Below are 55894 nucleotides of genomic sequence, written 5' to 3'. Positions count from 1 at the left end.
CCTGGGGTTGTGGCGAGATGTGTTGGACCGGGCTAGCAGAAAAACCGGCCAATGTGTGCAGGACCTTTCGTCCAGGGCCCGCGGTCGGCACATCAACAATGCCGCCAGGTCGCGCAAACCCGACAGAAGCGGACGTTGTCTTGAAGACCCGCTCCGGCTGCCTGGGCGGGAGGCGGAAGGCGCAAGCGCCCTGACCGATCCGGGCATCCGCGGCCCTCGGAATGGCGAAAGCGGGCAGGCCGAAGCAAGCGCCCGTCGTCACCGGGTCCGGCCCGTCCGGCCCGTGGCGGTCGTGTCGCACATTTCCGGTCCGCGGGCGGTTGACCCTGAACCCCTCTTCGCTGCCAATGCCAGGGCGACCCAGACCGCGCCGCGGACCGATGGAGAGAGACCTTGCGCCTGAAGAACTGCCACAATTTTCACGATTTCCGGAAACTGGCCAGACGGCGCCTGCCGGGGCCGATCTTCAACTACATCGACGGTGCGGCGGACGACGAGACGACATATCGCCGGAATTCCGCGAGCTTCGACAGCTTTGATCTGGTGCCCAACGTCCTGCGCGGGGTCAGTGATGTGGACACTTCCGTCACGATCATGGGGCAAAAGCTCGACCTTCCTGTCTATTGCTCGCCGACCGCGCTTCAGCGCCTGTTTCATCACCGTGGCGAACATGCGGTCGCGGCGGCGGCGGCGAAATTCGGCACGATGTTCGGGGTGTCCTCCCTCGGGACCGTCAGCCTGGAGGCCCTGCGCAAGAAGCACGACACGCCGCAGGTCTACCAGTTCTACTTTCACAAGGATCGCGGGCTGAACCGGGCGATGATGCGACGCGCCAAGGAGGCCGGGGTCAACGTCATGATGCTGACCGTGGACAGCATCACCGGCGGCAACCGGGAGCGTGACCTGCGCACCGGTTTCTCGATCCCGTTCCGCCTGTCGCTGGCGGGGATGGCGCAATTCGCGATCCGTCCGATGTGGGGCATCAACTACGTCACCCATGAAAAATTCAAGCTGCCCCAACTGGATGATCACGTCGATATGGGCGGCGGTGCGATGTCGATCGGCCGCTACTTCAGCGAGATGCTGGATCCGTCGATGACCTGGGACGACGTGGCCGAGATGGTCGCGGAGTGGGACGGGCAGTTCTGCCTAAAGGGCGTGATGTCGGTGGAGGACGCACGCCGCGCGGTCGAGATCGGGTGCACGGGCATCATCCTGTCCAACCATGGCGGGCGTCAGCTGGATGGCAGCCGCGCCCCCTTCGACCAGCTGGCCGAGATCGTCGACGCAGTGGGCGACCGGATCGACGTCATCATGGACAGCGGGGTGCAGCGCGGCACCCATGTGCTCAAGGCGCTGTCGCTGGGGGCCAAGGCCGTGGGCCTCGGGCGCTATTACCTGTTTCCGCTGGCCGCGGCCGGGCAGGCCGGCGTCGAACGGGCACTGGGCCAGATGAAGGCCGAGATCGAGCGCGACATGAAGCTGATGGGGTGCACCTCGGTCAGCCAGCTCAGCCGCGCGAACCTGCGTCCGCACGGGCCCGGGCCGCTCTGACCCCGGGGGCCTGGGCCAAGGGGCCTAGGCAAAGCTGTCGGCGAACAGCTCGCGCAGAAGGTTCTTTTGCACCTTGCCCATGGTGTTGCGCGGCAGGGTCTCGACCAGCTCCAGCCGCCTTGGCTGTTTGTAGCGCGCGAGCCGGCCGGCCAGCGCGGCCATCACCGCGCCGGTGTCGATGTCCTGTCCCGGCGCGGGCACCAGAACGCCGACCACAGCCTCGCCCAGATCGGGATGGGGCACGCCGATCACGGCGCTTTCCAGCACGCCGGGCTGCTCATCCAGCGCAAGCTCTACCTCCTTGGGGTAGATGTTGTAACCGCCTGAAATCACGAGGTCCTTGCTGCGGCCGACGATGGTCAGATAGCCGTCGGGATCGAACAGGCCGAGATCGCCGGTGACGAAAAACCCGTCGGGCCGCAGCTCTTCCGCCGTCTTCTCGGGCATTTTCCAGTAGCCTTGGAACACGTTCGGCCCCCGCACTTCGATCCCGCCGATCTCTCCGGCCGGAACGGGCTGGCCTGTGTCGGGGTCGCGGATCACGATCTCTGTCCCCGGCAGCGGGAAGCCGACCGTCCCGGCCCGGCGTTCGCCGGAACAGGGGTTGGAGCTGTTCATGTTGGTTTCCGTCATGCCGTAGCGCTCGAGGATGCGGTGGCCGGTCAGCGCTTCGAAGCGGGCATGGGTCTCGGCCAGCAGCGGGGCGCTGCCAGAAATCAAGAGCCGCATGTGCGCCGCCGTCCGCTCGGTGAAACGTGGGTCCTCCAGAAGCCGGGTGTAGAAGGTGGGCACCCCCATCAGCGTCGTGGCCCGAGGCAGGCGGGCGATCAGGTCGTCGACATCGAAGCCGGGCAGAAAGATCATCGACCCGCCCGCCGCGAGCGTGATGTTGACCGCGACGAACAGGCCGTGGGTGTGGAAGACCGGCAGCGCGTGCAGCAGCACGTCCTTTGGCGTGAACGCCCAGAGGTCAGTCAGCACCTCGGCATTGGACAGCAGGTTGCGCTGCGACAGCATCGCGCCCTTCGACCGGCCCGTGGTCCCGGAGGTGTAGAGCAGGGCGCAAAGGTCGTCCGCGTCGCGCGGCACGGTGTCGAAGCTCTCGGGGCAGCCATCCGCCAGCGCCCGGAGGCTGCCGCCGCCCGCGTCCGACAGCGACAGCAGCGTCGCGCCATTGGCGGTGGCGATGCCGGACAGGGCGGCTTCGTCGGACGGGTCGCAGACCAGAAGGCGCGCCCCGCTGTCGGTCACGAAATAGTCGAGCTCGGTCGCGGTATAGCCGGTGTTGAGCGGCAGAAAGACCGCGCCCGACTGGACGCAGGCGGCATAGAGCACCAGCGCATCCGGCGATTTCCGGATCTGGGCCGCGACCCGATCGCCCGGTGCAACCCCGCTGCGGGTCAGAGCCCGCGCCATCTGCGCCGTGCGCCTCAGGAACGCGTCGTAGGTCATCGTGGTGCCGTCGGGCAGGTGCAGGAACGGTGTCGGGCTCCCGGCGTGCTTTCCGAACAGCGTGTCAAAAAGAAGGTTGGTCATCCTCGATCCTTTCGCCCATGGCCCGCGGGCCTGCCGCGGGCCCCTGTCGCGTTCGTTCCGTTCTCCGACAAGAGCGGCTGGACGTAAACCGGGCACGTTGACGACGGTGTCGCCTGCAGCGGTAGGGATCTTTCGCGTGGACGGCCTATCCGGGACTTGACACATCCGCCCGTCAACGGCCCCTTGTCACCAGGTCAAGGAGGAGTCCCCATGGAAGCAGCGGAATACCCGAAAGCGAGCCGCCGGCTGCGGCTTGGCATCGTTGGGGGCGGGCGCGGGGCGCTCGTGGGCCAATGGCACTGGACGGGGGTCCGCCTGTCGAACCGCTGGGATCTGGTGGCGGGGGCGCTGTCGGCCAATCCCGAGACGGCGGTGGCGTCGGGCCGGGACTGGCTCCTGGCCGAGGACCGGATCTATACCGATTACCGCGAGATGGCCCGCGCCGAGGCCGCCCGCCCCGACGGGATCGAGGCGGTGGCGATCTGCACGCCGAACTGGTCTCACCGGCCGATCGCCGAGGCCTTCATGGACGCCGGCATCGACATCATCTGCGACAAACCCATCGCCATGACCCCCGAGGATTGCGAGGCGCTGGCCGCCAAGCAGGCAGAGACCGGGTTGGTCTTTGCGGTCACCCATCCCTACACCTACCACCCCATGGCGCGGCAGGCGCGAGAGATGGTGGCGGCGGGTGCCATTGGCGAGGTGCGCCAGGCGCTGGTCGAATACGTCCAGGAGGGCGCGACCGAGCCGCCCGACCCGAACAGCAAGCCCATGGCCTGGCGCCGCGATCCTGACAAGATCGGTCGCGCCTCGGCCACCGGCGACATCGGCACCCATGCCCTGCACATGATCGAATTCGTGACCCACCTGGAGGTCGCGCGTCTGCGGGCCGATTTCCACGTCTGCGGTGCGCCGCAAGACATGGAAGACACGGCCTTTCTGTCGCTCGCCTTCGACAACGGGGCGCCAGGCTCGATGTGGGTGACGCAGGCCGCGCCCGGGAATTACTGCGGGCTGCGCTTTCGTGTCTTCGGGACGAAGGGCGGGCTGGAATGGGATCAGGAATCGCCCGAGACCCTGCGCTACACCCCTTACCGTGAGCCAGAGCAGATCATCGTGCGCGGCCACGGCGCCGGGATGCTGCCCGCGGCCGAGCGGATGGTCCTGCTGCCACGCGGCCATGGCGAGACGCTGTCCGACGCCTGGGGCAATCTCTATACCGAGATCGCCATCGCCGTGGAGGCCCGGCGCAGCGGACAGACATTGCCGGAGGGGCTGCTGGCCCTTCCCGGCCTGCCCGACGGGGCGCGGGGGGTGCGGTTCATCCATGCCGCCGCCGACAGCCACGAGGCGGGTGGCGCCTGGACCGACCTTACCTGAAGGAACCGACCGGTGGAAATTCGATCTCTCGATCATGTCAATCTCTACACGCCGGACCCCGATGGCTTGGCCGCGTGGTATGTGGAGGTGCTGGGCCTGGCCATTGGCTGGCGGCCGCCGTTCGGGATCGGGGGGCACTGGATCTATGCCGGAGACAGGCCGATCATCCACCTGGTCGAGGTCGCCGAGGCACCCCGGAACATCGAGCCGGGGATCGAGCATTTCGCCCTGTCGGCCACCGGCCTTCCGGAGCTGCAATCGCGGCTTGACGCGCGTGGCATCGCCTATTCCATCGACCCGGTGGTCGGGCTCGACGTGGTCCAGGTGAACCTCCGCGATCCGCAGGGCAATCATATCCACGTCGATTTCGACCTCGCCGAAGTCGGGCGGGCCCGGGGCTGATCGGTCATCCTCTCCGGCGCGTGCCGGCCCGCCGGATGCCCTCGGGACCCGCCCCTGGCGGGGTCGGGGGGGCGGCCCCGGCCGACACGCTTGATTTTCCGACAACCTTTGGCCACGATACGTTCCGTCTTGATGCAGGTTGATCGTGGGTCCGGCCTTCGCCAATTCAAATCCGCGGTGAGTGGAGTTCGACCATGATGATCGACCTCGTGATTTTCGATTGCGACGGCGTGCTCGTGGACAGCGAGGCCATCAGCTCGGAAGTCCTGATCGACGTGCTGTCCCATATCGGGATCGAGCTGACGCCGGAATTCGTTCGGCAGAACTGTCTTGGCCGCAGCTTTCCCACGGTCGCGGCCTCGATCCGGGCGCGGGCGGATCGGGCCTTGCCGGACGATTTCGAAGAGAGATACCGGCGTCGCCTGTTCAAACGCTACGAGACCGACCTGAAGGTGACGCCGGGCCTGAAATCCGTGCTCTCCCGCCTCGTGGTGCCCTGCTGCGTCGCCACGAGCTCCAGCCCTCCGAGGGTCGGGCGGACGTTGCACATGACGGGCCTGTCCTCCTTCTTCGGCGACCGGGTCTTTACCGCAAGCCAGGTGGCGCGCGGCAAGCCCGCCCCCGACCTGTTCCTGCTCGCCGCAGAGCGGATGGTGGCCGATCCGGCCCGCACCCTGGTGATCGAGGACAGCGGCCCGGGGCTTGCCGCGGGCTTTGCCGCGGGGATGCAGGTGGCGCTCTATGCCGGCGGCTCCCACCTGATCGGGGCGGACCTCACGGATTGGGAAGACATTGACATTCTTGGCAGTTGGGCCGATTTCCCGCCCGAATTGCTCTCTTCCTATCCCACCGGGACAATCCAGTGACCCAAGACACGACCAGAATCGTTCCGTCCCGTCTGGACGACGCCGCACGGGCGGCCTGGCTCTATTACGTCGCGGGCAATACCCAGGACGAGATCGCCCGCAAGATGGGCGTGTCGCGGCAGACGGCCCAGCGGCTGGTGTCGCTGGCGGTGTCGGAACGGCTGGTCAAGGTGCAGATCGACCACCCGATCGGCGCCTGCATGGACCTGGCCACCGAGATGCGCGAGCGGTTCGGCCTGCAGATCTGCGAGGTGGTGCCGTCGGACCCCGAGGCGCCGAACCTTCTCACAGGCCTCGCCATTGCCGCCGCGGCCGAGGTCGAGCGTGTCCTGAAGCGCGAAGAGCCGCAAATCATCGCGCTGGGCACCGGCCGGGCGCTCCGTGCCTGCGTTCAGCAATTGTCGCGGATGTCCTGCCCGCAGCACAAGATCGTCTCGCTGCTGGGAAACATGATGACCGACGGCTCGGCCACGCCTTACAACGCAACGATCCGGATGGCCGACCGGGTGGGCGGGATGCATTATCCCTTTCCGTTTCCGGTGATGGCGCAGAACGCCGCCGCCCTGCAGGCGATGCGCGAGCAGGAAGCAATGCGCAATACCTTGGCGCTGTGCGCCCGCGCCGATGTCGCGCTGGTGGGGATCGGCCAGATGGATGAGACCGCGCCGCTGCTGGTCGACGGTTTCCTGAGCGATTCGGACTGGGACGAGATCACCCAGAAGGGCGGCGCGGGCGAGATCATCAGCTGGATCTTCGACGACGATGGTGTCCTGATCGAGACCGATTTCAGCCGGCGGGTCGCCAGTGCACCCCTGCCCGTACCGGCCGAGGACAGGCTTGTGATCGCCGTCGCCGCGGGCCCCGCCAAGATCCGGGCAATCCGGGCGGCACTGAAGGGCCGGTTGATCAACGGCCTCGTCACCTCCGAGGCGACGGCCCTGTCGCTGCTGTCCTGACGGCGGCCTTCGGGACCTGACGAAGACCCCTATTTTACCTTTTTCTACAACCTGTTGACGCGGGCTGACGGGGCCGTGCCGAAATCTCTGTTGACAGAACAGTATATTGAAGCGAACATTTGCATGCCGGCTGGGCAATTGCTCACGCGGACCTTTGGGAGGATATCATGAAAAAGACAATACGCGCCCTTTTGGGCGCCACGGCCCTTTGCGGCCTCGCCGGCGCTTCGTTCGCTGAGTCCCATGTCACGACCTTGACGATCGCCACCGTGAACAACGGCGATATGGTGCGGATGCAGGGACTTACGGACGAGTTCACCGCGCTTCATCCGGACATCGCCGTCGAGTGGGTCACCCTTGAAGAGAACGTTCTTCGCCAGCGTGTGACCCAGGATATCGCCACCAACGGCGGTCAGTTCGATGTGATGACCATTGGCACCTACGAGGTTCCGATCTGGGGTGCGCAGGGCTGGCTCGTCGGCCTCGACGACCTTCCCGATGAGTGGGACGCCGACGACCTGCTGCCCGCCATCGCCGGCGGCCTGACCGTCGACGGGACGCTCTACGCGGCGCCGTTCTACGGCGAAAGCTCGATGGTGATGTATCGCACCGACCTGATGGAGGCCGCCGGCCTCGAGATGCCCGATGCGCCGTCCTGGGAGTTCATCCGCGAAGCCGCGGCCGCGATGACCGACGAAGAGAACGAGATCTACGGTGTCTGCCTGCGCGGCAAGGCCGGCTGGGGCGAGAACATGGCGTTCCTGACCGCCATGTCGAACTCCTTCGGGGCGCGCTGGTTCGATATGGATTGGACCCCGCAGTTCGACTCGCCCGAATGGGCCGCGACGATCGACTTCTATCTTGATCTGCTGGGCACCTACGGTCCTCCGGGCGCCGCCAACAACGGCTTCAACGAGAACCTGTCGCTGTTCAACCAGGGCAAGTGCGGCATGTGGATCGACGCCACCGTGGCGGCGTCCTTCGTGACCAACCCCGATGACAGCGTCGTTGCCGAAAGCGTGGGCTTCGCCCTTGCGCCCGACAACGGCCTTGGCAAGCGCGGCAACTGGCTCTGGGCCTGGTCGCTGGCGGTTCCGGCCGGCTCCGACTCTCCGGAAGCGGCGAAGACCTTCGTCGCCTGGGCGACCTCCAAGGAGTATACCGCCCTCGTCGCCGAGAACGAAGGCTGGGCCAACGTGCCCCCGGGCACGCGGACCTCTCTCTACGAGAACCCGGATTATCTGGCCGCGGCGCCTTTCGCGGAAATGATGCTGCAGTCCATCAACGCCGCTGATCCGACCAACCCGACGATCGAGCCGGTTCCCTATACGGGCGTCCAGTTCGTTGCGATCCCCGAGTTCGCCGGTATCGGGACCCAGACGGGTCAGGAGTTTGCAGCAGCCCTTGCCGGTCAGCAGACCGCAGCGGAAGCTCTTGAGCGCGCTCAAGAGATCACCGAGGAGGAAATGGATATCGCGGGCTACTAAGCCCCCGGTTCTCCGGCGAAATTGTCGGGGGGCGGCCATCGCTGCCGCCCTTCGGCGCCCCGAACCCCGCGTCGCATCGTCAGCCTTCCGTGCCAACGCCCCGCCCGATCGGCGGACCAGGCGATAGGAGCCCCAACATGGCCACCCAGCACTCAAAAGCCGCCGCGCGTCTGATGATCTCCCCCGCCGTCGTCCTGCTTCTTGGCTGGATGCTGGTGCCGCTCACCATGACGCTCTACTTCTCATTCCGCCGCTATACGCCGCTTCGGCCCGGCAACGAGGGGTGGGTCGGCTTCGACAATTATCAGCGGTTCATCACCAGTTCCTCCTTCCTTGACAGCGTCGGGACGACGCTGCTCATGGTGGGCGGTATCCTCTTCATCACCGTCGTCTTCGGCGTCCTGCTCGGGCTTCTGCTCGATCAGCCGATCTGGGGGCAGGGCATCGTGCGCATCCTGGTGATCGCGCCGTTCTTCGTCATGCCGACCGTGTCGGCGCTGGTTTGGAAGAACATGTTCCTCGACCCGGTGAACGGCCTTCTGTCGCACCTGTGGGAGTTCTTCGGGGCCACGCCGGTCGACTGGCTGACACAGGCGCCGCTGTTCTCTATTATCCTGATTGTTTCCTGGCAGTGGCTTCCGTTTGCCACGTTAATCCTGCTGACGGCTGTGCAGTCGCTGGACAGCGAGCAGCTGGAAGCCGCCGAAATGGATGGCGCCCCGCCGATCAAGCGATTCTGGTTCATCATCCTGCCGCACCTGGCGCGGGCGATCACGGTCGTGATCCTGATCCAGACGATCTTCCTTCTGTCGATCTTCGCCGAGATCTTCGTGACCACCAGCGGCGCCTTCGGCACCCGGACGCTGACCTACCTGGTCTACCAGCGCGTGCTGGAAAGCCAGAACGTCGGGCTGGGCTCCGCCGGCGGCATCTACGCCGTCATCCTCGCCAATATCGTCGCGATCTTCCTGATGCGGATCGTCGGCAAGAACCTCGACGCGTAAGGAGACCGAAATCATGGCCCGCGCCGTCACCACCCGCAAGAAAGCCGCCTATACCGCCCTCGCCTGGGCCGTGGGTCTGCTGATCTTCTTCCCGATCCTCTGGACGTTCCTGACCAGCTTCAAGCCAGAGGCCACGGCCATCGCCGACCCCCCGGTGTTCCTGTTCTTCGACTGGACCACCGAGAATTACGGCGACGTGCAGGAGCGGTCGAACTACGCCCGTTACCTGGTGAACTCCATCATCATCGCGGGGGGCTCGACGCTTCTCGGGGTGCTCATCGCGATCCCGGCCGCCTGGTCCATGGCCTTCGTGCCGGGCAGCAGGACCAAGGACATCCTGCTCTGGATGCTCTCGACCAAGATGCTTCCGGCGGTCGGCGTGGTTTATCCGATCTACCTGATCAGCAGGGACCTCGGGCTACTCGACTCGCGAATAGCGCTGGTGTTCATCCTGATGCTGATCAACCTGCCGATCATTGTCTGGATGCTCTACACCTACTTCAAGGAGATCCCCGTCGACATCCTGGAGGCGGCACGCATGGACGGTGCCTCGCTCAAGAACGAGATCCTCTACGTGCTCACGCCGATGGCGGTGCCCGGGATCGCCTCGACGGTTCTGCTGAACATCATCCTCGCCTGGAACGAGGCCTTCTGGACGCTGAACCTCACCACGGTGAACGCGGCGCCCCTGACGGCCTTCATCGCAAGTTACTCCAGCCCCGAGGGTCTGTTCTTTGCCAAGCTCAGCGCGGCCTCGACAATGGCCATCGCACCGATCCTCATCATGGGCTGGTTCTCCCAGAAACAGCTTGTCCGCGGCCTGACCTTCGGCGCGGTGAAATAAGGAATAGATCAATGGGACGCATCACGCTTGAAAAGGTGAGGAAGGCTTTCGGAGACGTCGAGGTCATCCCGCCGCTGGACCTGACGATCGAGGACGGCGAGTTCGTGGTCTTCGTCGGCCCCTCGGGCTGCGGCAAGTCCACGCTTCTGCGGATCATCGCCGGGCTGGAGGATGTCTCCTCGGGCCATATCGAGATCGACGGCACCGACGCCACCACCCTGCCCCCTGCCAAGCGCAGCCTCGCGATGGTGTTCCAGTCCTATGCGCTTTATCCGCATATGACGGTGCGCAAGAACATCGCGTTCCCGCTGCGGATGGCCGGCTTCAGCAAGGCCGAGCAGGACAAGAAGGTAGAGGCCGCGGCCAGCGTGCTCAACCTCACCGCCTATCTCGACCGCCGGCCTGGCCAGCTTTCGGGCGGTCAGCGCCAGCGTGTGGCCATCGGCCGCTCCATCGTGCGGGAACCGGCGGCCTTCCTCTTCGACGAGCCGCTGTCGAACCTCGACGCGGCCCTCCGCGTGGGCATGCGGCTGGAAATCTCCGAGCTGCACAAGCGGCTGGCCACGACCATGGTCTACGTGACCCACGACCAGGTCGAGGCGATGACCATGGCCGACAAGATCGTCGTGCTTCAGGCCGGCCGGATCGAGCAGGTCGGCTCGCCGCTGGAGCTTTACAAGGCGCCGCGCAACAAGTTCGTCGCGGGGTTCATCGGCTCGCCCCGGATGAATTTCCTCGAAGGGGCCGAGGCGTCGAAACATGGCGCCCACACCATCGGCGTCCGCCCCGAGCATATCGAGGTTTCGGCCGAGGCCGGCACCTGGAAGGGCAAGGTCGGCGTGGCCGAGCACCTGGGCTCCGACACCTTCTTCCATGTCCATCTCGACGGAGAGTCCGACCCGATGACGGTGCGGGCCGGCGGCGAGGTCGGGATGAGCTACGGCGACACGATCTATCTCACGCCCCAGGCCGAGCGCATCCAGCGTTTCGGCCAGGACGGCCTGCGGATGACGTGACCGACCGGGGCCGGGCGCCGGGGCGATGGCGGACCTCTCTCCCAGGCCGCCGTCCCGGCCCTTGTCCCGATCTGCCGATTTGGAAGCCCCCCCGTGCCCGCGCGCACCGCCGCCCCCGAGGCCGCCGCGCCCCAAATGTCGTCGCCGCCAGGGTTCAAGCGGCAGCCGAAACGCTGAGGAGACCCCGATGTCAAAGAAAACGCCCATCAAGCTGAGCGACGCGGCGCTGGATATCCTGCCGTACGGCGTCGGCCGGCCCGGCTATCACCGGTCGGACCTGTCGGGCGGCATCCTGCATGTCGGCGTCGGCAATTTCCACCGGGCGCACATGGCGTTCTACCTCGATCGGCTGTTCGGCATGGGCAAGGGCCACGACTGGGCGCTGATCGGCGCCGGGGTGCGTCCGGGAGACGCCGCCATGCGCGACAAGCTCTCCGGCCAGGATTTCCTGAGCACCGTCGTCGACCTGGAGCCGGCTGGGTTCTCTGCCCGGGTGATCGGCCCGATGATTGACTTTCTGCCCATCGACCCCGAGGTCACCATCGCCCGGATGGCCGATCCGGCGATCCGCATCGTCTCGACGACGATCACCGAGGGCGGCTACTACGTCCGACCGGACGGCAGCTTCAACGCCAGCCATCCTGACATGATCGCGGATGCGGCCACCCCCGAGGCGCCCCGGTCGGTCTTTGGCATGATCCTCGCCGCCCTGCGCCGGCGCCGCGATGCCGGCGTGCCGCCCTTCACGGCGATGTCCTGCGACAACCTGCCTGAGAACGGCCATGTCTTCCGCCAGACCGTCACCGGCCTCGCCGAGATGTCCGACCCGGCGTTGGCGGAATGGGTCGCGGCGAACGTCGCCTTCCCCAATTCCATGGTTGATTGCATCACGCCAGCGACCTCTCCGCGGGAACTGGAGATGGTTCGCGACACCTTCGGGATCGACGATGCCGCCCCTGTGGTCTGCGAGCCGTTCCGCCAGTGGGTTCTGGAGGACAGCTTTCCCCAGGGCCGGCCTCCGCTTGAGGAGGCAGGCGCGGAATTCGTCGAGGATGTCGCGCTCTACGAGCTGATGAAGCTGCGCCTGCTGAACGGCGGGCACGCGGCCATCGCCTATCCGTCGGCGCTGCTGGGGCATGCCTTCGTCCATGACGCCATGGCCGACGCGCGGATCCGCAGCTGGCTCGGCGCCCTGCAATCGCGCGAGATCGCGCCGACCCTGACCGAGATTTCCGGCGTCAGCTACCAGGCCTATATCGATAAGGTGATCGAGCGGTTCTCGAACACCGCGATCGGGGACACGATCCCGCGGCTCTGTTTCGACGGGTCCAACCGGCAGCCCAAGTTCATCCTGCCGACGGTCGTGGACGCGCGAGCGGCGGGCCGCCCGATCGAGGGGCTCGCGCTGGAGGTCGCGCTGTGGTGCCGCTATTGTGCCGGCACCGACGAGGCGGGAAACGAGATCCCACCCAACGATGAAAACCACGCGGAGTTGAAATCGCGCGCCCTCGCGGCGCGGTCCGATCCGTCGGTCTTTCTGGAAAATGCCGCGGTCTTCGGCGAATTGGGCGAGGACAGCACCTTTGCCACAGCCTTCGGCGCGTCACTCGACAATCTCTGGTCCGAGGGCGTCGAAGCGAGCCTGCGGCGCTACACCGGAGAATAAGGCGCGAGCGTCAGTCGGCGCCCATCTCCCAGACCCGGAATTCCTCCGGCCGCTTGCGGCGGAACTTCTCTTCGACCTCGGGCGAGACCTCCAGCTCCAGGGGCGGCGAGACATTGAGCCGTTTCAGCTCCGGCGTCACGCCCAGGCGGTCGTTCAGGAAGGCCATCAGGCGGTCCGGATCCTCGTATTGAAACAGGTAATCGACGCCGAGGTTGCCCTGTCCGTCCAGCAGGAATTTCGCCTGAGAGCCCACGACCGCGTGCGGCGGCTGCTGGCCCCTGCAGTAATCCGTCACGAAATCGTCGAAGCTGATCCCGCGCGTCGAATTCTGGTGGCCGACCAGGTCGTCCCGGTGTCGGTACTTGTACCAACTCTTGAGCCAGTCGACGGGGTGCCGGACGACGGCCATCGTCTCCATCTTCTGCTTGCCGGCCTTCTCGAAGAACGGGTCCAGCCAGCGGCGATAGCGATAAACCGCCGAGTGCTTCAATTCCGGCGGATCGCGCAGCACGATCGAGGCGCGGGGCGCAAGGGCGCCTTCCAGCGCGGTCGTTCCTGTCTTGGGCACGGCCAGAAAGACCAGCTTTTCCTTCCAGAAAACAAGCAATTGTCACGCCCTTCGCCAAGCCATGGTGACGTAAACTACTCTTTAACTCTTATGGACGAAAGCTGGAGCTAGTAAAAAATTGACTTGATATGTTCGCGTTTTGATCTCATTAACCATATGAGAACAAGAGGCGAACGAAGCAGCGATTGCCGCGACCCGGCGCGCGTGTGATAAGGAGCCAAACATGGCAACGGCAGACCTTCTGGCAATGAAAAACAGCAAATCCCAAGGCGACAAGCAAAAGGCGCTCGATTCCGCTCTGGCGCAGATCGAACGGCAGTTCGGCAAGGGCTCCATCATGAAGTTGGGGTCGGCCAACGCGCTTTCGGATATCGAGGCGACCTCGACCGGCTCGCTGGGGCTCGACATTGCCCTGGGGATCGGCGGGCTGCCCAAGGGCCGGATCATCGAGATCTACGGCCCCGAATCCTCGGGCAAGACCACGCTGACCCTGCACAGCGTCGCCGAAGAGCAGAAAAAGGGCGGGGTCTGCGCCTTTGTGGATGCCGAGCATGCGCTCGACCCGCAATATGCCAAGAAGCTGGGCGTGAACCTCGACGAATTGCTGATCTCGCAGCCCGATACCGGCGAGCAGGCGCTCGAGATCACCGATACGCTCGTGCGCTCCGGCGCGGTGTCGCTTGTGGTGGTTGATTCGGTCGCCGCGCTGACGCCGAAATCCGAGCTTGAGGGCGACATGGGCGACAGCTCCGTCGGTGTCCACGCCCGCCTGATGTCCCAGGCCATGCGCAAGCTGACCGGGTCGATCTCGCGCTCCAACTGCATGGTCATCTTCATCAACCAGATCCGGATGAAGATCGGCGTCATGTTCGGCTCGCCCGAGACGACGACGGGCGGCAACGCGCTCAAGTTCTATGCCTCCGTGCGTCTGGACATCCGCCGCATCGGCTCGGTCAAGGACCGCGACGAGGTGGTGGGCAACCAGACCCGGGTCAAGGTCGTCAAGAACAAGGTGGCGCCGCCGTTCAAGCAGGTGGAATTCGACATCATGTACGGCGAGGGCATCTCGAAGACCGGAGAGTTGCTGGACCTCGGCGTCACCGCCGGCGTGGTCGAGAAATCCGGTTCGTGGTTCTCCTACGGGGACGAGCGGATCGGCCAGGGCCGCGAGAATTCTAAGCAATTCCTGAAGGATCACCCCGAGATCGCCCTCGAGATCGAGGACAAAATCCGCGCCGCGCACGGGCTCGACTTCAACATGGGCGCCAGTGATAGCGACGGCAGCGGCGAAGATCTGGTCGAGATGTAGGCCGCGACCCCCGGGACGGACAAGACAAGGACGGGTGGCCCAACGGCCGCCCGTTTCGCGTTCGGGGATCTGCGCGAACGGCCGCCCCTGTGTGCTGCGATCGCCCGCGAGCAAAGCCTTGGCGCACAATGGGTTGGCGCGATGGTCTTCGCGGCGGTGGACAGAGACCTGAACGGGGGCTAAACGCAACCGGATCAATTGGAAAATCGCAGGGTCCCATGACCAGCCTCGCAGACATTCGCAGCTCGTTTCTCGACTATTTCGACCGCCAGGGTCACCAGGTCGTGGACAGCTCTCCGCTCGTGCCGCGCAACGACCCCACGCTGATGTTCACGAACTCCGGCATGGTGCAGTTCAAGAACCTCTTCACCGGTGTCGAACATCGCGACTACGTCCGCGCGACGACCTCGCAGAAATGCGTCCGCGCCGGCGGCAAGCACAACGACCTCGACAATGTCGGCTATACCGCGCGGCACCTGACATTCTTCGAGATGCTGGGCAATTTCTCCTTCGGCGACTACTTCAAGTCGGACGCGATCCCCTTCGCATGGGAGATGGTCACCAAGGAGCTCGGCATCGCCAAGGACAAGCTTCTGGTGACGGTGTTTCACACCGACGAAGAGGCTGCGGACCTGTGGAAAAAGGTCGCCGGGCTGCCGGATGAGAGGATCATCCGGATCCCGACCTCCGACAACTTCTGGCAAATGGGTCCGACCGGCCCCTGCGGGCCCTGCACCGAGATCTTCTACGATCACGGCGACCACATCTGGGGCGGGCCGCCGGGCTCTCCGGAGGAGGACGGGGACCGGTTCATCGAGATCTGGAACCTCGTCTTCATGCAGTTCGAACAGTTCGAGGACGGCACCCGCCGCGAGCTGAGCGCCCAGAGCATCGACACCGGCATGGGGCTGGAGCGGATCTCTTCGCTGTTGCAAGGCACCAACAATGTCTTCGAGACGGATCTCATGAAGGCGCTGGTCGAGGCTTCGGCCCACGGGACCTCCACCGGCATCGATGACGCGCACATCGTCCATCACCGGGTGATCGCGGACCATTTGCGCTCCACCGCGTTCCTGGTGGCGGAGGGCGTGCTGCCCTCGAACGAGGGGCGCGGCTATGTCCTGCGGCGGATCATGCGGCGGGCGATGCGCCACGCGCACCTGCTTGGCGCCAAGGATCCGCTGATGCACCGGCTGGTGCCGGCGCTCGTCCAGCAGATGGGCGCGGCGTACCCCGAGTTGCGCGAGCAGCAATCGATGATCCAGGAAACCTTCGAATCCGAGGAGATCCGGTTCCGCCAGACCCTCGAGCGGGGGCTGAAACTGCTGGACGAAGAAACCACGGACCTGACCGGCGGCGACAGCCTGCCGGGTGCGTCGGCGTTCAAGCTCTACGACACCTTCGGCTTTCCGCTGGACCTGACGCAGGATGCCCTGCGGGACCGCGGGATCGAGGTCGACACCGACGGTTTCGACGCCGCCATGGCCGAGCAGAAGGCCAAGGCTCGCGCGGCCTGGGTCGGGACCGGCGAGGCGGCGGACCAGGCCGTCTGGTTCGACATCGCCGACGACTCCGGCCCGACGGATTTCCTGGGCTATGACACCGAGGTTGCCGAGGGGCAGATCCTGGCGATCGTCAACGGATCCGACCGGGCGACCCGGGCGGCGGAGGGCGAGAGCGTTCAGATTGTCCTGAACCAGACCCCGTTCTACGCCGAATCGGGCGGCCAGGTCGGCGACACCGGCGTGCTGACCACCGAAGGCGGCAGCGCCCGGATCACCGACACCCGGAAAGTGGCGGGCGTTTTCATTCATTTCGCCGAGGTCACCTCGGGCGCCATCGCGACCGGCGAAGGTGCCAGGCTGGAGGTCAGCCACGACCGGCGCGGGCGGATCCGTGCCAATCACTCGGCGACGCACCTGCTGCACGAGGCGTTGCGCGGTGCGCTGGGCGATCACGTGGCCCAGCGCGGGTCGCTCAACGCGCCGGATCGGCTGCGGTTCGACTTCTCGCACGGCAAGGCGATGTCGGCCGAAGACGTGGCCCGAGTCGAGGCCGAAGTGAACGCGATGATCCGGCAGAACAGGCCGGTGAGCACACGCATCATGACGCCGGACGATGCCCGCGCGATCGGGGCGCAGGCCCTGTTCGGCGAGAAATACGGCGACGAGGTGCGGGTGGTGTCCATGGGCCGCGCGGCGACTGGCAAGGGGGCCGACGGCCAGACCTATTCGATCGAGCTTTGCGGCGGCACCCATGTCACGCGCACGGGCGATATCGGCCTTTTCGCGCTGACATCCGAGACCGCGTCCTCCTCCGGTGTCCGCCGGATCGAGGCGCTGACCGGCGATGCCGCCATGGCCGTATTGCGCGGCCGTGACCGGACGTTGACGGTGGTCGAGGGGCTGCTGAAGACCGGTGCCGATGAAACCGCCGCGCGGGTCAAGGCGCTGCTGGACGAACGCCGGCAGCTTGCCAACGAGGTGGCACAGCTTCGCCGTCAGCTCGCCATGTCCGGCGGTCCCGCCGAGGGGCCCGAGGCGCAGGACGTCGGCGGGGTCAAGTTCGTGGCCCAGGTGCTGACCGGCGTCACGGGCAAGGACCTGCCGACGCTGATCGACGGGATGAAGGCGGATCTGGGCTCTGCCGCGATCCTTCTGATCGCCGACGCGGATGGCAAGGCGGCGGTGGCCGCAGGTGTGACTGACGATCTCGTCTGGCGGATATCGGCCGTGGACCTGGTGCGCGCCGCGACGGTCGAGCTGGGCGGAAAGGGCGGAGGCGGCCGTCCGGACATGGCCCAGGGCGGCGGCAAGGACACCTCGAACGCAGACGCCGCCATCGCCGCGGCCAGGAAGAAACTGGAGGAAAGCTGATGCCCACCGCGCTCTGGATTGCCCACGTGAAGGTGCATGACGATGCTGCCTATGGCGAATATGCGAAGCGGGCGACGGATGCGATCGCCAGCCACGGCGGGGTCTTTCTTGCCCGCGGCGGGGCCCATGAACAGCTTGAGGGCGAGGACCGCCCGCGCAACGTCGTAGCGCGGTTCCCGAGCCTCGCGGCCGCGCACGCCTGTTATCACTCCGATGCCTACCAGGAGGCGCTGAGCTTTGCCAAGGGCGCGGCCGTGCGGGAATTGTCGCTGGTTGAGGAGCTGGAGTGATCGGCTTTCCGGCCTGACGCGCCCCTTACACCAGGAACGAAAACAGCGCCCTCGTGATATTGGCTCGTTCCGGAGCTTTTTGGAGCCGGGAAAGACCGGCTGACAACGGCTCCGTCGGAGAGCGGAATTCAACCGCAATCGACGTTCTTCCCGAAACGGACGAGGTGAATATCGGACCTCACAAAACTAAACCGCTCGGGGCGCTGCCAAGATGACCATGGCTCCCAGTAGGCACATTCCCGCGCCGACGAGATCCCAGATATCCGGCCGCTGTCCTTCCACTCCCCACATCCACGCCAGTGACGCGACGATATAGATGCCACCGTAGGCGGCAAAGGCGCGTCCGGCCAAGCTGGTGTCAACCTGCGCGAGCAACCAGCCGAACAGCGCGAGGGTCATGATGCCCGGAACCAGCCAGAGGCTCGAAGCGCCGCGCCACCAGGTCCAGATGGCAAAGCATCCGGCGATCTCAGCAAGCGCTGCGAGCGGGTATGCCACGATCACCGGCATCAGGCGTCGGCCTGCCCGTGATCAGAGAGGCATTCCTGGTGATCGCGCAAGACCTCAAGGATGCGGCAGTCGGCCACGCGATCGGCGCTGCACTCGCCGATCATCCGTCGAAGTTCGACCCTGAGCGCCACGAGACGGGCGATGCGCACCTCGACCTCGCGCAGCTGTTTCTGGGCGACTGCATCGACCTGTGCGCATGACCGTTCCGGGCTGTCAGAGAGATCCAGCAGCTCGCGGATGGCGCCAAGCGAGAAGCCGAGCTGCCGTGAGTGACGGATGAACGAAAGACGATCAAGCTCGACATCCCCATAGCGTCGCTGGCCACCATCTGTCCGACCGGGCTCGGGCATGAGGCCAATCTGTTCGTAGTATCGGATCGTTTGCACCTTTGTGCCGGTGCGCTTGGCGAGAGTGCCGATCGAAAGCATGGGTTTCCTCCTACGGCCCTGTTCTGCTGGGATCGCGTGTCTCCTCGCCTCGGATAACGATGTGGAAAATCTCCAGCCAAGGCTTGAACCTACAGTCGCTGTAGGTCGTATGTCAAAGTTCGGTCGAAGAATCACGACGGAGAGGCCTCATGGCAGACGGGAGCGCCGGACAACGCGAATGGCGCGTGACCGGCATGGATTGCGGGTCATGCGCCGCCAAGGTGCGCGGCGCGGTCGAGCGCCTGCCTGGCGTCGAGGGTGTCGATGTCGCCCTGATGGCCGAGCGGTTGCGAATGACGCTCGATGAGACACAGACACCGCCCGAGCGGATTGAGAAGGCAGTGCGCGGCGTCGGCTTCGGGATCGCGCCCAAGGGCGCACGGCCGGAGAAGCCCAACGGCGGCTTCGTCCTGCCGGATGGAGCTTTTCCAGATGCTGCGGAGAGTTCGGAGACCGACATAGAGCCCGAGGAAAACGACAAGCCGGCCGATGAGGCACCGAGATCGTGGATGAATTCATCCAAGGGCCGACTGGTCGTCGGCACCGGCGCATTGCTCGCGGCGGCATGGGCGTCCCGCCTCGTCCTCCCGGCAGAGATCGCCCATTGGGCGTTCGTTCTGGCGACACTGGTCGGGATCGTGCCCGTGGCGCAGCGCGCCTTCGCCATGACGCGGGCCGGCATGCCCTTCACCATCGAGATGCTCATGACGATCGCCGCCAGCGGCGCGCTGATGATCGGTGAGCCGGAAGAGGCGGCGCTCGTCGTCTTCCTCTTCGCCGTGGGTGAATTGCTGGAAGGCGTCTCGGCCGGCAAGGCCCGCGACAGCATCCGGGCGCTCTCGAAGCTCGCGCCCAAGACGGCGCGGCTCGAAGTGGGCGGCAAGACACGTGAGGTCGCGGCCGAGAAGCTCCAGGTGGGTCAAGTGGTGCAGGTCCGTCCCGGCGACCGCGTGCCCTGCGACGGCGAGGTGATGAGCGGCACGTCCGGCGTCGACGAGAGCCCGGTGACGGGCGAGAGCGTCCCGAGCCTCAAGGAGCCGGGGGCGGAGGTCTTCGCCGGGTCGATCAACGCCGAGGCGCTTTTGCGGGTGCGGGTGTTGAGGTCGGCCGAGGACAACACCATCGCCCGCATCGTCCGCCTCGTGGAGGAAGCCGAGAGCGCCCGCGCCCCGACCGAGCGATTCATCGACCGGTTCGGCCGGGTCTACATGCCCGCCGTGGTCGGGGCCGCTGTCCTCGTCGCCGTCGTCCCTCCGCTGGCCTTCGGGCTGGCCTGGGGCGCGTGGATCTACCGTGCGCTGGCGCTGCTGTTGATCGGCTGCCCCTGTGCGCTGGTGATCTCGGTGCCGGCCTCGATCACTTCCGCGCTGTCGACCGGGGCCCGGAACGGCCTGCTGATGAAGGGCGGCGCGGTGATCGAGGCGGCGGCCCGCACGACCCATGTCGCTTTCGACAAGACCGGAACGCTGACGCATGGCAAGCCCCGCGTGACGGACGTCTCGGTGTTGATCGGAAGCGAGGATGACCTCATGTCGCTCGCCGCCGGGGTCGAGAACGGCGCGAGTCACCCACTCGGACAGGCGATCTGCGTCGAGGCCGAAAGGCGGGGCGTGCACGCGGCGGCGGCGACCGGCGGCCGCGCGCTTCCCGGCAAGGGGGCGGAAGCGTCGATCGACGGCGTGATCGTCAGCGTTGGCTCCCCACGGCTGGCAAACGCGCGCGGCGCACTCACGGACGACCTGCGGACCCGCGCGGCGGCGCTTGAGGCCGAGGGCAAGACGGTGGTCATCGTGCTCTGCGAAGACGTGCCCCAGGGCCTCATCGCGCTCAGGGACGAGCCGCGCGCCGATGCGGCGGATGCGGTCGCGCAGCTGCGCAACCTCGGCATCTCTTCGGTCATGCTTACGGGGGACAACCCGCGCACGGCCCAGGCCATCGCCGAGGCGCTCGGGATCGAGCATCGGTCGGAGCTGATGCCGGAAGACAAGGTGACGGCGATTCGCAATCTGACGACGGACGCCCGCGTGATGATGATCGGCGACGGGATCAACGACGCGCCTGCGCTCGCCGCCGCCCATGTCGGGGTCGCCATGGGCTCGGGCACCGATGTCGCGCTGGAGACGGCCGACGCGGCGATCCTGCGCAACCGCGTGACCGATGTGCCTGCCAAGATCCGCCTTGCCCGCGCCACCATGGTCAACATCCGCCAGAACATCGCGATCGCGCTCGGGCTCAAGGCGGTCTTCCTCGTGACCACTATCTTCGGGATCACCGGCCTCTGGATCGCGATCCTTGCGGATACCGGCGCCACGGTGCTGGTTACGATGAACGCCCTCCGACTGCTGTTCTTCCGGCCCGCCGGACCGCCTGAACGCATCGGTCCGACCGCCAAGAAGGCACACCCCGAGCACGCAGCCGCAACGACCTGAATGGAGATACCAATGACCCTCACCCGCCGCGCCTTGATGGCCTCCGCCGCGTGCTTCGCCGCGACAGCGCCGTCCGCCGGACTGACCCAAAGCTCTCCCGCGATCCACGTCCTGAAAGATCCGAACTGCGGGTGCTGCACCGCCTGGATCGAAATCCTGGAGGAGGACGGCTTCACGGTCACCACCGAGCGCAGCTTCGGCACCCTCCTGATCCGGCACAAGCTCGAGAACGGCATCCCCCAGAACATGACTTCCTGTCACACCGGCGAGGTCGAGGGCTACATGATCGAGGGCCATGTGCCGACGGCCGACATTCGAAGACTGCTATCCGAGCGCCCCGATGCCGTCGGTCTCGCCGTGCCCGGGATGCCCTATGGATCACCGGGCATGGGGCCAGAGCACGAGCGCGATGCCTACGATGTGTTCCTGATCCGCAGGGATGGCGGCACGGAGATCTTCTCAAGCTACGAGGCTGCTTGACCAGGGCGCTTTGCACCGACTCTGGAAAATTCAGATATTGTCCTTCCCGTCTCGCGGGAAGGCGACCCCGAGCGACCATGAAACTACCAGCTGGTCTTCGAAATTTCTCTGCGACGGTGTGCCGTGATGCAGCCAGGGGCGATATGGGACGCTCTTTGGGTCAGGCGCCTTCCCTGGCCGCTCTTTCGTCTTTTCCGGATCTGCCCCGGACGCATTTCTGGTGCGCGCATGAAGGGCGCCGTTGTCGCCATCTGGGGCATCACGAAAGTCTCTTTGGTGCCCGGGATGCGGATTGCGGACATTCCTTCGGCCACCGCCGCTCCGGACCCTCGATATTGTCTCGGCTCGAACCAGTTGTCGTAGATCCGGATGATGTTGAGGAACGCCATCAGCATGGCCGGATCTAATACCGCTCCGTTGATCTATGCAGGACCTGACTGTGATCCCTTGCCGCCTGCTCGCTTCGAGGGGCTTGTTCGCTGACGCAAGGAAGTGATGAAGGTCGAGACGGGTTGAACCGTCTCTTCCAGGGCTCGTCGGGTCAGTGCCGCCCGCAGGTTACCTCAAGATCGAACGGCTGCCGAGATTTCTCTCGGCAGCCGTTGGAGTTGTGTCCCAGATATCGGGAAGAGCCCTCGTGATACGGGGGCGCTGTTTTCTTGTGGTCGTGCCGGCCGGACGCCGGGCTGGATCAGCTGGCGGCTCTCGATTGCCGCTTGCGCTCGTGCGGGTCGAGGAACCGCTTGCGCAGGCGGATGGACTTCGGCGTAACCTCGACCAGCTCGTCATCGTCGATATACGCGATTGCCTGCTCCAGGGTCATGGTCACCGGCGTGGTCAGGCGGACGGCTTCGTCCGTTCCGCTTGCGCGCACGTTGGTCAGCTGCTTGCCCTTCAGCGGGTTGATCTCGAGGTCGTTGTCGCGGCTGTGCTCGCCCAGGATCATGCCGGTATAGACGGCCTCCTGTGCGCCGATGAAGAACTTGCCGCGATCCTCCAGCTTCCACAGCGCGTAGGCCACGGACACCCCGTTTTCCATCGAGATCAGCACGCCTTGGCGACGGCCCTGGATGGTGCCCTTGAAAGGCGCCCAGCCGTGGAACACGCGGTTGAGGACGCCCGTGCCACGCGTGTCGGTCAGAAATTCGCCGTGATAGCCGATGAGCCCGCGCGAGGGAACATGTGCGATGATACGGGTCTTGCCGGCACCGGCGGGCTTCATCTCGACCAATTCACCCTTGCGGGGGCCAGTGATCTTTTCGATCACGGCGCCGGAATACTCATCGTCGACGTCGATGGTCGCCTCTTCGATCGGCTCCATTCGCTGGCCGTCGATATCGCGCATCAGCACCTGCGGGCGCGAGATCGACAGCTCGAACCCCTCGCGGCGCATGTTCTCGATCAGCACGCCCATCTGCAATTCGCCGCGGCCGGCAACCTCGAAGGCCTCGCCGCCGGGGGTGTCGGAGACCTTGATGGCGACGTTGGATTCAGCCTCCTTCATCAGGCGGTCGCGGATCACGCGGCTTTGCACCTTCTTGCCGTCACGGCCCGCGAGGGGGCTGTCGTTGATCCCGAAGGTCACGGTGATGGTCGGCGGGTCGATCGGCTGGGCCGGCAGCGCCTCGGTCACGGAGGTGGCGCAGATCGTGTCGGCGACGGTGGCCTTGGACATGCCGGCAAGGCTGACGATGTCGCCGGCAATGGCTTCGTCGATGTCCTGCGGACCAAGGCCGCGGAACGCCTGGATACGGGTGACGCGGAATTGCTCCAGCTTCTTGTGGTCGCGGCTGAGGGCCTGAACCGTGGTGCCGACCTTGAGGCGGCCGGATTCGACGCGCCCCGTCAGCAAGCGGCCGACGAAGGCGTCCGCGCCCAGCGTGGTGGCCAGCATGCGGAATTCCTCGTGGGCATGGTCCTGCTGCTTGGGCGAGGGCACATGATCGACGATCTTCCTGAACAGCGCGTCCAGCGTCTCGCGCGGGCCGTCCAGCTCGTCGTCGCACCAGCCGTTCCGGCCGGAGGCATAGAGGTGGGGAAAGTCCAGCTGGTCGTCATCCGCGTCGAGGCTGGCGAACAGGTCGAACACCTCGTCCAGGGCGCGGTCCGGCTCTGCGTCCGGCTTGTCGACCTTGTTGAGCACCACGATCGGGCGCAGGCCGAGGGCCAGCGCCTTGGAGGTCACGAACTTGGTCTGCGGCATCGGCCCTTCGGCGGCATCCACCAGCAGGACGACCCCGTCGACCATCGACAGGATACGTTCCACCTCGCCGCCGAAATCGGCGTGGCCGGGGGTGTCGACGATGTTGATTCGCACGCCCTGCCATTCGACCGAGGTGCACTTGGCCAGAATCGTGATCCCGCGCTCGCGCTCGAGGTCGTTGCTGTCCATGGCCCGCTCTGCCACGGACTGATTTTCGCGGAACGCACCGGATTGCTTGAGAAGTTCGTCCACCAGCGTCGTTTTGCCGTGGTCAACGTGAGCGATAATCGCGATATTGCGAAGGTCCATGAGACTGCCTTTGAAAGGGATTGCGCGGCCCATACCGTGCAATCGCAGCAAAAGCTAGTGCTAGTGTGTTGTAGATCCGGAGAAGAGGTGAATCACGAGGATTCCGGCGAGAATCAGCGCCAGGCCCAGCACCGCCGCCGTGTCGAGCACCTGGCCGAAGACGACATAGCCGATCATTGCGATGAACACGATGCCGAGCCCGGACCAGATCGCATAGACGATCCCGACCGGCATGACCTTCAGCGCCAGCGCCATCAGGTAGAACGACGCGCCGTAGGCGACGACCACCACCACGGCCGGACCGGCCCTGGTGAACTGCTGCGAAGCCTGCAGGGCGGTCGTGCCGATGGTTTCGGCCAGGATTGCGAAGAACAGGTAAAGGTAATGCATGACGGTGGCTTAGCCCGGCACCTGCGCCGCCTCAAGTGGCGATGTAGCGGTCGCGCCGGTGGTTGAAGGCGATGATCATGTTCAACACGATCGCGCCGAGCAGGGACCACAGGATCACATGGGCCGGGAACAGCAGGAACCCCACGGTGAAGATGATCGCGTCGGCGATCAACTGCACATACCCCGCCTTGAAGCCGGTCGTGTCCTGGATCAGCAGCGCCACGATCCCCAGACCGCCGAGCGAGCCGTTGTGCCGGAACATGGCCAGCAGGCCGATGCCGGTCGTGGCGCCGAAGATCATCGCGCCGAGGGCCGGATGCAGGCTGCCCACGTCCCAGTACATGCGGATCAGCTCGGTCGTGACCGACAGAAGGGTCACGGAAATCAGGGACTTGACCGTGAATTCAAGCCCGAGCCGCCGGTAGGCCAGCACGTAGAACGGCAGGTTCACCAGAAAGAACACGATGCCGAAGGACCAGCCGGAGAGATAGCTGATCATCACCGCGATGCCCGCCGTCTGACCGGTGATGAGGCCCACGTTCGTCAGCACCGTCAGTCCGAAACCGCACAGGAAGATGCCGAGGCCGAGCCCCTGGACATCGTCGAGGACGGTGTGCTTCACCGAGTTTGGCAGGTCCTTTCGCATCTGCAGAAACTAGGACAGCCATCCTGACCTGTCAACGGCGAGACTGCGGCTTGCCATGGCGCGAAGCATCGGACAAGGTCCCGCTCCAAATACGGGGAGACCGCGAATGAAACGTTTGGCCTTGATCCTGGCCCTGGTCACGGGAGGCCTTGGGCCCGCGATTTCCGCCGCGCAGGAGGTCGAGCAGGTGTTGGACGACCTGAACGGTCCGATCACCAACCGGCTGCTGCGCCCCATCGAGATCCAGGTCGGGCTGGCGACCTCGGGCTATGATGTGGGCCCGATCGACGGGTTGATCACGGTCCGGACCCGCAACGCGATCGCCGATTTCGCCAGCGAAGAGGGCCTCCGCTTCAATGGCCACAGCATCAGCCGGGAACTGAACATCGCGATCCGCGGCCATTACAATCTTCTCTGGGCCGACGGCTGCACCGAAGTTTGCTGAAACGGCCGCGGACGCGCCGGATGGTCAGCCCGCGAGCGCCTTGCCGAGGTTCTCGTCGATCTTTTCCAGGAACCCCATCGTGGTCAGCCACCCCTGGTCCGGCCCCACCAGCAGCGCCAGGTCCTTGGTCATGAAACCGCTTTCGACGGTCTTGACGATCACGCGTTCCAGCGTCTCGGCAAAGTTGGCGAGCGCGGTGTTGCCGTCCAGCTTGGCCCGGTGCCTGAGGCCGCCCGTCCAAGCATAGATCGACGCCACGGAATTGGTCGAGGTCTGCTCGCCTTTCTGGTGCTGGCGATAGTGACGGGTGACGGTGCCGTGGGCGGCCTCGGCCTCGACGATCTTGCCGTCCGGCGTCATCAGCTGCGAGGTCATCAGGCCGAGAGAGCCGAAGCCCTGCGCGACCGTGTCCGACTGCACGTCGCCGTCGTAGTTCTTGCAGGCCCAGACATAACCGCCCGACCATTTCAGCGCCGAGGCGACCATGTCGTCGATCAGCCGGTGCTCGTACCAGATCTTCTTCTCCTTGAAGGCCTCGGCGAATTCCGCCTCGTAGACCTCCTGAAAGATCTCGAGGAAGCGGCCGTCATAGGCCTTGAGGATAGTGTTCTTGGTCGAGAGATAGACCGGCAACCCCCGGTCCAGACCATAATTCAACGAGGCACGGGCGAAATCGTAGATGCTGTCGTCGAGGTTATACATCCCCATGGCGACGCCGGCGGCGGGGGCATCGAACACCTCGCGCTCGATCACCGCGCCATCCTCGCCCACGAATTTCATCGTCAGCTTGCCCGGCCCGGGAAAGTGGAAGTCGGTCGCGCGGTACTGGTCGCCGTAGGCGTGGCGGCCGATCACGATGGGCTTGGTCCAGCCGGGCACCAGGCGCGGCACGTTCTTGCAGATGATCGGCTCGCGAAAGATCACGCCGCCCAGGATGTTTCGGATCGTTCCGTTGGGCGAGCGATACATGCGTTTGAGGCCGAACTCCTCGACCCGCGCCTCGTCGGGCGTGATCGTGGCGCATTTCACGCCGACGCCGATTTCCTTGATCTTGTTGGCCGCATCGACCGTGACCTGGTCATCGGTGCGGTCACGCTCCTCGATGCTGAGATCGTAATAGAGCAGGTCGATGTCGAGATAGGGCAGGATCAGCTTTTTTTTGATGAAGTCCCAGATGATCCGGGTCATCTCGTCGCCGTCGAGCTCGACGATCGGGTTCTCAACCTTGATCTTTGTCATGGGGGTGCCTCTGGTTCGCGCGGTGGAGTCCCGGGCGGACTAGCCCATCGGGACGGCGCCGTGAAGAAGGTATACAAGGGTATACGAAAATTTCCTGAGCCGATGCGTGGTTCTGCCGGTTATTCGTGCGGCATGGGCGCGATCAGCGCCGCGCCTGCATCCAGAGCCAGGGGGTAGAGCCCGCCCGCCACTCCCACAGGAACAGCAGGCGGTCCAGGTCCGACATCTCCTCGCTCCAGTCGGGCAGGGCGTCGGGGCGGATCTCGCGGTCATAGCGCGAGACCTCGTGGGTCGAGGCAAAGCGCGCCGCCAGCTTTGTGCTGAGGCTCCGTTGCAAGGAATCGTGGCATTCGACCAGGATATCGGCCCGGGCCAGCGCGGGGGCGCGAAGCAGGTCCAGCAGATGCTCTTCGGCGCCTTCGATGTCGCAGATCAGCAGGGTCCGGGCCTCTGCGCAGACCGCCAGGTCGTCATGGGTGACGATGCCGCCGGTCGTCACCCGGTCCGCGACTCCGTTGTCGGCGGCCAGCTTGCGGCAGCGTTCGAGGGCGATCGCGTTGCTGTCGCGGGCCCAGACCTGCACGCCCGGCATCCGCATGGCGAGGCCCACTGCGTAATAGCCCTCGGCCGCGCCAACGTCGATCACCAGCCCGTAGTTCCGTGTCGCGATCTCTTCGATCACCGGGGCGATGGTCGCCTCGTAGCAGCCAAGCAGCCGTGGCAGCAGCGCCCCCTCGGCCGAGCCCACGGTATAGTTCAGCCCGGCAAACGGGCCGCCGGCGACGATGCGCCCCTGTCTGGCGGTCAGAGTGTTCTCGATCAGACGCGCACGCCACTTGGCCAGGACGCGCAGCGCGATGTTGAGGACCTGCCGGGTGATCGGCCCGTCGAGAAGCGCCCGCACCTGCGCCGCGATGCCTTGATCGAGACGCGAGGGCGGTTTGCTCATGTCGTCCTCATGCCGCGGCGAACCAGGCGTCGATGCGGGGCGTCAGCGCCTGCCACAAGGCCGGGGCGCCACGGCGGACCTTGTCGCCGACCCGGCGGTCCAGCTTTTCGCGGTCCACCGCGTAGCTGATCCAGGTGCCGCCGCCGCATTCGAGGTTGGCCATCACCGGCTGCACCCTGTCGATGCTCTTGGCAAAGACGGCATCGTCGGTCTCGGCGGCCTCGAACTCGTCCCACAGGCGGCGCAGGGCCTGGCCCTGATCACCGGGCAGCAGGCCATAGAGGCGGTCCGCGGCCCGCTGTTCCTTGGCCTCCTGCTCGGCGGGATCATGGTCGCCGTGGATCGGCGCATCGCCCGCGTCGATCTCGACCAGGTCGTGCAGAACCAGCATCCGCAGGGCGCGCCGGGTGTCGGCGGGGCGTGCTGCATGCTCTCCCAGCAGATGGGCGAAGAGGGCGAGGTGCCAGGAATGCTCGGCGCTATTCTCGCGCCGGCTGCCGTCGAAGATCGTCGTGCCCCGCAGAATGGTCTTGAGCCTGTCCGCCTCGGCCAGAAACCGCAGCCGCGCGGCCAGGGGCTCTGGCGGGCGGGCGCCGTTCCGGTCCAGCAGGGCCATGGCGTGGCGGTGCAGGTCCGGCCAGCTTTCATGAAGCGCGGCGGTGCGCCCGGTCGTCAGCAGGCCGCGCAGAACGTCGCGATCCGAGTCGGTCTGGGCTGGATTGCCCAGTTCCTGCAGCACGGGCTGGGCGTGGTCGAGGCGGCGCACGAATCGCGCCTCGGGGGTCTCGCCCGCCTCGAACTCTTCCCACAGCGCGCGCAGCCCGGAACCCTGGTCGGCGGGAAGCAGCCCGAAGTGCCTCGCGGTCGCCCGGGCGTCGCGGTCGGCAACCTCGCCGGCGGGGTGGTCGAGGTGGTCGGGGTGATCGCCCGAGTCGATTTCGAGCAGGTCATGGACCAGGCACATGGGCAGGACGCGGTCCATGTCGGCGCCTGCGGCCTCGTCCTCGAAGATCATCGCCCAGAGCGCGAGGTGCCAGGAATGCTCGGCGCTGTTCTCGCGCCGGCTGCCGTCCATCAACACGTTCGCGCGGGCGATCCGCTTCAACTTGTCCGCTTCGATGAGAAAGCCCAGCTGGGCCGCAAGCCGTTCTGACATGATCCTGACCTACAGCCCCGGGGCCGCCGGGCCAAGCCCGTTCGGTTGCGTATGTCGCGGCCCGGCGCCCGGTCAGGCGTCGCGAAGGGTGCGGGCCGGCGGCAGCGCCACGCCTTCCAGGAGCATCTTCGAAAAGACCTCCGCATCGGGAAACCCGTCCCACGGATAGAGGCCGTGACAGGCGTTGAGGAAGGCCTCGACGATGGCGGGGTCGGTCGGCTCCGGGTCGAAGAGGGGCGGTTTCAGCGCCGGACCCGTCGGCAGAGTGTCATAGCCGATCACCCGCCAGTGGCCGGTGCGGAAGGGCTCGGGCAGGGTCGTCAGCGTCGCTACGACCTCCGGCAGCTGGATCCGCCGCGGCGCGGTGTCGCGCGAGAGTGTCAGGAGCAGACGGACCCGATCTCGTGCGTCACACTCCAGGACCTGTCCGAGGGCATCGCCCCCGTCGAGCAGCGGCACCAGGAACAGGTCAGCCTGTTGCGGCGCGGCCATGGGTCAGGACGATCCCGCTGCCAGCCGCTCGGCCAGGAGTTTGCGGGCGCGGCGTTCGGCGAGCCGGACCCGGATCGCGGTCAGGAACGCCTCTTCGGTGGTTTGCGACGAGGCGCCGATGGACTTGGCGATCTCTTCGAACAGGCGGTCGTCGCCCAGCTTGTCCATGGCGTCGATGGTCTCGCGGGCGAGGTCGTCGGCGATGTCTTCTGTGATCCCCATGCGGCGGGCCCTCAGCGCGTGGTCTCTGTCAGGCGGCGGCGGACGTAGCCGCCGACGTTGTCGATCATCGTCTCCATATGCGGATCCTCGAAGAAATGGCCCGCCCCCTCGATCTGCTCGTGGGTGATGGTGATGCCCTTCTGCTCGTGCAGCTTGTTCACGAGGTTCACGGTATCCTGCGGCGGGGCTACCCGGTCGGCGGTGCCGTTGATGACGAGGCCGGACGAGGGGCAGGGGGCCAGGAACGAGAAGTCGTACATGTTGGCCGGCGGCGAGACAGAGATGAACCCGGTGATCTCGGGCCGCCGCATCAGAAGCTGCATCCCGATCCATGCGCCGAAGGAAAAGCCCGCGACCCAGCAATGCTTGGCGTTGGGGTTCATGGACTGCAGGTAGTCGAGCGCCGAGGCCGCGTCAGAAAGCTCTCCGATGCCCTGGTCGTATTCGCCCTGGCTGCGGCCCACGCCACGGAAATTGAACCGCAGTACGGTGAAGCCCATGTTGTAGAACGTGTAGTGCAGGTTGTAGACGACGCGGTTGTTCATCGTGCCGCCGAACTGCGGGTGCGGATGCAGGATGATGGCGATGGGCGCGTCACGCTCCCGTTGCGGATGGTAGCGGCCTTCGAGCCGGCCTTCGGGGCCGGGGAAGATAACCTCGGGCATGATACGCCTTTCGTCAGGGGGCCTCGCGCGAACCGGAGTCAATCTTGACAGATTTGCTTGGGCACCTTAGAAGAATTCTAAAGTTCCCGCGCTTGCGGGAGTATCAGCCAAGTAAACAGGCGGGCAGGCGGCGTCAATGGCGCGTGGCCCGGCCTCGACGTGGAGGCGTGGATGAAGCTGAGCACCAAGGGTCGCTATGCCATGGCCGCGCTGACCGACCTCGCGCTGCAGCCGCAGGGGGGGCTGGTGTCGCTGGGCGAGGTCTCACGCCGGCAGGATATCTCGCTGCCCTATCTCGAGCAGCTGTTCGTGAAGCTGCGCCGGGCGGGGCTGGTCGAGAGCGTGCGCGGGCCCGGCGGCGGGTACCGTCTTGCGCGGCCGGCAGCGGAGATCCGCGTGTCGGACGTCCTTGGAGCCGTCGACGAGACCGTGAGCGCGATGCACAAGGGTGCGGGCGCCTCTGGCGGGTTGTCGGGGTCGCGGGCGCAATCGCTGACGAACCGGCTGTGGGAAGGGCTGTCGGCGCATGTCTACGTGTTCCTGCACCAGACGCGGTTGTCGGATGTGGTGGCCAACGAGCTGGCGCCCTGCCCCGCGGTGCCGCATCTGTTCGAGGTGGTGGATGAGGGCGCATGAGCGGTTTCGCCACGCGAGGCGTGGCGACCGGCCGGGGGCGCTGCCCCCGGACCCCCGGAGTTTTTCGGCCAAGATGAAAGGGATGACTTGAGCGCGAGGACCTACATGGACTGGAATGCCACGGCGCCTTTGCGACCCGAGGCGCGGGCTGCCATGCTTGCCGCGATGGATGTCGTGGGCAACCCGTCCTCCGTCCATGGCGAGGGGCGCGCGGCGAAGGGTCTGATCGAGGCGGCGCGGGGGGATCTCTCGGAAGCGCTGGGTGCGCAGGGGTATGATCTGGTCTTTACCTCGGGGGCGACCGAGGCGGCGGCGCTGGCCCTGTCGGCTGGGTGGTCGCGTCTGATCTCTTCGGCGGTGGAGCATGATTGCGTAGAGGCCTGGCGCGAGCGGTTGGGCGGCCTCGTCTTGCCGGTAACAGCCCAAGGCGCGGTGGATCTGGCGGCACTTGCGGCGCTCGGACCCGACGCGGAGGACCTTGTGGCGGTTCAGGCGGCCAATAGCGAGACCGGTGTCGTGCAGCCGTTCGCGGACGCGCCGACGGGCGGGGCGGGCCTTTTGGTGGACCTTGTGCAGCTGTTCGGGCGGATGGCCGTGTCGCTCAGCTGGCAGCCGCCGGCGATGTTCATGCTGTCGGCGCACAAGTTCGGCGGGCCCAAGGGCGTCGGCCTCCTGGCCATCCCCGAGGGCACCGACCTGCGCGGCCTGCTGCCCGGGGGCGGCCAGGAGATGGGCCGCCGCTCCGGTACGGAGAACGTCATCGGCATCGCCGGAATGGCCGCCGCGGCCAAGGCGGCGCAGCGCGACCTGGCCGACGGGACCTGGGAGCGGGTTGCCGAACTTAGAAATATTCTAGAAAAGGCCATTGAGGCCGCGAGCCCGGAGACTATTTTTGTCGGGAAAGAGGGTCCGCGCCTGCCGAACACCTCCTGCATGGTCACGCCGGGCTGGAAGGGGGAGACGCAGGTGATGGCGCTGGACCTTGCGGGCTTTGCGGTCAGCGCGGGCAGCGCCTGTTCAAGCGGCAAGGTGCGAGAGAGCCGGGTCCTGCGGGCCATGGGATTGGACGGGGTCGAGGCGGCAAGCGCGATCCGCGTGTCGCTGGGCCCGACGACGAGTGAGGACGAGGTGCTGCGATTCGCGCAGGCCTGGTCGCGGACACGAGACAAGCAGCGCGCCCGGGCGGCGTGAGGAAGGACGAGACGATGACCGTTTTGGACAATATGCCGACGCCGGAGGTCAAGGAAGGCGTGGACGAGGAGACCGTTGAGGCCGTCCGCAAGCTCTCCGGCACCTACAAGCACGGCTGGAACACCGACATCGAGATGGACTACGCCCCCAAGGGCCTGTCCGAGGACATCGTCGCGCTGATCTCTTCGAAGAACGAAGAGCCGGAGTGGATGACCGAGTGGCGGATGCAGGCCTATGCCCGCTGGCTGAAGATGGAAGAGCCGGACTGGGCGATGGTCGAATACCCGGTGATCGATTTCCAGGACCAGTATTACTATGCCCGGCCCAAAAGCATGGAGACCAAGCCGCAATCGCTGGACGACGTCGATCCGAAGCTGCTGGAGACCTACAAGAAGCTGGGGATCCCGCTGAAGGAGCAGATGATTCTCGCCGGTGTCGAGGGCGCCGATGAGATCGCCACGCCCGAGGACAATTCCGAGCGCAAGGTGGCCGTGGACGCGGTGTTCGACAGCGTCTCCGTGGGCACGACCTTTCAGAAGGAGCTGAAGAAGGCCGGTGTCATCTTCTGCTCTATCTCGGAGGCGATCCGCGAGCATCCGGAGCTGGTGAAGAAATACCTCGGCTCGGTCGTGCCGCAGGGCGACAACTTTTATGCCGCGCTCAACTCGGCGGTCTTCTCGGACGGGTCCTTTGTCTACATCCCGCCAGGGGTGCGCTGCCCGATGGAGCTGTCGACCTATTTCCGCATCAACGCCGAGAACACCGGCCAGTTCGAGCGGACGCTGATCATCGCCGACAAGGGCTCCTACGTGTCCTACCTCGAAGGCTGCACGGCGCCGATGCGCGACGTGGCGCAACTGCACGCGGCGGTGGTCGAGATCATCGTCGAGGAGGACGCGGAGGTGAAATACTCCACCGTCCAGAATTGGTACCCGGGTGACGAAAACGGCAAAGGTGGCATCTACAACTTCGTCACCAAGCGTGCGGATTGCCGGGGCGACCGGGCCAAGGTGATGTGGACGCAGGTGGAAACCGGCTCGTCGGTGACGTGGAAATATCCGTCCTGCATCCTGCGCGGCGATGACAGCCAGGGCGAGTTCTATTCAATCGCCATCACCAACAACTACCAGCAGGCCGACACCGGCACCAAGATGACCCACCTGGGCAAGCGCACCAGGTCGCGGATCGTGTCCAAGGGGATCAGCGCGGGCCATGCGCAGAACACCTATCGTGGCCTCGTGTCGATGCACCCCAAGGCGACGGAAAGCCGCAATTATACCCAGTGCGACAGCCTGCTGATCGGCGACAAGTGCGGGGCGCATACGGTTCCCTATATCGAGGTCAAGAACAACTCCTCCCGCGTCGAACACGAGGCGACGACCTCGAAGGTGGACGACGAACAGATGTTCTATTGCCGCCAGCGCGGCATGGACGAGGAAGAGGCCGTGGCGCTGATCGTCAACGGCTTCGCCAAGGAAGTGCTGCAGGCGCTGCCGATGGAGTTTGCCATGGAAGCGCAACAGCTTGTGGCGATCAGCCTCGAAGGTTCGGTGGGCTGATCTGTCATGGACGCGGTCCGGCTGCCTCGCCCCGAAACCACGGGGCCTGACTATTTCGACCTGGCCCGCGCCATCGAGGCGCTGGCCAGCGGACGGCCTGTGGCCTTTCCGCCGTTCGAGATGGTGCATTGGGGCGGGCTGACCTGGTGCCTGAACTTCGAACGCGACCCGATCCAGCGGGAAATCCGGCGCGGGCGCTTCTACGAGCAAGAAGAGCTCGAGGCGCTGGGCGCCTACGTGGGGCCGGGGGCGCATGTGATTGATATCGGAGCGAATATCGGCAATCACGCGCTCTACTTCGCGACCCGGTTGGAGGCGGAGCGCGTGGTCGTGGCCGAGCCCAACCCGCTGGCGCTGGCGCCGCTGGTGGCCAATATCCTGGTCAACGGGATGGGGGACGTGGTCGACATTTCGAAGCTGGGCGTTGGCCTGTCGGATGTGGACGCGGGGGGCTACCGGATGAAGCGGCACGACCGCAACCTCGGGGCGACCAAGATGCGGGAGACGGGCGGCGTGCTAGAGGTCCGGCGGGGCGACGGGCTGTTCGCGGAGGAGACGCCGACACTGATCAAGATCGATGTCGAGGGGATGGAGATGAAGGTCCTGGACGGGCTCGACGCTTTGATCCGCCGGCACGGGCCGACCCTGCTGATCGAAGTGGATGCGAGCAACGAGGGCGCTTTCGATACCTGGCTGGCGGATCATGGCTACAATGTCGTGCACACCGACCGGGACAGCAGCCGGAACGCGAACCATATCGCGGTGCGCTCATGATCCGGTCGGTGCTCTGGACCGCGTTTCTGACCGGCGTGCTCTGCGCCGGCTTCGCGATGGTCGTGGACTGGCTGACTGACATGCTGGCCCGCGGCAGGGTCATCGCGATCAGTTTCGTGTCTGGCAGCCTTGGCAGCCTCTTCGCGCAGACTGCGCTCGGCAGCTGGAAAGGCAGATCGTGAGATGACCGACGCGTCGTCCTCCGTGGCTGTGAAGCGCCCGCAACTGACCCTGCCCGAGGCCGAAGGCGCATGGGTGCGCGAGGCCTATGCGTCTGCGCAGGTCATCCTTGAATACGGGTCCGGCGGATCGACGGTTCTGGCGTCCGAGATGCCGGACAAGACGGTCACCTCGGTGGAGAGCGATCCTGACTGGGCCGCGATGATGGTTCGCTGGTTTGACGAAAATCCTCCGGTATCCATGCCGGAAATCGTGCCGGTTGATATCGGTAAGGTTCGCCAGTGGGGCATGCCGGTCAACAACATGCGATATGGGCAATTCTCGCACTACTCGCTGGGAGTGTGGGAGCGGCCCGGTTTCAGGCAACCGGACCTTGTGCTGATCGACGGGCGGTTTCGGGTCGGGTGCCTGCTGGCCTGCCTGTTCCGCAGCGCCGCGCCGGTCACTGTCCTGTTCGACGATTACACCGACAGGCCCGAATATCACGTGGCCGAAACCTATGCCGACAGGGTCGAGACGCGGGGCCGCATGGTCCGGTTCGAGGTCACGCCCCGGGCAATCCGAAATGAAGAGCTGCTCGACGTGGTCGGGCTGCTGCAACACAAGAGATAGCGCAAGCACCCCGCGAGGGGCCCTGCAAAGGAGAGAAATATGTTGGATATCAAGGGACTTCACGTCAAGCTCGAGGAAGAAGACAAGCAGATCCTCAAGGGTGTGGATCTGAAGGTCGAAGCCGGCTCCGTCCACGCGATCATGGGGCCGAACGGCTCTGGCAAGTCGACGATGAGCTATGTCCTGTCCGGTCGGGACGGCTACGAGGTGACCGGCGGTTCTGCGACGCTGCTGGGCGAGGACATCCTCGGCATGGACCCCGAAGAGCGCGCGGCCGCCGGCCTGTTCCTCGCGTTTCAGTACCCGGTGGAGATTCCGGGCGTGGGCAACATGACCTTTCTGCGCACTGCGGTGAACGCGCAGCGCAAGGCGCGGGGCGACGAGGAGATGTCGTCGACCGATTTCCTCAAGCTGATCCGCGCGAAGGCGAAGGATCTTCAGATCGACCCCGACATGCTCAAGCGGTCGGTCAATGTCGGCTTTTCGGGCGGTGAGAAAAAGCGCAACGAAATCCTGCAGATGGCCATGCTGGAGCCGAAGATGTGCATCCTGGACGAGACCGATTCCGGCCTCGACGTGGACGCGATGAAGCTGGTGTCGGACGGGGTGAACGCGCTGCGGTCGCCGGATCGGGCATTCCTGGTGATCACCCACTACCAGCGCCTGCTGGATCACATCCGGCCCGACGTCGTGCACATCATGTCCGACGGTCGCATCGTCAAGAGCGGCGGTCCGGAGCTTGCGCTCGAGGTCGAAAAGAACGGATATGCCGACATCCTGAGCGAGGTGGCCTGATGGCGATGGCACGCGCAGCCCTCAGACAGCAGAAGATGGACACGACCGAGGCGCGGCTCTCGACCTTGTCGCTGCCCGCCGCAACCGGTTGGGCGGAGGCCGCCCGCAACGAAGCCTTGGCGCGGGTGCAGGAAATGGGCCTGCCGCACCGCCGCGACGAGTACTGGCGCTTTGCCGATCCGTCGTCTCTGACCGTCGCCGAGCCGCCCCGCGCGGCCCTGTTCGACACCGGCGAGGCGCCGATCTTCAGCGATATCGACCGGTTGCGGATCGTCTTCGTGGACGGCGTCTTCGATCCGGAGGCGTCTGACGACCTCGCCCTTGAAGGGATCGAGATCGAGCGGCTGACCGATGCGCTGGGCAAGGACATCCATTGGGTCCGCGACGTCTATGGCGTGCTCGAGGCCCGCAGCCACGAAAAGGTCCACCGTCCGCTCGCCGCGTTCAACACGGCCTTCGCCACCGATGGCGTCGTGATCCGGGTGACAGGCAAGCCGTCCAAGCCGGTCAGCCTCGTCTACCTGCACCAGTCCGAAACCTCGGACGCGATCCTGCATCATTGCGTGCGGGTCGAGGAGGGGGCCGAGCTGACCCTGCTGGAAAACGGCCCTGCCGCCGCGCGGTTCTCGAAGGGGCTGGAGGTCGATATCGCCGACACCGGCGCGTTCCACCTGATCCGCTCGCAGGGGCGCGATCACGAACGGCGGGCGGCGACCGGGATCTTTGCCCGGTTGGGCCGCGAGAGCGTGTTCAAGGCGTTCACCCTGACCGTGAACGGCGTGCTGACGCGCAACGAATGCGTGATCGAGCTGACCGGCGACGACGCCACCGCTCACGTGGCCGGGGCCTGCCTGGGCGACGGCAAGGATTTCGTCCACGACGACACGGTCTTTGTCACCCATGACGCGCAGCGTTGCGAAAGCCGGCAGGTGTTCAAGAAAGTCCTGCGCAACGGGGCGACCGGGATCTTCCAGGGCAAGATCCTGGTGAAGTCGGGCGCACAGAAGACCGACGGCTACCAGATCAGCCAGTCGCTGCTGCTCGACGAGGACGCGCAATTCCTCGCCAAGCCCGAGCTTGAGATCTATGCCGATGATGTGGCCTGCTCCCACGGCTCCACCTCCGGCGCGATCGATGCCGAGGCGATGTTCTACCTGCAATCGCGCGGTGTCCCGGCGGCCGAGGCGGCCAATCTTCTGACGCTGGCCTTCGTGGCCGAGGCGCTGGAAGAGATCGAGAACGAGACATATGCCGAGGCGCTGCGGGCCCGGCTGGCCTCCTGGTTGGAGCGGCGCGGTCACTGATGGCGGTCACGGCGGATATCCTGCGCACCTGGCGCGGCCCGCGCGAGGTCATGCGGTCCCTGCTGGCCCATGGCCCGCGCGAGGACCGTGCACTTGCCTATCTGATCACCGCCTGTGTCCTGCTGTTCGTGGCGCAATGGCCCCGGCTGGTCCGTGTGGCACAAGGGCTCGAGACGGTGCAGGGCCAGGACAGCCCCGAGCTGGTGCAGCTTGTCGCCTACGCCTTTTTCGGGTCGGTCATGGTGCTGCCGCTGGTGTTCTATGCGCTGGCCGCCCTCAGCCACCTGCTGGCCCGGCCGCTGGGCGGGCAGGGGTCGTGGTATTCCGCCCGGCTCGCCCTGTTCTGGACGCTGCTGGCCACCGCGCCGGTGGCACTGCTCTACGGGCTGGTGCGCGGGTTCAGCGGGCCGGGCATCCCGGCCGAAATCCTGGGCCTTGTCTGGCTGGCGGGCTTTGCCCTGATCTGGCTGCAATGTCTGCGCGAAGCGGAAGGCCCGCCCCCATGGCAATGACCCCCGAGGGCGAGGTGCTCGCCCGTCTCCTGCGCGATACGGTGACGCAGCCCGCGCAGGTCGCCCGGCTGATCCTGGGGCGCAAGCTGCCCACGGACGCGCTGTGGACGGGGCTTGTGCTCGTTACGGTCCTTTCGGTCCTGATGGTCGCGATCATGGGGGCCCTGGTGCCGTCCTCGCCCGAGGCGATGGCGGCCACCGTCCGGATCACCCCGTTCACCTATGCCGTCATCCTCGGCGGATCACTGGTCATCACGATCTTTGCCCTGCACTTCACCGGCCAGATGCTTGGCGGGCAGGGGGCGCTGGCGGACACGCTGGCGCTGATGGTGTGGTTGCAGGTCCTGCTGCTGGTCCTGCAGGTGGCGCAACTCATCGTCTCGCTGATCCTGCCCGGGCTGGGCAGCCTCGTCGCCATCGCCACCCTTGCCGTCGCGCTCTGGGTGCTTGTCAATTTCATCAACGAAGCGCAGCGGTTCGGCTCTCTGCCCCGCGCGGCGCTGACGCTGATCCTCGCGTTGCTGGGTGTCGGGCTCGGGCTATCTGTCCTGCTCGGCATCATCGGCGCCAGCGTCTGAGGAGACCTCCATGTATGACGTCACAGCCATCCGGGCGGACTTTCCGATCCTGTCCCGCACGGTCAACGACAAGCCCCTCGTCTACCTCGACAACGGGGCCTCGGCGCAGAAGCCTCAGGTGGTGATCGACGCGATCACCCGGGCCTATGCGCAGGAATATTCCAACGTGCACCGCGGGTTGCATTACCTCTCGACCCTCGCGACCGAGAAATACGAGGGCGTGCGCGGGACCATCGCCCGGTTCCTCAACGCGCCGTCCGAGGATGACATCATCCTGAATTCCGGCACCACCGAGGGCATCAACATGGTGGCCTACGGCTGGGCCATGCCGCGGATGGAGGCCGGCGACGAGATCATCCTGTCGGTGATGGAGCATCACGCCAACATCGTGCCCTGGCATTTCCTGCGCGAGCGGCAGGGCGTCAAGCTGGTCTGGGTCGATGTGGATGCGACCGGGGCGCTCGACCCGCAAAAGGTGCTGGATGCGATTACCCCGCGCACCAAGCTGATCGCGGTGACGCATCTTTCGAACGTGCTGGGCACCAAGGTCGACATCAAGGCGATCACCGAGGGCGCCCACCGGCAGGCTGTGCCGGTGCTGGTCGACGGCTCCCAGGCCGCGGTGCACATGCCGGTCGACCTGGCCGATCTGGGCTGCGATTTCTACGCGATCACGGGTCACAAGCTCTATGGCCCCTCGGGGTCAGGCGCGATCTACGTCCGGCCCGAGCGGATGGCCGAGATGCGCCCCTTCCTCGGCGGCGGCGACATGATCCGAGAGGTCTCGAAGGACGGGGTGGTCTACAACGACGCGCCGATGAAGTTCGAGGCGGGCACGCCCGGAATCGTCCAGACAATCGGCCTCGGGGTCGCGCTGAACTACATGATGGATCTCGGGATGGATGCGATCGCGGCGCACGAGGACAGCCTGCGCGATTATGCCCGCGAGCGTCTGACCGGCCTCAACTGGCTGACGCTCCAGGGCACGACGCCGGACAAGAGCGCGATCTTCTCCTTCACGCTCGATGGCGCGGCGCATGCCCATGACATCTCGACAGTGCTCGACAAGAAGGGCGTCGCGGTCCGCGCCGGGCAGCACTGCACCGGCCCGCTGATGGATCACCTCGGACTGACGGCGACCTGCCGCGCGTCCTTCGGGCTTTACAACACGACCCAGGAGGTCGACGTGCTGGTCGACGCGCTGGAACTGTGCCACGACCTTTTCGCCTGAGCGCCGTCGGGGCCAACGACCGGATTTGGTGATGACACATCAAGATTTCGACCTCGTTGTCATCGGTGCCGGGATCGTCGGCATGTCCTCGGCGCTCTGGGCGCAGAAACAGGGCCTGCGGGTGGCGATCTGCGACCCGAACCCGCCCGGGTCGGGCACCACCTACGGGTCGGCCTGTACGCTTGCGACCTATGCCTGCATTCCGGTCAACAGCCCGTCCCTGTTCGCCGATCTGCCGCGGTTGCTGTTCAGCCAGGACTCTCCGCTGGGCTTCAACCTGTGGCACGGGCTGACGCATCCGCGCTGGATGCTGTCCTTCCTGAACAATTGCCGCCCCGGCCGGGTGCGCCACATCAGCCGGGCGCTGGGGCGGATCCTGTCCCACGCCGATGCCGGGCTGAACCCGCTGATCGCCGAAGCCGGGGCCGAGGACCTGATGGTCGCCAACGATTGTCTCAATATCTGGTCCACCAGGGCCGGGTTCGAGGCCGAGCGCGCCAGCAATGCGATGCGGCGGTTGCAGGGGGTGGCGTTCGACGAGCTCTCGCCCGACGAGGTCCGGCAGGCGGAGCCGAACCTGCGCCTGACCGTCCATGCGGGCCTGCGCTTTCGCGGGGCGCGGCATGTCATCGACCCGATGGCGCTGGTCACCCGGATGCAGGCGAGGGTCGAGGCGCTGGGCGGCACCTACCTCGCGCAGGAGGTCACCGAATGCCGCCCCGACGAGGACGGCGTGACGGTGCGGCTGCCCGATGGCACCAGCCTGCGGGCCGGTCACGTCGCCGTCACCGCCGGCGCCCGTTCGGCCCGAATCGCGGGGACCGGGGCCGAGGCGCTGCCGCTGGGGACCGAGCGCGGCTATCACCTGATCTACCGCGACCACGGTGCGCTGATCTCGCGCCCGGTGGGCTGGGCCGAGGGCGGCTTTTACGCGACACCGATGGCGCAGGGGCTGAGGATCGCCGGCACGGTCGAGATCGACTCCGTCGATGCCCCCTTCAACGCCGCCCGCACCGAGTACCTGCGGCGCCGGTCGGCCGAGATGTTCGGCGACCTTGGCGCACCGGACGACACATGGCTGGGGCACCGGCCGACCATGCCGGATTCGCTGCCGGTGATCGGGCCGTCGGCGGCCTCGCCCCGGATGATCCTGGCCTTCGGGCACCAGCACATCGGCCTGACCCTCGGCGGAATCACCGGCCGGATCGTGGCCGACATGGCGCAGGGCCGGGCGCCGAATTTCGACATCGCCGATTTCTCGCCCCGGCGTTTCGCCTGAACGCGGCGCCAAGATTGCCCGTTGCGGGTCCGCCGCCGCGCTGCTAATGACGCGTCCAGAACGCACCTGTAGCTCAGCTGGATAGAGCGCTGCCCTCCGAAGGCAGAGGCCAGAGGTTCGAATCCTCTCAGGTGCACCACTTCCCTGCCGATTACCCCTGCGTCAGCGCAAACCCCGCCCGAACTGTCGCACCCCGCAGGGTCGAAATTCATCTCGCAATCCAACTTGACAGCGCACCGTGGCTCGCAGCATACTTGGCGCGCAATCGTTTGCACCTGTTCGGAGTTCGGGTCGCCCGGCACACCAGAGGGCGTGTTCGGTGACCTTCCGCGGCGCTGACCGCACTCCCGTCTGATCCGGTCGCCCACAACGGACGGACCTGGACCCGGCGGGCGGGCTTCGACGAAAATGTGTCCGGGCGCCGCGAGGAGGGCGGGGTCCGGGGGCAGCAGGACGGTTCGAAATATTAGGGAGGAAAGACATGCGACTTCGTGGACTATTGGCGGGCTCGGCCTGCATCGCGCTGGCCGGCACCGCCGCCCTGGCCGAGATCAAGATCGGGGCATCGCTGCCGCTGACAGGCGCGTTCTCGATCGCGGGCACCAAGCACCAGCAAGGCTATGAGCTGTGCGTGGACCTGATCAACGAGGGCGGCGGCATCATGGGCGAGCAGGTCGACCTGATCGTCTCGGACAACCGCTCGGACCCGGCGACGGCAATCAACCAGTACGAGCGCTTCATCAATGTGGACGGCGTGGACGCGGTGTTCGGCACCTTCTCGTCGCGCCTGTCCTTCCCGGTGGCCAACATCCTGGCGCGCAACGGCTACGTGCACCCGGTTCCGGCCGGCGGTGCGCTGCGGATCTATACCCAGGGCCACCAGAACCTGTTCTATTTCCAGCCCAACGCGGCGGAATACATCGGGGTCTCGCTCACCGGCATGATCGCCGACCTGATCGACGAGGGCAGCCGCCCGCAGACCGCGGCCGTGGTCGCGGCGGACGACTTCTTTGCCAATGCCGTCGAAGCGGGCTTTCTTGGCACCGAGGTGATCGACCCCGCCGATGGCTCAGTGGTCGAGGACATGGCGCCCGGCTATCTCGCCGAAGCCGGGATCGAGGTGGTCTATTCCGAGAAATGGCCGGAAGAGGGCTTCAACGACTGGCTGAACCTCGCCAACTCGATCAAGCGGTCCGAGGCCGACCTGATTATCGCCCTGACCGCCTCGGCCGAAGAGGCCGTGCAGCTGACCCGCGCCCTGCAGACGGTGCGGGCCGAGCCGATGATGGTCTATTACAGCCAGGGCACCCAGGCGGAGTTCTACGAGGGCACCGGCGACGCGTCGGAATCGATCCTGATGCACACCTCCTGGCACCCCTCCGCGCCCTATAACGGCGAGCTGAACGGAGAGCCCTTCAGCAACCAGGACTTCGTCGACGCCTTCAGCGAGGCCTATGGCGCCGAGCCCGACGAGGACTCGGCCATCCCCTTCGCGGTCTGCCAGGGCATCGAGCAGGCGATCCGCGGCGCGGGAACGACCGATAACGCGGCCATGGGCGAGTGGCTCTATGCCCGCACGGCCGACGAGCCCGTGCGGACGATCCTCGGCCGGTTCTCGTGGGATTCCCGTGGCTTGCCGATCGACAAGCCGTTCCTGATCGCACAGTGGAACGGCGGAGAGCTGCAGTTCGTCTATCCGACGGACGAATTCCCCGAAGTCTCCGAGCTGAGCCATCCCAAGGACGGCTTCTAGGGCCGGACATCGAGTGTCCCGGAGGCGTCGGCGCGGCGCCCCGGGACACTTTCCAAAACATGTTGAACTGAAGGGCCGGGCATGCTCGAGGTCAAGAATATGAGCAAGCGTTTCGGCGGCATCCGCGCCGTCGACGATTGCAGCTTCACCGTCCGAAAGGGCGAAATAACCGCGCTTATCGGGCCGAACGGCGCCGGCAAGACAACGGCGTTCAACTGCATCAGTCGGACCATGGCGCCGACGTCCGGCGAGGTCTGGCTTGATGGCGAGCGGATCGACGGGTTGCGGCCGCATCAGATCACCCGGCGCGGGCTGTCGCGCACCTTTCAGATCTCGCGCAACCTCGCCGACATGACGGTTCTGGAAAACGTCATCTGCCAGTCGCGGACCGAAGGCTGGCGCGACATGTTTCGCCCCGCGCTCAGCGAGGCGGAGATTGCCAAGGCCATGGGTATCCTCGATTTTCTCGGCATCACCCGGATCGCGCAGGAGGACGGGTCGAACCTGAGCTACGGCCAGAAGAAGCTGATGGACCTCGCGGCGCTGCTGATGAGCGACCCCAAGATCATCCTGCTGGACGAGCCCGCGGGCGGCGTGAACCCGACCCTGCTGGAGGAGATCGTGGGCCATATCCGCGAGCTCAACGCCAAGGGCCTAACCGTCCTGATCGTGGAACACAACATGGAGCTGATCATGCGCCTGTCCGACCGTGTCGTCGTGATGGCGCAGGGCACCGTCATCGCCGAGGGCACCCCCGAGGAGGTCCGCGCCGATCCGGCCGTGCTCGATGCCTATCTGGGCGGTGTATTGGAGGCTGAGGAATGAGCGAGCTTCTCGAAGTCAAGGATATCGTCGCGGGCTACGGCGACGGTCCGGCGATCCTGAACGGGGCCTCGCTGACGGTGCAGCCGGGCAAGGTGCATTGCATTATCGGCCCCAATGGCGCGGGGAAATCCACCCTGCTCAAGGCGATCTGCGGAATGCTGCCGGTGCGCTCGGGCAACGTGCGCTTCAAGGGCGAAAGCCTTGCCGGGTTGCGGCCTGACCAGATCCTGCAGAAAGGCATCTGCTTCGTGCCGCAGGAACGGGCGCTGTTTCCCAAGATGACCGTACGCGAGAATCTGCGGATGGGCGGCTTTTCCCTCAAGGATCAGTCCGATCTGGAACGCCGCGTCGACGAGATCGAAGAGCAGTTCCCGATCCTGAAGGAGCGCCGCGACCAGCACGCCGGCACCATGTCGGGCGGCCAGCAGCAGACGCTGGCCATGGCCCGCACGATGATCCTGCGGCCCGACATCGTCATGCTGGACGAGCCGTCGCTGGGCCTCGCACCCAAGATCGTGCAGCAGGTCTTCGACATCATGAAAGTCATGGCCGACACGGGGATCACCATCCTGATCGTCGAGCAGAACGCCCTTCTGGGGCTGCGGAATGCCGATTGGGGGCTGGTGCTCGATCTCGGGCGCAGCCTTTTCGAGGGGCCCGCGAACGACGTGCTGGAAGATGACCGGATCCAGGAATTGTACCTCGGCGGAAAGAAGGTGGCGTAATGGCCGATATCATCCAGATCGTTGTGCTCGGGCTGGCCCTGGGCGGGGTCTATGCCCTCATGGGCTCGGGGCTGAGCCTTGTGTTCGGGGTCATGCGGATCGTGAACCTCGCCCATCCCTCGCTGATCATGGGCGGCGCCTATGTCGCCTACTGGGGATTTCGTCTATACGGGGTCGACCCGCTGATCGCCCTGCCCGTCGCCGCGATCATCCTCGCCGCGACTGGCGTGCTGCTCTACAAGCTGATCTTCGAGCGTGAGGCGAAATCGGCGAAATATTCCGAGATGACCGTGCTTCTGACCTTCGCGATCGCGATGATCGTCGAGGGCGGGCTGGCCACGGCCTTTACCAACACCCAGCGGGTGACCTCGCCGGGCTATGCGACGGATGCGTTCTTCATCGGCTCGGTCTTCATTCCCAAGGGGCAGCTTTACGCGGGCATGGTCTCGCTCGCGCTGATCGCGGCGCTGGCCCTGTTCCTGAAGTATTCGCGCTTTGGCTACGCCATCCGCGCCACGACCCAGAACCGCGAGGCGGCAGAGCTTATGGGCGTCAACGTCAACATGGTGGGGCTCGTTAGCTTTGCCATCGGGATCGGCCTGGCCGGTGCGGCGGGGGCGCTGGTGTCCTTCGTCTTCTCGTTCTTTCCGTCGAAACACTGGGAATGGGTCGCCGTGCTGATGTCGCTGGTGGTCCTGGGCGGCATGGGCTCGATCCTGGGCACGGTGGTGGCGGCCTATGTGCTGTCGGTGCTGGCGGCCTTCGTCGGCTATTTCTTCGGCGCGACCTGGTCGGTGCTGACCTTTTACCTGGCGCTGTTCGTCGTCCTGCTGGTGCGTCCGCAGGGCCTGTTCGGCGAAAAACCGGAGATGGCATGATGTCGAACATCGGTGAAACGAGCGATATTCTCGCACAGCGCAAGACCTACAATGCCGGCCTCTCGCAGGTGTCGGACAAGTCCCGCGCGACCTGGTTCCCGCTGCTTCTGCTGGCGCTGCTGACCGCGCTGCCGGCGCTGCAACTTGTGGGCAACTACAACTATCTCATCCACCTGGTGCTTTATACGCTGTGCTACGTGGTGATGGCGTCGGGGTGGAACATCCTGGGCGGCTACGCGGGGTATATCTCGCTGGGGCACAACGTGTTTTTCGCGGTGGGCGGCTATTTCGCGGGCATGGTCTTTGCCCGGCTCGGGATCTCGACGATCATCATCGCCCCGATCGCGGGGCTGGTCGCCGCGGCCCTGGGCTATCTGATCGGGCTGATCACGCTGCGGGTGCGGGGGCCGTCCTTCATCATCTCGTCGCTGGCGCTGGTGATGATCTTCCGCATCGCCTTCGAGAACTGGCATTTCGTGGGCGGCGCCGCGGGCGTCTCGCTTCAAGCCAACGATATGGACGTTCAATGGGCGAAGCTGCCGTATTACTACGCCTTCCTCGCCATGGCGGCCTTCGCGCTCTGGGCCTCCTACCGCATCAGGCATTCCAAGTTCGGCCTGGGCCTGCGCGCGATCTCGAAGGACGAGGTCAAGGCCGAAAGCGCGGGGATCGACACCCGGTTCTACAAGGTGCTGGCCTGCGCGATCTCGGCCTTCTTCGTCGGCATGGCGGGCGCTGTCTGGGGCGAGTATCTGACCTATATCCGGCCCAATATCTTCCTGGTGATCCTGATCTCGGTGAACATGGTGCTGATGTGCATCCTCGGCGGCAAGGGCACCGTGGCGGGCCCGGCGCTGGGCGCGGTCCTGATCGTGGCGTTCAACGAATTCTTCGTGGCGACGCTGGGCGCCTCGGCGGTGAACATCATGGCGACCGGGGTCATCATGGCCGTCGCGCTGATGTTCTTTCCCAACGGGATCATCGGCACATTGGCCAAACATCGCAAACTGCCGCGCATCCTGAACTGGGACTAGGCGCCGAGCGGGACGCAACAGCAAGGAGGTCCGCTTGGGATCTGCGCATCTTACAGTGAACGGCACCGTGGTCGCGCTGACCGCCGAGGCCGACACACCGCTTCTCTATGTCCTGCGCGATCACCTCGGGCTGCAGGCCACGCGGGTCGGCTGCGGCGAAGAGACCTGCGGCGCCTGCACGGTGATCGTGAACGGCACCGCCCGGTTCTCCTGCACGCTGCCCCTGTCCGAGGTCGAGGGCGCGGCGGTCGAAACGGCGGAGGGGCTGGTGTCCGACGGCGCCCCGCACCCGCTTGCGGCGGCCTTCCAGGCGCATCAGGCGGCGCAATGTGGCTATTGCCTGCCGGGCATCCTGATGCGGGCCAAGGCGCATCTCGACGCGGGCGGGGCGGCGGACCGCGCCAGCCTTGCCGCGGCCATCGACCCCAACCTCTGCCGCTGCGGCACGCATCTGCGGATCCTTGCCGCGTTGCAGGACGCGGCGCGGACGATGCAGGCAGGAGACTGAACGATGGCGCCGATCAATCCCGGGCTGACCACGGCCCCGCTCGTGTCCGACTGGATCGCGGCACAGGCCGACGGCACCCTTTCGATCCGCAGCGGGCGGTCGGAGCTGGGGCAGGGGGTCCTGGCGGCATTCGCGCGGATCGCGGCGGTGGAGCTCGATCTGCCATTGGACAGGCTCGTGATCTGTCCGCCGGACACCGCGGCCGCGCCCAACGAGGGCTTTACCGCGGGCAGCCTGTCGATGACCCAGGGCGGCAAGGCGATCCGGATGGCCACCTCGGCGCTCCGGACGCTCTGCCTCGCCGAGGCCGCGCGGCGGCTGGGATGCGCGGCCGACGAGCTTGCCGTCACGGCGGGCGAGATCCTCAAGGGGGGGGCGCCGACCGGCCTGTCCCTCGTGGCGCTCGCGGGCGAGACGGACCTGCGCCAGCCGGTGACGGATCACGCCGCCCCCAGGGCGGCAGGTGCGCATGCCGAGGTATCGGATCATCGCGACCTGACTGCCCAGCTCGTCGGGGCGCCGTTCCTGCACGATCTCAGGATGGAGGGGATGTTGGTCGGCCGCGTCCTGCATCCGCCAAGCCCGCAGGCCAGTCTCGCCGAACCTCTTGACACCGAGGCGCTCCGGGCGCGGCCCGGCGTTGTCGAGGTCGTCGTCAACGGCCGCTTCATCGGCCTGATCGCCGAGAGCGAGGCCGCGGCGATCAAGGTCGCCAACTGGGCCGCGGATCGCCTCTCCTGGACCGCGCAAGAGCCTCCGGAGACGAATGTGGAGCGGCTATTTGCCCAGAGCAACGCCCCGGTGGAGCGCCTGTCCGAGGACGGTGAGAGCCTGCCGCAAGGCCCCGCGCAGGTCGACTTGACCTCGCGCCGCGGGTTCCTGACCCACGGCTCTATCGGCCCGTCCGCCGCGATCGCCCTGTGGTCGCAGGACGCGCTGGAAGTCTGGTCCCATACGCAGGGGGTCTTTCCGCTGCGAGCGGCCATCGCCTCGGTCGTGGGCCTGCCGGAAGACGCCGTGCGGGTGCGCCACGTTGCCGGAGCGGGGTGCTATGGCCACAACGGGGCCGACGACGCGGCGCTCGACGCGGCGCTTCTGGCGCGGGCGGTGCCGGGTCGTCCGGTGCGCGTGCTGTGGTCGCGGCGGGATGAATTCACCGTGGCGCCGCTTGGCGCGTCGATGGCGACGCAGGCGCGGATCTGGACCGGGGACGACGGCCGGATGACGGCGATGCAGGTCAGCGTGACCAGCCCGCCCCATGCCATGCGCCCCACCAGTTTCGGCGCGCCCTGCCTCTATTCAGCCCAGCTGCTCGACCCGCCCATTGCGATGCCAGAGCCGCAGGACCTGCCCGCGGAACGCGGCGGCGGGGCGGCCCGCAACGCGCGGCCGCTCTATGACCTGCCCTCGGTGGCGGTCGACCGCAAGCTGGTGACCGGCCTGCCCTGGCGGACCTCTTCGCTGCGCGCACTCGGCGCCCATGTGAACGTCTACGCCATCGAAACCGCGCTGGAGGCCGCCGCCATCGCCGCCGGGGCGGACAGTTTCGCCTATCGCCGCGCCCACCTGACCGACCCCCGCGCCATCGCGACGCTCGACCGGCTCGAGGAGATGTCGGCGGACCTGCGTGGCGGCGGCGAGGATCAGGACTGGGGCATCGGTCTGGCCCGCTACAAGGGCACGGCCGCCTGGGCCGCGGTGCTGGCGCGGGTGACGCTCGACGACGAGGTGCGCGTCAGCGATGTCCGCGTGGCGGTCGACATGGGCGAGATCATCTCGCGCGACGGGGCGATCAACCAGATCGAGGGCGGGGTGCTGCAGTCGCTCAGCTGGACGTTGAAGGAGAAGATCGACCTCGACGGCGCGCGTGTCGGCACGGCGAGCTGGGCCGACTACCCGATCCTGCGGTTCTCGGAGGTGCCCGAGGTCACGGTCAGCCTGATCGAGCGGCCCGGGGACATGGCGCTTGGCTGTGCCGAAGCGGTCCAGGGCCCCACGGCCGCTGCGGTCGGCAATGCGGTTCAGCGTCTGACCGGCTGTCATATCCCGGATCTGCCGATGCGGCGCGAATCGCTCATCGCGGCGCTCTCGGCCTGACGGCACCCTCAAGCGATTGCGCGCCAGAACAGGCGCACTGCCAGCACCGAGATCACCGCCAGGATCAGCCAGTTGAATTGCTCGCGGCTCAGCCGTGATCCGACGTAATTGCCCACCGGGAGCATCGCGAGAATCGGCAGGATCGCCAGACAACTGAGCCCGATCAGCGGCAGGGAAAGCTGACCGCTGGCATAGAGCGCGGGCAACTGGACGGTGGACGTGGCCAGAAACACGATCGAGATGGTGACGATAAACAGGTCCCGCTGCAGCCTGAGCGTGTTCAGGAACGCAAGGGCCACGGGGCCGGACATCCCCAGCGTGCCCTGCATGAGGCCGATGACCACGCCCATCGGCACGGCGATCTTCCCGAACACCCTCTCCGACAGGGCGAATTGCGGAGAGCTCAGCCGGAAGACCACATTGGCGAACAGCAGAAGCGCCAGGCACAGCGACAGGACATCGCTGCTCAGCCGGGTCAGCAGGTAGGTGCCGATCAGGACGCCCGGCAGCGTGCCGATGGCAACCACCAGCCCCTTGCGGGTCTCCCGGCGGTCGGTGGTGTGCTTGTAGATCTGCCAGACATTGATGACGATGTTGGGCACCAGCATGATCACGATGGCGTGTCGGACATCGAAGATCGACGCGATCACCGGCACCGCCACCAGCGGCGCCCCGGCACCGGTCGCCCCCTTGAGAAGGCCGCCGAGGGCAAGCCCCAGAACGACAAGGGCAATCTGGTAAAGTTCGATGGGATAGTCAGTCATGTCGGGCCTTTGCAGTGTCGCCGGTGTCATGAACCGAGAGTCGGCACAGGTCGAGCATGCAAACGATTGCGTCATTTGTCCAGTGACGAACGGCAATCGCCGCGCCCAATCCCTATCCGGGCTGGTCGACGACCTGAAGACTCTTTGTTGCTTGACGCTTGACACGCCTTGCGCAAGCTGAATAACGTCTACGCAACCGATTGCACAAAGTCACCGTGCTGCTTCGTCCGCGATGGGGCGGCACGTGCCTTTTGAATGCATCGGGGGCCGGACAGGCGGAGTGCTCAGGTCTGTCAGGGTGACGGCGCTCGCGCAAAGGGGCGGGACAGGTCCTGGCCCGCTCGGATGAAAAAGAAGATGGAGAGCTTCGCTATGACGAAATTGACGATCGGATGGGTTGGCATGGGCCGTATGGGGTATCCCATGGCCGAACGGCTTGTGAAAGCTGGCTACGACGTGAAGATCTGGAACCGGACCCGATCGAAGGCAGAGCCGCTGGCCGCCGCCGGGGCCACCCTTGTGGACAGCCCCAAGGATCTGGCCGGCGTGGACGTGTTCTGCACCATGGTCTCGACCGGCGCGGACGTCGAACAGGTCTATTTCGGCGAGAATGGCGTGCTCAGCGGCGAGACGTCGCCCGGCATTCTTGTCGACTGGTCTTCAATCTCGGTCGATCAATCCGCCGATCTGCGCGAGCGGGTGAATGCCCGCGGCTCGGAATTCATGTGCTCGCCGGTCTCCGGCAACGGCAAATGCGTCAAGTCCGGCAAGCTGAGCGCCGTGGTCTCGGGCCCCGCCGATGTCTTTTCGAAGGTCGAGGACATCATCGGGACGGTGGCCGCCAACGGCGTGTCCTATGTCGGCGAGGGCGAGTTGGCGCGGTTCTGCAAGATCGCCCACAACGTCTTCCTCGGCGTCGTGACCCAGAACCTCGTCGAGATCACCGTCCTGGCGGAAAAGGCCGGCGTGCCGCGCACGGCGTTCCTCGACTTCATGAACAATTCGGTCATGGGCTCGATTTTCACCCGCTACAAGACGAATGCGCTGATCAACCTGGACTGGACCACCACGTTCACGCCCGAGCTTCTGCGCAAGGACCTCGACCTCGGCCTCGCCGCCGGCCGCAAGCTGGACGTGCCGATGCCGGTGACCGCAACCACCCGCGAGGCGCTGCAGGCGCATTTCGGAATGGCGCATCTGAAGGACGATCCCGACGCCTATCTCGCCAAGGATTTCGCGGCGATCCTCGAGACCGTCGCCCAGCATGCCGGCCTCGAACTGAAAAGCGAGGAGACCCCCTATCCGACCGGCCTGGAGGTCGCCGAAGCCGCCGAATAAGGCCGCCTTGCCACACCTGGACCGGGCTGTCCGCGGCCCGGTCCGCACTCTGGGAGGAGTTCACACGTGACCGACATCACCCTGCACAACGCGCCGCAATCCACTTGCAGCCAGCGGGTGCGCTATGCGCTTCATGCGAAGGGTCTGACCTTCGACGAGATCAAGCTGGACCTGTTCTCGGGCGATCAGCTCAAGCCGGAATATCTGGCGATCAACCCCAATGGCGTCGTGCCGACCATGGTCCATGACGGCCGGGTCATCACCGACAGCGCCGTCATCCTGGAATATCTCGAGGACGTGTTTCCCGACGTCACCCCGATGCGCCCGACCGACCCGGTCGCGGCGGCCGAGCTGCGCGCGATGATGCGCTTCGTCGACGAGGTGCCGACGCCCGCGATCCGGATCCCGTCCTACAACCTCGCGTTCCTGCCCCATTTCCAGGCCATGTCCGAGGAGGAATTCCAGGCGCTCTGCGACAGCAAGCCCCTGCGCCGCGAGTTCCTGATGAAGATGGGTCGCACCGGCTTTTCCGAGGCGGACATGAACGAGGCAATGGGCCGGCTCAAGCGGGGCGTCGAGCGGATGGCCAGTTGGCTGGACGCATCTGGCGGGCCGTGGATCCTCGGGGCCGACATCAGTTTGGTCGATCTGTCGATCATGCCGGTCATCGTGCGCATGGCCGACATCAACCTTGACACCGTCTGGGCCGACCATCCGGCGATCGGCACCTGGCTGGACGCGATCCGCGACACCGAGGCCTACCGGGCGACCTATTACCATGGCTCGCTTCTGACCGAGAAATACCCCCACCTCGCGTCCCTGCGCGCGGAACGGGACAAGGCGGACGCCTGACCATCCACCGGCCGCGCGGGCCAATGTCGCGGCGGCCGGACGATCTGAAATCGAAGAGGGCGAGATGAACGTGAAACCCGACATGACCATCGCAAGGAGTGAACGCGGAATGGATACGGCGCCGGCGATTATCGAGGCCCGCAACCTCGGGATGACCTTTGCAGGGGGGAGCGTTGTCGCGCTGGAAGACGTCAACTTCGACGTCAAGCCGGGTGAGTTCATCTCTCTGATCGGCCCGTCCGGCTGCGGGAAATCCACGCTTTTGCGGCTGGTGGCCGGGTTGCTGCGGCGTAGCGGCGGCCAGATGGAGGTGCTCGGCAAATCGGCCGGCACCCCGCGCGAAGAGATCGGGATGATGTTCCAGAAGCCGACGCTGCTGGCCTGGAAGAACGTGCTCGACAATGTGATCCTGCCCAAGACGCTGACCACGGGGGCGACCGACAAGGACCATATCAAGGCGCTGGAGCTTCTGCATCTGGTCGGCCTGGAGGGGTTCGAGTTCTCGTATCCCAACCAGCTTTCGGGCGGCATGCAGCAGCGCGTGGCGCTGGCCCGGCTCTTGAACACAGGCGCCGAAATCCTGCTGCTGGACGAGCCCTTCGGGGCGCTTGACGAATTCACCCGCGAGCGGCTCAACGTCGAATTGCTGCGGATCCAGCGGGACCTTCAGGCGACGATCCTCTTCGTGACGCACAACATCCAGGAGGCCGTCTTTCTTGCGGACCGGGTGTTCGTCATGACCCCCCGCCCCGGCCGCCTGACCGAGATCGTCGAGGTCGACCTGCCCCGGCCCCGCGACATCAGCATCACCAAGACCGAAGCCTTCAACAATCTCGCCTTCAAGGTGCGCGACATCCTGGGAGCCAGCATATGACCACCGAAGCAGACACCGGCCTTGCAGCCGAGGACGAGACGCAATCCCGTGGCATTCCCCACTGGGCCCAGCACCTGCTGGTCTTCTCCATTTTCATCGGCATCTGGGAAGCGGCGGTCCAGTTCAACTGGGTCTCGGCGCTGATCCTGCCGTCGCCGTTTGCGGTCGTCGTGGCCTGGTGGGACCTGTCGATCAGCCGCGGCCTGATCTGGTCGCATTTCGGCGTAACCCTGACCGAGGTGCTCGTCGGTTTCTCCGTCGGGGCGTCCTTCGGCGTCACCATCGCCGTGCTCAGCGTGCTCAGCGCGACGTTCCGGCGGCTTGTCTCGCCCTACATGGTCGCGCTGCAGGTCACGCCCCGGATCGCCATCGCGCCGATCATCGTCGCCTGGCTCGGTTTCGGGATGGAGCCGAAAATGGCCATCGCCGCGATCATCTGCTTCTTCCCGATCTTCATCAACTCGCTGACCGGGCTGATGCAGGTCGACGAGGAGAGCCTCGAGATGTTCAAGTCGATGCGCGCCAGCCGCTGGCTGATCTTCCGTCACCTGCAGTTGCCCGGCGCGATGCCGGTGATCATGGCGGGTTTCAAGACCGGCATCTCGCTGGCCCTGATCGGCGCCATCGTGGGTGAATTCGTCTCGGCCAGCGAAGGCCTGGGCGTGCTGATCCAGCGATTCAGCTTCCAGCTGCAACTGCCTCAGGCGTTCGCCTGCCTGATCATGCTGACGGTGATGGGGCTGCTGCTCTATGGCACCGCGACCTTTGCCGACCGCCAGATCGTCTTCTGGCGGCACGAAGACCTGATGACAAAAATCTCGCGTCGGATGCGTGCGCGACACGCCGGATTGCTCAAGGCAATGAAGCCTGCCGAGTGACCGACGGACCATAGCATCCATAGGGAGGACCTGATGAACAAGACTCTTACCGCAATCGCCACGGCATGCACCTTTGCCCTTGGCGCCCCCGCAATGGCGCAGGATCTGCAAGAGATCGACGTGCTCACCCCGCTGCCGCGCCACACGGCCTGGTATCCGCTTCTGGTGGGCGAGGCGCTCGGCTACTTCGCCGACGAAGGCATCTCGGTGGAACTGGTCAATGGCGGCGACCTGCCGGCAACCGCGTTCCTCGAGAACGGCCAGGTGCAGCTTGCCGCGCTCGACCCGTCCGAGGTGATCCTCGCACATGAGCGGGGCTTCGACTTCGACGTGGTCTACGAGGTGATGCACAACGCCGTCGAGGGCATCTTCGTGCTCGAGGACAACGAGGCGGCCTCGCTGGCCGATCTGGGTGGCACGACCATCGGCATCGTCGGCGAAAGCGACCGTGGCCTGCTGTTGTCCGCGCTTGGCCATGCCGGCCTCAGCGAGGACGACGTGACCATCGCCGTTCTGGGCGAAAGTGCGCCGCTGCTGGCCAACTCGCTGAGCAACGGCCAGGTATCGGCCGTCGTGGGCGCGATCTCCGACTTCGTCGCGATCCGCTCGCAGGGCATCATGATCCGGTCGGTTCTGCCGGACGAGATGAGCAAGATGCCGGCCAACAACTTCGCCGTCCGCGGTGACAGCATCGGCGGAGAGAACGAAGAGCTGGTGCAGGGCTTCCTGCGGGCCTGGGCCAAGTCGTCCTACGCCGGTCTCGTCGATCTTGAGACCACCCGCGCCATCGCGATGGAGGCCGACCCCGAGAACTGGATCAACGAAGAGCTCGGGACGATCTTCCTGCAGGCCGCACAGAACCTGCACCGTCCCGAGGCCGACGTCTTCGGCGATGTGCGCCACGAGATCTGGTCGAGCGTGATCAGCGAGATGGTCGATGTCGACATGCTCGACGCGACGTTCCCGGCCGAAGAGATCCTCAACGATCACTACCTGGCCGCCGCGAACGATTTCGACCACGCCGAGGTCGAGGCCGACGTCGCCGCCTGGAAAGCCGAGAACATGTAAACGCCATCGCGGGGCGGCCCGGATCCGTTCGGGCCGCCCCGTCTACCTGCCAAGTAGTTCAATTTGAAAAGGCGCCGTCAGATGAGCGCACCGACATCCGGAGCGGTCGATCCCAGAATCGTCTCTGCCGCCGCCCATTGGTCCCACAGATTCGTCTCCAACGGCGTGCCGCTTGCGGATTTCCAGGACGTGACCGGAAGCATCACCCGGTGGGAGGACTGGTGCAGCGCCTGGACTGACCGCGGCGCCGTCCATGAATCGCTTGGGGACGCGTCCCTCGACCGCGGGCACCGGCTGAGCGCCGGAGAGCATTACACCACCGCCGCCGTCTGCCACCATTTCGGCAAGTTCCTCTTCGTGCATGACCGCGAGCAGATGCGCGGCACGCACATGCGCGCGGTCGCCGCGCGGCAAAAGGCGCTTGCCCTGATCGACTGCCCCGGCGAGCGGGTGGAGATCGACTGGAACGGTCACACCCTGGCCGGGATCCTGCGCAAGCCCGCGGGCGTCGCGCGGCCGGCGCTTGTGATCATGGTCATGGGACTCGATTCCGCCAAGGAAGAGATGCATTCCAACGAAGAGGTCTTCCTGCGCCGCGGTCTCGCGACTCTCAGCTTCGATGGACCGGGCCAGGGTGAGGCCGAATACGACCTGCCGATCCATCCGGCCTATGAAGAGCCCGTCGCCGCCGTCGTCGATTATCTCGCCACGCGCAAGGACATCGACGCCGACCGCCTGGCCGTCTGGGGCGTCAGCCTCGGCGGCTATTACGCGCCCCGTGCCGCGGCTTTTGTAGACCGGTTGTGCGCCTGCGTCTCGCTGACCGGGCCGTTCGACTTCGCCGAGGCCTTCGACCGGGCGCCGCCGCTGACGCGGGAGGCCTTCATCGCACGCAGCTTCGCCGCCGGAGAGGAGGCCGCCCGCGAGGTCGCCGCCCGCATGACGCTGGAGGGCGTCGCGGGGCGGATCCGCTGCCCGGTCTATATCGTCGGCGCTGCCCTGGATCGCGTTCTGCCGGCCGATCATGCCGGGCGCCTGGCGCGGTCGGTCGGCGGCGAGAGCGTGCTGAACATGATCGAGGACGGCACCCACGTGGCGAACAATCGTCCCTACAAATATCGCACGCAGGTCGGTGACTGGCTCGCCGATCTGCTGGCGACCTGACCGCACCACCACTCATCCCATCTGACGAAGGAACACAGCATGTCCCGCGCATTGATGCCTAATCTTTTGACGCCTCAGGATCTTGAGCCCAACTGGGAGTGGCGCGAGCGCCTACCTGCTTGGGGTCATTCGTCTGTGGATTTCGAACGCCGGATCGACCATGAC

Annotated in this window: 56 protein-coding genes and 1 tRNA gene; 42 read left to right on the top strand and 15 right to left on the bottom strand. The window is 65.9% G+C overall.

Annotation, left to right across the window (positions count from 1 at the left end; all coding sequences use genetic code 11):
• Window positions 1–393 precede the first annotated feature (393 nt).
• A complete protein-coding gene (locus tag ROA7023_RS15325) occupies window positions 394–1554 on the top strand; it encodes an alpha-hydroxy acid oxidase (RefSeq protein ID WP_085879918.1) in 1161 nt (386 codons plus the stop codon).
• A gap of 24 nt (window positions 1555–1578) precedes the next feature.
• On the opposite strand, the gene ROA7023_RS15320 is transcribed toward ROA7023_RS15325, so the two are convergent.
• The gene (locus ROA7023_RS15320) at window positions 1579–3090 is read right to left on the bottom strand and encodes a malonate--CoA ligase (protein ID WP_085879917.1); all 1512 of its coding nucleotides are present in this window, start codon (window positions 3088–3090) and stop codon (window positions 1579–1581) included.
• 210 nt (window positions 3091–3300) lie between these two features.
• On the opposite strand from ROA7023_RS15320, the gene ROA7023_RS15315 reads away from it, so the two are divergent.
• The 9 genes from ROA7023_RS15315 (at window position 3301) to ROA7023_RS15275 (ending at window position 12714) form a co-directional block, all read left to right on the top strand.
• Window positions 3301–4473 carry a Gfo/Idh/MocA family protein gene (locus ROA7023_RS15315; protein ID WP_085879916.1) on the top strand — a complete coding sequence of 391 codons (1173 nt, stop codon included), beginning with the start codon at window positions 3301–3303 and terminating at the stop codon, window positions 4471–4473.
• 12 nt (window positions 4474–4485) lie between these two features.
• Complete coding sequence (locus tag ROA7023_RS15310; protein WP_085879915.1) at window positions 4486–4875, top strand: VOC family protein; 390 nt, start codon at window positions 4486–4488, stop codon at window positions 4873–4875.
• 194 nt (window positions 4876–5069) lie between these two features.
• Window positions 5070–5741, top strand: coding sequence for an HAD family hydrolase (locus ROA7023_RS15305; RefSeq protein WP_085879914.1), 672 nt, complete (start codon window positions 5070–5072; stop codon window positions 5739–5741).
• Complete coding sequence (locus tag ROA7023_RS15300; protein ID WP_234992252.1) at window positions 5738–6697, top strand: sugar-binding transcriptional regulator; 960 nt, start codon at window positions 5738–5740, stop codon at window positions 6695–6697. Before ROA7023_RS15305 ends, ROA7023_RS15300 begins: the two co-directional genes overlap by 4 nt.
• Window positions 6698–6864: 167 nt before the next feature.
• Window positions 6865–8184, top strand: a complete 1320-nt coding sequence (locus ROA7023_RS15295; protein ID WP_085879913.1) for an ABC transporter substrate-binding protein — start codon at window positions 6865–6867, stop codon at window positions 8182–8184.
• Between the two features lie 137 nt (window positions 8185–8321).
• Window positions 8322–9188, top strand: coding sequence for a carbohydrate ABC transporter permease (locus ROA7023_RS15290; RefSeq protein ID WP_085879912.1), 867 nt, complete (start codon window positions 8322–8324; stop codon window positions 9186–9188).
• Window positions 9189–9201: 13 nt separating this feature from the next.
• Window positions 9202–10032, top strand: a complete 831-nt coding sequence (locus ROA7023_RS15285; protein ID WP_085879911.1) for a carbohydrate ABC transporter permease — start codon at window positions 9202–9204, stop codon at window positions 10030–10032.
• An 11-nt stretch (window positions 10033–10043) separates the two neighbouring features.
• A complete protein-coding gene (locus ROA7023_RS15280; RefSeq protein ID WP_085879910.1) occupies window positions 10044–11048 on the top strand; it encodes an ABC transporter ATP-binding protein in 1005 nt (334 codons plus the stop codon).
• 187 nt (window positions 11049–11235) lie between these two features.
• Entirely contained in the window at window positions 11236–12714 is a 1479-nt protein-coding gene (locus ROA7023_RS15275) for a mannitol dehydrogenase family protein (RefSeq protein WP_085879909.1), read from the top strand.
• 10 nt (window positions 12715–12724) lie between these two features.
• Here the strand turns inward: ROA7023_RS15275 and ROA7023_RS15270 are convergent, their stop codons facing one another.
• The gene (locus ROA7023_RS15270; protein ID WP_085879908.1) at window positions 12725–13321 is read right to left on the bottom strand and encodes a sulfotransferase family 2 domain-containing protein; all 597 of its coding nucleotides are present in this window, start codon (window positions 13319–13321) and stop codon (window positions 12725–12727) included.
• A gap of 184 nt (window positions 13322–13505) precedes the next feature.
• Between ROA7023_RS15270 and recA the strand changes: the two genes are divergently transcribed.
• The 3 genes from recA to ROA7023_RS15255 all read left to right on the top strand — a co-directional run bounded on the left by recA (window position 13506) and on the right by ROA7023_RS15255 (window position 17757).
• Complete coding sequence (recA, locus tag ROA7023_RS15265; protein ID WP_085879907.1) at window positions 13506–14591, top strand: recombinase RecA; 1086 nt, start codon at window positions 13506–13508, stop codon at window positions 14589–14591.
• A 218-nt stretch (window positions 14592–14809) separates the two neighbouring features.
• Window positions 14810–17467 carry an alanine--tRNA ligase gene (gene alaS / locus ROA7023_RS15260; protein ID WP_085879906.1) on the top strand — a complete coding sequence of 886 codons (2658 nt, stop codon included), beginning with the start codon at window positions 14810–14812 and terminating at the stop codon, window positions 17465–17467.
• Window positions 17467–17757, top strand: a complete 291-nt coding sequence (locus ROA7023_RS15255; protein ID WP_085879905.1) for a DUF1330 domain-containing protein — start codon at window positions 17467–17469, stop codon at window positions 17755–17757. Before alaS ends, ROA7023_RS15255 begins: the two co-directional genes overlap by 1 nt.
• A gap of 186 nt (window positions 17758–17943) precedes the next feature.
• Here ROA7023_RS15255 and ROA7023_RS15250 read toward each other — a convergent pair whose 3' ends face one another.
• The gene (locus ROA7023_RS15250; protein WP_085879904.1) at window positions 17944–18267 is read right to left on the bottom strand and encodes a YnfA family protein; all 324 of its coding nucleotides are present in this window, start codon (window positions 18265–18267) and stop codon (window positions 17944–17946) included.
• Window positions 18267–18695 (bottom strand): MerR family transcriptional regulator, encoded by a 429-nt coding sequence (locus tag ROA7023_RS15245; RefSeq protein WP_085879903.1) that lies wholly within the window; start codon window positions 18693–18695, stop codon window positions 18267–18269. Before ROA7023_RS15245 ends, ROA7023_RS15250 begins: the two co-directional genes overlap by 1 nt.
• A 149-nt stretch (window positions 18696–18844) precedes the next feature.
• On the opposite strand from ROA7023_RS15245, the gene ROA7023_RS15240 reads away from it, so the two are divergent.
• Window positions 18845–21124, top strand: a complete 2280-nt coding sequence (locus ROA7023_RS15240) for a heavy metal translocating P-type ATPase (RefSeq protein ID WP_085879902.1) — start codon at window positions 18845–18847, stop codon at window positions 21122–21124.
• Between the two features lie 12 nt (window positions 21125–21136).
• Window positions 21137–21604, top strand: a complete 468-nt coding sequence (locus ROA7023_RS15235; RefSeq protein WP_085879901.1) for a DUF411 domain-containing protein — start codon at window positions 21137–21139, stop codon at window positions 21602–21604.
• 83 nt (window positions 21605–21687) lie between these two features.
• On the opposite strand, the gene ROA7023_RS15230 is transcribed toward ROA7023_RS15235, so the two are convergent.
• The 4 genes from ROA7023_RS15230 to ROA7023_RS15215 form a co-directional block, all read right to left on the bottom strand.
• Window positions 21688–21999 (bottom strand): hypothetical protein, encoded by a 312-nt coding sequence (locus tag ROA7023_RS15230; protein WP_085879900.1) that lies wholly within the window; start codon window positions 21997–21999, stop codon window positions 21688–21690.
• A gap of 296 nt (window positions 22000–22295) precedes the next feature.
• Window positions 22296–24116: a translational GTPase TypA gene (typA, locus tag ROA7023_RS15225; protein ID WP_085879899.1), complete on the bottom strand. Its 1821-nt coding sequence runs from the start codon at window positions 24114–24116 to the stop codon at window positions 22296–22298.
• A gap of 60 nt (window positions 24117–24176) precedes the next feature.
• A complete protein-coding gene (locus tag ROA7023_RS15220; RefSeq protein WP_085879898.1) occupies window positions 24177–24506 on the bottom strand; it encodes a DMT family transporter in 330 nt (109 codons plus the stop codon).
• Between the two features lie 31 nt (window positions 24507–24537).
• Window positions 24538–25152: a YitT family protein gene (locus ROA7023_RS15215; protein ID WP_085879897.1), complete on the bottom strand. Its 615-nt coding sequence runs from the start codon at window positions 25150–25152 to the stop codon at window positions 24538–24540.
• A gap of 106 nt (window positions 25153–25258) precedes the next feature.
• Between ROA7023_RS15215 and ROA7023_RS15210 the strand changes: the two genes are divergently transcribed.
• Window positions 25259–25597 (top strand): peptidoglycan-binding domain-containing protein, encoded by a 339-nt coding sequence (locus tag ROA7023_RS15210; RefSeq protein WP_143535579.1) that lies wholly within the window; start codon window positions 25259–25261, stop codon window positions 25595–25597.
• Window positions 25598–25621: 24 nt separating this feature from the next.
• Here ROA7023_RS15210 and ROA7023_RS15205 read toward each other — a convergent pair whose 3' ends face one another.
• The 6 genes from ROA7023_RS15205 to ROA7023_RS15180 all read right to left on the bottom strand — a co-directional run bounded on the left by ROA7023_RS15205 (window position 25622) and on the right by ROA7023_RS15180 (window position 30320).
• Window positions 25622–26836, bottom strand: a complete 1215-nt coding sequence (locus ROA7023_RS15205) for an NADP-dependent isocitrate dehydrogenase (protein WP_085879895.1) — start codon at window positions 26834–26836, stop codon at window positions 25622–25624.
• Window positions 26837–26978: 142 nt separating this feature from the next.
• On the bottom strand, window positions 26979–27785 hold the full coding sequence (locus ROA7023_RS15200) for a class I SAM-dependent methyltransferase (RefSeq protein ID WP_085879894.1): 807 nt from the start codon (window positions 27783–27785) through the stop codon (window positions 26979–26981).
• Between the two features lie 7 nt (window positions 27786–27792).
• A complete protein-coding gene (locus ROA7023_RS15195; RefSeq protein WP_085879893.1) occupies window positions 27793–28941 on the bottom strand; it encodes an HD domain-containing protein in 1149 nt (382 codons plus the stop codon).
• 72 nt (window positions 28942–29013) lie between these two features.
• On the bottom strand, window positions 29014–29433 hold the full coding sequence (locus ROA7023_RS15190; protein WP_085879892.1) for a hypothetical protein: 420 nt from the start codon (window positions 29431–29433) through the stop codon (window positions 29014–29016).
• A 3-nt stretch (window positions 29434–29436) separates the two neighbouring features.
• Entirely contained in the window at window positions 29437–29655 is a 219-nt protein-coding gene (locus tag ROA7023_RS15185) for a hypothetical protein (RefSeq protein WP_085879891.1), read from the bottom strand.
• An 11-nt stretch (window positions 29656–29666) separates the two neighbouring features.
• Window positions 29667–30320, bottom strand: a complete 654-nt coding sequence (locus ROA7023_RS15180; RefSeq protein WP_085879890.1) for an alpha/beta hydrolase — start codon at window positions 30318–30320, stop codon at window positions 29667–29669.
• 171 nt (window positions 30321–30491) lie between these two features.
• Here ROA7023_RS15180 and iscR point away from each other — a divergent pair, with 171 nt between their 5' ends.
• The 20 genes from iscR to ROA7023_RS15080 all read left to right on the top strand — a co-directional run bounded on the left by iscR (window position 30492) and on the right by ROA7023_RS15080 (window position 48791).
• Window positions 30492–30956 (top strand): Fe-S cluster assembly transcriptional regulator IscR, encoded by a 465-nt coding sequence (iscR, locus tag ROA7023_RS15175; RefSeq protein WP_085879889.1) that lies wholly within the window; start codon window positions 30492–30494, stop codon window positions 30954–30956.
• A gap of 105 nt (window positions 30957–31061) precedes the next feature.
• Window positions 31062–32147 (top strand): cysteine desulfurase family protein, encoded by a 1086-nt coding sequence (locus ROA7023_RS15170; protein ID WP_085879888.1) that lies wholly within the window; start codon window positions 31062–31064, stop codon window positions 32145–32147.
• Window positions 32148–32161: 14 nt separating this feature from the next.
• Complete coding sequence (gene sufB, locus ROA7023_RS15165; RefSeq protein WP_085879887.1) at window positions 32162–33706, top strand: Fe-S cluster assembly protein SufB; 1545 nt, start codon at window positions 32162–32164, stop codon at window positions 33704–33706.
• Between the two features lie 6 nt (window positions 33707–33712).
• A complete protein-coding gene (locus ROA7023_RS15160; RefSeq protein ID WP_085879886.1) occupies window positions 33713–34480 on the top strand; it encodes an FkbM family methyltransferase in 768 nt (255 codons plus the stop codon).
• Window positions 34477–34662: a hypothetical protein gene (locus tag ROA7023_RS15155; RefSeq protein WP_085879885.1), complete on the top strand. Its 186-nt coding sequence runs from the start codon at window positions 34477–34479 to the stop codon at window positions 34660–34662. Before ROA7023_RS15160 ends, ROA7023_RS15155 begins: the two co-directional genes overlap by 4 nt.
• Window position 34663: 1 nt before the next feature.
• Complete coding sequence (locus tag ROA7023_RS15150; protein ID WP_085879884.1) at window positions 34664–35272, top strand: hypothetical protein; 609 nt, start codon at window positions 34664–34666, stop codon at window positions 35270–35272.
• Window positions 35273–35311: 39 nt separating this feature from the next.
• Window positions 35312–36067: a Fe-S cluster assembly ATPase SufC gene (gene sufC, locus ROA7023_RS15145; protein WP_085879883.1), complete on the top strand. Its 756-nt coding sequence runs from the start codon at window positions 35312–35314 to the stop codon at window positions 36065–36067.
• A gap of 5 nt (window positions 36068–36072) precedes the next feature.
• Window positions 36073–37371 carry a SufB/SufD family protein gene (locus ROA7023_RS15140; protein WP_085879943.1) on the top strand — a complete coding sequence of 433 codons (1299 nt, stop codon included), beginning with the start codon at window positions 36073–36075 and terminating at the stop codon, window positions 37369–37371.
• Window positions 37371–37883: a hypothetical protein gene (locus ROA7023_RS15135; RefSeq protein WP_085879882.1), complete on the top strand. Its 513-nt coding sequence runs from the start codon at window positions 37371–37373 to the stop codon at window positions 37881–37883. Before ROA7023_RS15140 ends, ROA7023_RS15135 begins: the two co-directional genes overlap by 1 nt.
• On the top strand, window positions 37874–38461 hold the full coding sequence (locus ROA7023_RS15130; RefSeq protein WP_159458543.1) for a YIP1 family protein: 588 nt from the start codon (window positions 37874–37876) through the stop codon (window positions 38459–38461). Before ROA7023_RS15135 ends, ROA7023_RS15130 begins: the two co-directional genes overlap by 10 nt.
• A gap of 10 nt (window positions 38462–38471) precedes the next feature.
• Complete coding sequence (locus tag ROA7023_RS15125) at window positions 38472–39692, top strand: cysteine desulfurase (RefSeq protein WP_085879880.1); 1221 nt, start codon at window positions 38472–38474, stop codon at window positions 39690–39692.
• 31 nt (window positions 39693–39723) lie between these two features.
• Complete coding sequence (locus tag ROA7023_RS15120; RefSeq protein WP_085879879.1) at window positions 39724–40971, top strand: NAD(P)/FAD-dependent oxidoreductase; 1248 nt, start codon at window positions 39724–39726, stop codon at window positions 40969–40971.
• Between the two features lie 62 nt (window positions 40972–41033).
• Window positions 41034–41110: transfer RNA gene (locus ROA7023_RS15115), tRNA-Arg, on the top strand.
• Window positions 41111–41452: 342 nt separating this feature from the next.
• Window positions 41453–42724 (top strand): amino acid ABC transporter substrate-binding protein, encoded by a 1272-nt coding sequence (locus ROA7023_RS15110; protein WP_085879878.1) that lies wholly within the window; start codon window positions 41453–41455, stop codon window positions 42722–42724.
• Between the two features lie 99 nt (window positions 42725–42823).
• Complete coding sequence (locus tag ROA7023_RS15105; protein WP_200812531.1) at window positions 42824–43549, top strand: ABC transporter ATP-binding protein; 726 nt, start codon at window positions 42824–42826, stop codon at window positions 43547–43549.
• Window positions 43546–44274 carry an ABC transporter ATP-binding protein gene (locus ROA7023_RS15100; RefSeq protein WP_085879876.1) on the top strand — a complete coding sequence of 243 codons (729 nt, stop codon included), beginning with the start codon at window positions 43546–43548 and terminating at the stop codon, window positions 44272–44274. Before ROA7023_RS15105 ends, ROA7023_RS15100 begins: the two co-directional genes overlap by 4 nt.
• Entirely contained in the window at window positions 44274–45152 is an 879-nt protein-coding gene (locus ROA7023_RS15095) for a branched-chain amino acid ABC transporter permease (protein WP_085879875.1), read from the top strand. The genes ROA7023_RS15100 and ROA7023_RS15095 overlap by 1 nt, the downstream gene beginning before the upstream one ends.
• The gene (locus tag ROA7023_RS15090; protein WP_085879874.1) at window positions 45149–46186 is read left to right on the top strand and encodes a branched-chain amino acid ABC transporter permease; all 1038 of its coding nucleotides are present in this window, start codon (window positions 45149–45151) and stop codon (window positions 46184–46186) included. Before ROA7023_RS15095 ends, ROA7023_RS15090 begins: the two co-directional genes overlap by 4 nt.
• A 34-nt stretch (window positions 46187–46220) precedes the next feature.
• Window positions 46221–46694: a (2Fe-2S)-binding protein gene (locus ROA7023_RS15085; RefSeq protein ID WP_085879873.1), complete on the top strand. Its 474-nt coding sequence runs from the start codon at window positions 46221–46223 to the stop codon at window positions 46692–46694.
• 3 nt (window positions 46695–46697) lie between these two features.
• Complete coding sequence (locus ROA7023_RS15080) at window positions 46698–48791, top strand: molybdopterin cofactor-binding domain-containing protein (RefSeq protein WP_085879872.1); 2094 nt, start codon at window positions 46698–46700, stop codon at window positions 48789–48791.
• Window positions 48792–48799: 8 nt separating this feature from the next.
• On the opposite strand, the gene ROA7023_RS15075 is transcribed toward ROA7023_RS15080, so the two are convergent.
• Complete coding sequence (locus ROA7023_RS15075) at window positions 48800–49555, bottom strand: sulfite exporter TauE/SafE family protein (RefSeq protein WP_159458542.1); 756 nt, start codon at window positions 49553–49555, stop codon at window positions 48800–48802.
• A 255-nt stretch (window positions 49556–49810) separates the two neighbouring features.
• Here ROA7023_RS15075 and ROA7023_RS15070 point away from each other — a divergent pair, with 255 nt between their 5' ends.
• From ROA7023_RS15070 to ROA7023_RS15045, 6 genes are all read left to right on the top strand, one after another.
• Complete coding sequence (locus ROA7023_RS15070; protein ID WP_085879870.1) at window positions 49811–50893, top strand: NAD(P)-dependent oxidoreductase; 1083 nt, start codon at window positions 49811–49813, stop codon at window positions 50891–50893.
• A gap of 66 nt (window positions 50894–50959) precedes the next feature.
• Window positions 50960–51745, top strand: a complete 786-nt coding sequence (locus tag ROA7023_RS15065) for a glutathione S-transferase family protein (RefSeq protein ID WP_085879869.1) — start codon at window positions 50960–50962, stop codon at window positions 51743–51745.
• A 64-nt stretch (window positions 51746–51809) separates the two neighbouring features.
• Complete coding sequence (locus ROA7023_RS15060; protein ID WP_085879868.1) at window positions 51810–52619, top strand: ABC transporter ATP-binding protein; 810 nt, start codon at window positions 51810–51812, stop codon at window positions 52617–52619.
• On the top strand, window positions 52616–53497 hold the full coding sequence (locus ROA7023_RS15055; RefSeq protein WP_085879867.1) for an ABC transporter permease: 882 nt from the start codon (window positions 52616–52618) through the stop codon (window positions 53495–53497). Before ROA7023_RS15060 ends, ROA7023_RS15055 begins: the two co-directional genes overlap by 4 nt.
• A gap of 33 nt (window positions 53498–53530) precedes the next feature.
• Window positions 53531–54565 (top strand): ABC transporter substrate-binding protein, encoded by a 1035-nt coding sequence (locus ROA7023_RS15050; RefSeq protein WP_085879866.1) that lies wholly within the window; start codon window positions 53531–53533, stop codon window positions 54563–54565.
• A gap of 81 nt (window positions 54566–54646) precedes the next feature.
• Window positions 54647–55729, top strand: coding sequence for an alpha/beta hydrolase family protein (locus ROA7023_RS15045; RefSeq protein WP_085879865.1), 1083 nt, complete (start codon window positions 54647–54649; stop codon window positions 55727–55729).
• Window positions 55730–55894: the final 165 nt, after the last annotated feature.

Origin of the sequence: Roseisalinus antarcticus (genome assembly GCF_900172355.1) — a bacterium.
Taxonomy (GTDB): Bacteria; Pseudomonadota; Alphaproteobacteria; order Rhodobacterales; family Rhodobacteraceae; genus Oceanicola; species Oceanicola antarcticus_A.
This window is presented reverse-complemented; position numbering and strand designations above follow the sequence as displayed.

Bases quoted from the DNA above. Each gene is read 5' to 3' on its own strand.
- ROA7023_RS15130 (WP_159458543.1), top strand. From the start codon at position 37,874: ATGGCAATGACCCCCGAGGGCGAGGTGCTCGCCCGTCTCCTGCGCGAT.
- ROA7023_RS15220 (WP_085879898.1), bottom strand. From the start codon at position 24,506: ATGCATTACCTTTACCTGTTCTTCGCAATCCTGGCCGAAACCATCGGC.
- ROA7023_RS15160 (WP_085879886.1), top strand. From the start codon at position 33,713: ATGGACGCGGTCCGGCTGCCTCGCCCCGAAACCACGGGGCCTGACTAT.
- ROA7023_RS15295 (WP_085879913.1), top strand. From the start codon at position 6,865: ATGAAAAAGACAATACGCGCCCTTTTGGGCGCCACGGCCCTTTGCGGC.
- ROA7023_RS15215 (WP_085879897.1), bottom strand. From the start codon at position 25,152: ATGCGAAAGGACCTGCCAAACTCGGTGAAGCACACCGTCCTCGACGAT.
- ROA7023_RS15235 (WP_085879901.1), top strand. From the start codon at position 21,137: ATGACCCTCACCCGCCGCGCCTTGATGGCCTCCGCCGCGTGCTTCGCC.
- typA (WP_085879899.1), bottom strand. From the start codon at position 24,116: ATGGACCTTCGCAATATCGCGATTATCGCTCACGTTGACCACGGCAAA.
- ROA7023_RS15075 (WP_159458542.1), bottom strand. From the start codon at position 49,555: ATGACTGACTATCCCATCGAACTTTACCAGATTGCCCTTGTCGTTCTG.
- ROA7023_RS15125 (WP_085879880.1), top strand. From the start codon at position 38,472: ATGTATGACGTCACAGCCATCCGGGCGGACTTTCCGATCCTGTCCCGC.
- ROA7023_RS15170 (WP_085879888.1), top strand. From the start codon at position 31,062: ATGGACTGGAATGCCACGGCGCCTTTGCGACCCGAGGCGCGGGCTGCC.
- ROA7023_RS15205 (WP_085879895.1), bottom strand. From the start codon at position 26,836: ATGACAAAGATCAAGGTTGAGAACCCGATCGTCGAGCTCGACGGCGAC.
- ROA7023_RS15240 (WP_085879902.1), top strand. From the start codon at position 18,845: ATGGCAGACGGGAGCGCCGGACAACGCGAATGGCGCGTGACCGGCATG.
- ROA7023_RS15290 (WP_085879912.1), top strand. From the start codon at position 8,322: ATGGCCACCCAGCACTCAAAAGCCGCCGCGCGTCTGATGATCTCCCCC.
- sufB (WP_085879887.1), top strand. From the start codon at position 32,162: ATGACCGTTTTGGACAATATGCCGACGCCGGAGGTCAAGGAAGGCGTG.
- ROA7023_RS15140 (WP_085879943.1), top strand. From the start codon at position 36,073: ATGGCACGCGCAGCCCTCAGACAGCAGAAGATGGACACGACCGAGGCG.
- ROA7023_RS15105 (WP_200812531.1), top strand. From the start codon at position 42,824: ATGAGCAAGCGTTTCGGCGGCATCCGCGCCGTCGACGATTGCAGCTTC.
- ROA7023_RS15180 (WP_085879890.1), bottom strand. From the start codon at position 30,320: ATGCCCGAGGTTATCTTCCCCGGCCCCGAAGGCCGGCTCGAAGGCCGC.
- ROA7023_RS15190 (WP_085879892.1), bottom strand. From the start codon at position 29,433: ATGGCCGCGCCGCAACAGGCTGACCTGTTCCTGGTGCCGCTGCTCGAC.
- ROA7023_RS15315 (WP_085879916.1), top strand. From the start codon at position 3,301: ATGGAAGCAGCGGAATACCCGAAAGCGAGCCGCCGGCTGCGGCTTGGC.
- ROA7023_RS15285 (WP_085879911.1), top strand. From the start codon at position 9,202: ATGGCCCGCGCCGTCACCACCCGCAAGAAAGCCGCCTATACCGCCCTC.
- ROA7023_RS15045 (WP_085879865.1), top strand. From the start codon at position 54,647: ATGAGCGCACCGACATCCGGAGCGGTCGATCCCAGAATCGTCTCTGCC.
- ROA7023_RS15280 (WP_085879910.1), top strand. From the start codon at position 10,044: ATGGGACGCATCACGCTTGAAAAGGTGAGGAAGGCTTTCGGAGACGTC.
- ROA7023_RS15185 (WP_085879891.1), bottom strand. From the start codon at position 29,655: ATGGGGATCACAGAAGACATCGCCGACGACCTCGCCCGCGAGACCATC.
- ROA7023_RS15090 (WP_085879874.1), top strand. From the start codon at position 45,149: ATGATGTCGAACATCGGTGAAACGAGCGATATTCTCGCACAGCGCAAG.
- ROA7023_RS15135 (WP_085879882.1), top strand. From the start codon at position 37,371: ATGGCGGTCACGGCGGATATCCTGCGCACCTGGCGCGGCCCGCGCGAG.
- alaS (WP_085879906.1), top strand. From the start codon at position 14,810: ATGACCAGCCTCGCAGACATTCGCAGCTCGTTTCTCGACTATTTCGAC.
- ROA7023_RS15255 (WP_085879905.1), top strand. From the start codon at position 17,467: ATGCCCACCGCGCTCTGGATTGCCCACGTGAAGGTGCATGACGATGCT.
- ROA7023_RS15195 (WP_085879893.1), bottom strand. From the start codon at position 28,941: ATGTCAGAACGGCTTGCGGCCCAGCTGGGCTTTCTCATCGAAGCGGAC.
- ROA7023_RS15050 (WP_085879866.1), top strand. From the start codon at position 53,531: ATGAACAAGACTCTTACCGCAATCGCCACGGCATGCACCTTTGCCCTT.
- sufC (WP_085879883.1), top strand. From the start codon at position 35,312: ATGTTGGATATCAAGGGACTTCACGTCAAGCTCGAGGAAGAAGACAAG.
- ROA7023_RS15210 (WP_143535579.1), top strand. From the start codon at position 25,259: ATGAAACGTTTGGCCTTGATCCTGGCCCTGGTCACGGGAGGCCTTGGG.
- ROA7023_RS15230 (WP_085879900.1), bottom strand. From the start codon at position 21,999: ATGCTGATGGCGTTCCTCAACATCATCCGGATCTACGACAACTGGTTC.
- recA (WP_085879907.1), top strand. From the start codon at position 13,506: ATGGCAACGGCAGACCTTCTGGCAATGAAAAACAGCAAATCCCAAGGC.
- ROA7023_RS15080 (WP_085879872.1), top strand. From the start codon at position 46,698: ATGGCGCCGATCAATCCCGGGCTGACCACGGCCCCGCTCGTGTCCGAC.
- ROA7023_RS15110 (WP_085879878.1), top strand. From the start codon at position 41,453: ATGCGACTTCGTGGACTATTGGCGGGCTCGGCCTGCATCGCGCTGGCC.
- ROA7023_RS15320 (WP_085879917.1), bottom strand. From the start codon at position 3,090: ATGACCAACCTTCTTTTTGACACGCTGTTCGGAAAGCACGCCGGGAGC.
- ROA7023_RS15155 (WP_085879885.1), top strand. From the start codon at position 34,477: ATGATCCGGTCGGTGCTCTGGACCGCGTTTCTGACCGGCGTGCTCTGC.
- ROA7023_RS15055 (WP_085879867.1), top strand. From the start codon at position 52,616: ATGACCACCGAAGCAGACACCGGCCTTGCAGCCGAGGACGAGACGCAA.
- ROA7023_RS15250 (WP_085879904.1), bottom strand. From the start codon at position 18,267: ATGCCGGTGATCGTGGCATACCCGCTCGCAGCGCTTGCTGAGATCGCC.
- ROA7023_RS15100 (WP_085879876.1), top strand. From the start codon at position 43,546: ATGAGCGAGCTTCTCGAAGTCAAGGATATCGTCGCGGGCTACGGCGAC.
- ROA7023_RS15305 (WP_085879914.1), top strand. From the start codon at position 5,070: ATGATGATCGACCTCGTGATTTTCGATTGCGACGGCGTGCTCGTGGAC.
- ROA7023_RS15150 (WP_085879884.1), top strand. From the start codon at position 34,664: ATGACCGACGCGTCGTCCTCCGTGGCTGTGAAGCGCCCGCAACTGACC.
- ROA7023_RS15245 (WP_085879903.1), bottom strand. From the start codon at position 18,695: ATGCTTTCGATCGGCACTCTCGCCAAGCGCACCGGCACAAAGGTGCAA.
- ROA7023_RS15060 (WP_085879868.1), top strand. From the start codon at position 51,810: ATGAACGTGAAACCCGACATGACCATCGCAAGGAGTGAACGCGGAATG.
- iscR (WP_085879889.1), top strand. From the start codon at position 30,492: ATGAAGCTGAGCACCAAGGGTCGCTATGCCATGGCCGCGCTGACCGAC.
- ROA7023_RS15200 (WP_085879894.1), bottom strand. From the start codon at position 27,785: ATGAGCAAACCGCCCTCGCGTCTCGATCAAGGCATCGCGGCGCAGGTG.
- ROA7023_RS15275 (WP_085879909.1), top strand. From the start codon at position 11,236: ATGTCAAAGAAAACGCCCATCAAGCTGAGCGACGCGGCGCTGGATATC.
- ROA7023_RS15070 (WP_085879870.1), top strand. From the start codon at position 49,811: ATGCATCGGGGGCCGGACAGGCGGAGTGCTCAGGTCTGTCAGGGTGAC.
- ROA7023_RS15120 (WP_085879879.1), top strand. From the start codon at position 39,724: ATGACACATCAAGATTTCGACCTCGTTGTCATCGGTGCCGGGATCGTC.
- ROA7023_RS15095 (WP_085879875.1), top strand. From the start codon at position 44,274: ATGGCCGATATCATCCAGATCGTTGTGCTCGGGCTGGCCCTGGGCGGG.